The following is a 53782-nucleotide window of genomic DNA, read 5'->3' on the forward strand; positions in this document are numbered from 1 at the left end:
GAGATGCGCCGGGTGGAGCGCGTTCGTTCAAAGCCATCCATGAGCGAAATGTCGAGGTTTCTTCGCGGTGATGTTGGGTTGCATCAGTCGAGCGTCAAGCGGGTGGACTATTGTAATAGTCCTGCTTTGCGAGCCGAGGGCATCTGTTCCAGAGCGGTCGGCTGTCGTGACTCTTGGGTCAGCGGCGGCATTATACATAGGTCGCTATGCTTACGCCGAGCCTTCATACAAAAGGTGTGTCGTCCATTGGTCTAAAGGTCGCAGGTACCGCGTTGCGACCTAAGTTGCATGATGTGCTCAAGATTGGCGATTTTGCCTTTTGTTTCAAGCTTGTAGGCGACTAAATATGCTGTTTTCGATGCAAATGAGCGTGGCGTGAGGTTTCAGTCGTCATTTATCTGGAGTAGGCTCGAACGCAGCCAGATGTTCAATCCAAAGATGGAGTTCAGCATGGGATACAAGAAGATTCAGGTTCCGGCAGCCGGCGACAAAATCACCGTCAATGCAGACCATTCTCTCAATGTTCCTGATAACCCGATCATCCCCTACATCGAAGGCGACGGCATTGGTGTCGATATCAGCCCGGTGATGATCAAGGTTGTCGATGCAGCTGTTCAAAAGGCGTACGGCGGCAAGCGCAAAATCTCCTGGATGGAGGTTTATGCCGGCGAAAAAGCAACTCAAGTCTACGACCAGGACACCTGGCTGCCCCAGGAAACCCTGGATGCAGTCAAGGATTACGTGGTGTCCATCAAAGGCCCGCTCACCACGCCGGTCGGTGGCGGCATCCGTTCGTTGAACGTGGCCCTGCGTCAGCAACTTGACCTCTATGTATGCCTGCGTCCGGTGCGCTGGTTTGAGGGTGTACCGAGCCCGGTCAAGAAGCCGGGAGATGTGGACATGACCATCTTCCGCGAAAACTCCGAAGACATTTACGCGGGGATCGAGTGGAAAGCCGGTTCCCCGGAAGCGAACAAGGTGATCAAGTTCCTGAAAGAAGAAATGGGCGTCACCAAGATCCGTTTCGACCAGGATTGCGGGATTGGCGTCAAGCCGGTCTCCAGGGAAGGCACTCGGCGCCTGGCGCGCAAGGCCCTGCAATATGTGGTGGATAACGACCGCGATTCGCTGACCATCGTGCACAAAGGCAACATCATGAAATTCACTGAGGGGGCCTTCAAGGAGTGGGCCTACGAAGTGGCGGCTGAAGAATTCGGCGCAACCTTGCTGGATGGCGGTCCCTGGATGCAGTTCAAGAACCCCAAGACCGGCAAGAATGTAGTGGTCAAGGATGCCATTGCCGACGCCATGCTCCAGCAGATCCTGTTGCGCCCGGCTGAATATGACGTGATCGCCACGCTCAACCTGAACGGCGACTACCTCTCCGACGCATTGGCGGCCGAAGTGGGTGGTATCGGCATTGCCCCGGGGGCCAACCTGTCCGACACCGTGGCGATGTTCGAGGCGACCCACGGTACGGCGCCCAAGTATGCGGGCAAGGACCAGGTCAATCCAGGCTCGCTGATCCTCTCGGCAGAGATGATGCTGCGCCACATGGGCTGGACCGAAGCGGCTGACCTGATCATCAAGGGGACCAATGGCGCCATTTCGGCGAAGACCGTGACCTACGACTTCGAGCGGCTGATGGACGGCGCAAAACTCGTATCGTCATCGGGTTTTGGTGAGGCGCTGATTTCGCATATGTAAGAGGAGGTAAAAAAACGGCCACTCCAAATTGATTGGGATGGCCGTTTTTTATCGCTGCTCACACGCTCGTGGTCGTTCAGACCGTTAATTTCTTTTCTTTTTGAGCGGTGGGGGTGGCGGTTTTTGTGCTGGCGTCAGCCGCAACTGCACAGATGTTCACGGCGTGCAGCCCTTTCGGTCCCTGAATGATTTCAAAGCTCACCGCTTGGCCCGCTTTCAGTGTTTTATAACCATCCATTTTAATTGCCGAGTAATGCGCAAAAAGGTCTTCGTCCTTGTCGTCTTCAATGATGAAGCCGAAACCCTTGGCATTGTTGAACCACTTGACCTTACCGCTAGTCATGCCCATATCCCTCTGCACCAGACTCCATCACTGGAGTATCATCCAGTTTATCCGTCCTAACCCGAATAAATAAGGTTGACTGCGCGGACCTTTTTTACCCAATGTGGGTTCTATTGGTTGTATCACCGATTTTCCGATAGTCAAGGCGACCAATCGGTCAGAGTTGAAATTCTGGCAGGGCGCCCCCACCACTGTATTTGAACCACTGACGAACCTTTCTTTCCATGCATGCAAATAGCCAGATTCGACTAACATTCAATCAGGATCGCCCGGATCAGGAACATGACGAGGACGGCTCTGCAGGCATTGCTGTTCAGGAGGCCAAGCCTGCTCTACAGGCGCCGCCCATGTACAAGGTGGTTTTGTTTAATGATGACTACACACCGATGGATTTCGTCGTCGAAGTGCTCGAGGTGTTTTTTAACCTGAACCGCGAGTTGGCGACCAAGGTAATGCTGGCCGTTCACACAGAAGGACGGGCAGTATGTGGAGTGTTTACCCGCGACATCGCCGAGACAAAGGCCATGCAGGTCAACCAGTACGCCAGGGAAAGCCAGCATCCGCTACTCTGTGAAATCGAGAAGGACGGTTAACGCCGACCACTTGGGTATGAGGTGAAGCTATGTTAAACCGCGAGCTCGAAGTCACCCTCAATCTTGCCTTCAAGGAGGCTCGCTCGAAACGTCATGAGTTCATGACCGTCGAGCACCTGCTGCTGGCACTTTTGGATAATGAAGCTGCCGCCACCGTTCTGCGTGCGTGCGGCGCCAACCTCGACAAACTCAAGCATGACCTGCAGGAGTTTATCGACTCCACCACGCCACTGATCCCCGTGCATGACGAGGACCGTGAAACCCAGCCGACCCTGGGCTTTCAACGGGTATTGCAGCGTGCTGTTTTCCATGTACAGAGCTCCGGTAAGCGTGAAGTCACAGGCGCCAATGTGCTTGTGGCGATTTTCAGCGAACAGGAAAGCCAGGCAGTGTTCCTGCTCAAGCAGCAGAGCGTTGCCCGTATTGATGTCGTCAACTACATCGCCCACGGTATCTCCAAAGTGCCTGGGCACGGCGATCATTCCGAAGGTGAGCAGGATATGCAGGACGATGAGGGCGGTGAGTCTTCTTCTTCAAGCAACCCGCTGGATGCCTATGCCAGCAACCTCAATGAGCTGGCGCGCCAGGGGCGGATCGATCCGCTGGTGGGGCGTGAGCTGGAGGTTGAGCGTGTAGCGCAGATCCTTGCGCGTCGTCGCAAGAACAACCCGTTGCTGGTCGGCGAGGCCGGCGTGGGTAAAACCGCGATTGCCGAAGGCCTGGCCAAGCGCATCGTCGATAACCAGGTGCCTGACCTGCTGGCCAACAGCGTCGTCTACTCCCTGGACCTGGGGGCATTGCTCGCGGGGACCAAATACCGTGGCGACTTCGAGAAGCGTTTCAAGGCGCTGCTCGGCGAGCTGAAAAAACGCCCGCAGGCAATCCTGTTCATTGACGAAATCCACACCATCATTGGTGCCGGTGCGGCATCCGGTGGGGTGATGGATGCGTCCAACCTGCTCAAGCCTTTGCTTTCGTCGGGTGATATCCGTTGCATCGGCTCGACGACGTTCCAGGAATTTCGCGGCATCTTCGAAAAAGACCGCGCGCTCGCACGCCGCTTCCAGAAAGTTGACGTGTCCGAGCCGTCGGTTGAAGACACCATCGGCATTCTGCGCGGCCTCAAGGGGCGCTTCGAGGCGCACCACGGTATCGAGTACACCGATGAGGCGCTGCGTTCGGCGGCTGAGCTGGCATCGCGCTATATCAACGACCGGCACATGCCCGACAAGGCTATCGATGTGATCGACGAAGCGGGGGCCTTCCAGCGCCTGCAGCCGGTCGAGAAACGTGTGAAACGCATCGACGTGCCTCAGGTTGAGGATATCGTGGCGAAAATCGCACGGATCCCGCCAAAACACGTCACCAGCTCCGATAAAGAGCTGCTGCGTAACCTGGAGCGCGACCTCAAGCTGACCGTGTTCGGTCAGGATGCGGCCATCGACTCGTTGTCCACGGCGATCAAGCTTTCCCGTGCGGGGCTCAAGTCACCGGACAAGCCGGTTGGTTCGTTCCTGTTCGCCGGCCCTACCGGCGTCGGCAAGACCGAAGCGGCGCGGCAGTTGGCCAAGGCCATGGGCATTGAGCTGGTGCGTTTCGACATGTCCGAATACATGGAGCGTCACACTGTGTCGCGCCTTATCGGTGCGCCTCCGGGCTATGTCGGTTTCGACCAGGGCGGCCTGTTGACTGAAGCGATCACCAAGCAGCCGCATTGCGTATTGCTGCTCGACGAAATCGAGAAGGCCCACCCGGAAGTCTTCAACCTGCTGTTGCAGGTCATGGACCACGGGACCCTGACCGACAACAACGGGCGCAAGGCGGACTTCCGCAATGTGATTGTGATCATGACCACCAACGCCGGTGCCGAAACGGCTGCGCGGGCTTCGATCGGTTTCAGCCATCAGGATCATTCTTCCGATGCCATGGAAGTGATCAAGAAGAGCTTTACACCGGAGTTCCGCAACCGTCTGGACACCATTATCCAGTTTGGTCGCCTCAGCCATGAGGTCATCAAGAGTGTGGTGGACAAGTTCCTCACCGAGCTTCAGGCGCAGTTGGAAGACAAGCGCGTGCAGCTGGATGTTACGGACGCGGCGCGCAATTGGCTGGCCGAAGGTGGCTACGACGCGGCAATGGGTGCTCGCCCAATGGCTCGTCTGATCCAGGACAAGATCAAGCGGCCGTTGGCTGAAGAAATCCTGTTCGGCGAATTGTCCGACCATGGTGGCGTGGTGCATATCGATCTGAAGGACGGCGAATTGACCTTCGAGTTCGAGACCACGGCTGAAATGGCCTGACAGTTTACTGCAGCAGCGCAAAAGCACCTTGTGGGAGGGGGCTTGCTCCCGATAGCGGTGGTTCAGCAACAGATTGGTTGCCTGGTCCATTGTTATCGGGAGCAAGCCCCCTCCCACATGGGTTTTGTGATCTCGGCAAAACTCTATGCAAACAAAAACGCCCGGCATAACCGGGCGTTTTGTATTGACTAGCTTAGCGAGCGCGGTAAGTGATGCGCCCTTTGCTCAAGTCATAGGGCGTCAGCTCGACGCGCACTTTGTCACCGGTAAGAATACGAATGTAGTTCTTGCGCATCTTGCCGGAGATATGCGCGGTTACGACGTGCCCATTTTCCAACTCCACGCGAAACATGGTGTTGGGCAGGGTGTCGACGACAGTGCCTTCCATTTCGAAGCTGTCTTCTTTCGACATGCAGTAAAGCCCTCGGTGTCCAGTGAATGGCCCGGTGCAACTGCGCCAGGCAAAAGCGGCGTGCATTGTGCCCGAAAAAGGGTGTTCCCGCCAAGGGGTTCTAGTTAAGCGTGACCCATCTTTGATTAATCAGCAGCTCAATCGGCCGATATTGGGTCTTATAATTCATCTTTTTGCAGTTTTTTATCCAGTACCCGAGGTACACCGCCTCCAGTTCCAGGCGCAAGGCTTCGCCGATTTGCCACAGGATCGCGAAGCGCCCCAGGCTGCGGCGATCTTCGTCTGGCTCATAGAAGGTGTAGACCGCCGACAGGCCGTTGGGCAGCAGATCGGTTACGGCCACGGCCAGCAGGCGGCCATCCAGGCGGAATTCATAGAAGCGCGAGAAGGGCAGGTCGCGCACCAGGAACGTGGAAAATTGATCGCGGCTGGGCGGAAACATGTCGCCATCGGCGTGGCGTTGCTCGATGTAGCGCTGGTAAAGGTCGAAATATTCTTCGGTATAGCGTGGCGTGGTGGCTTTTACCGACAGGTCGGCATTGCGCTTGAGGATGCGCTTCTGATTGCGGTCGGGTAAAAACTGCGCAACCGGGATGCGCGCCGGTACGCAAGCATTGCAGTTCTGGCAATGAGGTCGGTACAGGTGGTCGCCGCTGCGTCGAAAGCCCATTTCCGATAAATCGGCGTACACATGCACATCCATGGGCTGGCTGGGGTCGAGGAACAGCGTGGTGGCCTGCTCATCGGGCAGATAGCTGCAAGAGTGGGCTTGAGTGGCATAAAACTTCAAGCGCGCCAGCTCGGTCATGATCAACCCTCGGGATAAGCTTTGAAATAAGTGTAAGCCAGGTGCGAGGAAGTCGCCTAGGAAACCCACGGGCCAGTGCTGGGTTGATCCAGATGGTTGCGCAGGAAGGCTGCAAATTCGCTGCGCGGTATGGCACGGGCGCCCAGGCTGTGCAGGTGGTTGTTGGGCATCTGGCAGTCGATCAGTACAAAGCCCCAGGCCTGCAATTGCCGGGTGAGTGTTGCAAAGCCGACTTTCGAAGCGTTATCGGCGCGGCTGAACATGGATTCGCCGAAGAACAGTTGGCCCATGGCCAGGCCGTACAGGCCACCGACCAGTTTGCCGTCGTCCCATACCTCTACCGAATGCGCGATCCCGCGCTGGTGCAGCGCCAGGTAGGCGCTTTGTATGCTATCTGTGATCCAGGTGCCGTCGGCGTAGGCTCGGGGCGCTGCGCAGGCCTGGATGACGGCTGCGAAGTCCTGGTCGAAGGTCACGCTGTAGCGCTGTTGGCGCAGCAGCTTTTCGAGGCTGCGGGAAACATGCAGCTCGTCAGGGAATATGACCGTGCGCGGATCCGGCGACCACCAGAGGATCGGCTGGCCTTCCGAGAACCAGGGGAAGCACCCGTGGCGATAAGCCTGGATCAGCCGTTCGGCCGACAGGTCGCCACCGGCGGCCAGCAGGCCATTGGGTTCGCGCATGGCCTTGGCCAGCGGCGGAAATGTGAGGGAGTCGCGTTGCAACCAGGTCAGCATGGCATCCAGGCTTACGGTAGGGGAGGGGAGTGGCAGGTCGGGCGCCTGCCGCGCAAGGGGGATTATTATCGACGCAGCGCTGCGGGGCCAGCCCGAATCCGGCGTTGGCGTGGTTTGGCGTACGCGGGTGTTTCTGCAACTCTGTGCGTGAGGTGTGGTCGTAATCGGGTCTGAGCCCTGCTGGCCAATTGCTAAGCTTGCCTGGATTGATAAAAACACCTCATAAGCCTTTGTCAGCAAAGGCAATGCGTGCTCAAATTGAACATGCTGCAACACTTGAATTGGCGGTGCGGCTCGGCGACGGGCAAGGGCGTGGCATCAAGCACACAAACCCGTACAATGCGGGCATTGTGGCGTTATCGCCGTTTCATCCAGCCACCGCTCGGTGTTAAAAGTAGATTCAACGACGTTCGTTCATTTTTCAGCTGCTCGGATTGGGCAGTAGTTACAGTTATTCAACAGATGGACGCGCTAAAGCGCAGGAATAGACCCGTTTTGAAGAAATCCGCCGCAACACCTAAAGCAGCAGTCGTGCCGGCCTGGCGCCAGCACCTGCATTATCGACTCAAGGAAGGGGCGCTGATCGCCATCGGCGCGCTCTGCCTGTTCCTGATGATGGCCTTGCTCACGTACGGCAAGGACGATCCGGGCTGGAGTCACAACAGCAAGATCGAAGATGTGCAGAACTTCGGCGGCCCGGCCGGTTCCTACAGCGCCGATATCCTGTTCATGGTGCTGGGTTACTTCGCTTACATCTTCCCGTTGCTGCTGGCGATCAAGACCTGGCAGATCTTCCGCCAACGCCATGAGCCTTGGCAGTGGAGCGGCTGGCTGTTCTCCTGGCGCCTGATCGGCCTGGTCTTCCTGGTGCTGTCCGGCGCGGCGCTGGCCCATATCCATTTTCATGCACCCACCGGCCTGCCGGCCGGCGCGGGCGGGGCGCTGGGTGAGAGTCTGGGCGACCTGGCGCGCAGGACCTTGAACATCCAGGGCAGCACCCTGATGTTCATCGCCTTGTTCCTGTTCGGCCTCACCGTGTTCACCGACCTGTCGTGGTTCAAGGTGATGGACGTGACCGGAAAGATCACCCTGGACCTGTTCGAACTGTTCCAGGGCGCCGCCAACCGCTGGTGGGCGGCTCGGGTCGAGCGCAAGCGCATGGTTGCGCAGTTGCGCGAGGTCGATACCCGCGTCAACGAAGTCGTGGCCCCGAGCACGCCGGACCGCCGCGAGCAGGCCAAGGTCAAGGAGCGCCTGATCGAACGCGAACAGGCGCTGAGCAAGCACATGTCGGACCGCGAGAAACAGGTGCCGCCGGTGATCGCTCCTGCGCCCGTCAAGGCGCCCGAGCCCAGCCACCGTGTGCAAAAAGAGAAACAGGCACCGTTGTTTATCGACAGCGCGATCGAAGGCACCTTGCCACCGATCTCGATTCTCGATCCGGCCGAAAAGAAACAACTCAACTATTCGCCCGAATCCCTGGCGGCCGTCGGTCACCTGCTGGAAATCAAGCTCAAGGAGTTCGGCGTGGAAGTGGCGGTGGACTCCATCCACCCAGGCCCGGTGATTACCCGCTACGAAATCCAGCCGGCCGCCGGCGTGAAGGTCAGCCGCATCGCCAACCTGGCCAAGGACCTGGCCCGCTCCCTGGCTGTGACCAGCGTGCGTGTGGTGGAAGTGATCCCGGGCAAGACCACCGTGGGTATCGAGATTCCTAACGAAGACCGTCAGATCGTGCGCTTTTCCGAGGTGCTGTCGACGCCGGAATACGACAACTTCAAGTCGCCGGTCACCCTGGCCCTTGGCCATGACATCGGCGGCAAGCCGGTGATCACTGACCTTGCGAAAATGCCGCACCTGCTGGTGGCCGGTACCACCGGTTCCGGTAAGTCGGTGGGTGTGAACGCGATGATCCTGTCGATCCTGTTCAAATCCGGCCCGGACGACGCCAAGCTGATCATGATCGACCCGAAGATGTTGGAACTGTCGATCTACGAAGGCATCCCGCATCTGCTGTGCCCGGTGGTCACCGACATGAAGGACGCCGCCAACGCCCTGCGCTGGAGCGTCGCCGAGATGGAGCGCCGCTATAAGCTCATGGCGAAGATGGGCGTGCGTAACCTGTCGGGCTTCAATGCCAAGATCAAGGAAGCCCAGGAGCGCGGCGAGACCATTGATGACCCGCTCTACAAGCGTGAAAGCATTCACGACGAAGCGCCGAAACTGACCAAGCTGCCGACCATCGTAGTGGTGGTCGACGAATTCGCCGACATGATGATGATCGTCGGCAAGAAGGTCGAAGAGCTGATCGCCCGTATCGCCCAGAAGGCCCGTGCGGCCGGTATTCACTTGATCCTGGCGACCCAGCGTCCCTCGGTGGATGTGATCACCGGTCTGATCAAGGCCAACATCCCGACACGCATGGCGTTCCAGGTATCGAGCAAGATCGACTCGCGTACCATCATCGACCAGGGCGGCGCCGAGCAACTGCTGGGTCATGGTGACATGCTCTACATGCCGCCCGGCACCAGCCTGCCGATCCGGGTTCACGGTGCGTTCGTCTCCGACGATGAAGTACACCGCGTGGTCGAGGCATGGAAACTGCGTGGCGCTCCCGAGTACAACGACGACATCCTCAACGGCGTCGAAGAAGCCGGCAGCGGCTTTGAGAACGGCGGCGGTGGGGGAGACGACGATGCTGAAACCGACGCTCTCTACGACGAAGCCGTAGCGTTCGTACTGGAAAGCCGCCGCGCCTCGATTTCTGCCGTGCAGCGCAAACTGAAAATTGGCTACAACCGCGCCGCCCGCATGATCGAAGCCATGGAAATGGCCGGTGTCGTGACCGCAATGAATACCAACGGCTCGCGTGAAGTCATCGCCCCCGGGCAGATGCGCGACTGATCCCGCGCCGTGTGGCCACACACGGCGCGCCCTGACACTCAATGAGGACTCCCATGCGTCTTATCCGCATGCTGTTGTTGCCGGCACTGGCCCTGACCGCTGTTTCGGCTCACGCTGACCCGGCCTCCGTCGCCAGCCTGAAGAACCTGTTGGACAAATCCCAGACCCTGACCGCGCGCTTCTCCCAGTTGACCCTGGATGCCGGTGGTACCCAGTTGCAGGAAACCGCAGGCGAAATGGCCGTGCAGCGTCCTGGCCTGTTCTACTGGCATACGGAAGGCAAGTCTGAACAGACCATCGTCTCCGACGGCCAGAAGGTTACCCTGTGGGACCCGGACCTGGAGCAGGCGACCATCAAGAAGCTCGACCCGCGCCTGAACCAGACGCCGGCGCTGCTGCTGTCGGGCGATGTATCGAAAATCAACGACAGCTTCGATATCACGTCCAAGCAAACCAGCAACGTGATCGAGTTCACCCTCAAGCCCAAATCCAAGGACACGCTGTTTGATACGCTGTTGTTGTCATTCGGCAATGGCGTGATCAACAACATGCGCCTGGTCGACAGTGTCGGCCAGCGCACCGATATCCTGTTCTCCGGCGTCAAGGCCAACCAGCCTGTCCCCGCTTCCAAGTTCAAGTTCGACATCCCCAAGGGTGCCGACGTGATCCAGGAATAAATCTCCCAGAGGTTTCAAACGCTGCCCATGGATCTGTTTCGAAGTGACCCGATTGCTCAGCCCCTGGCCGCGCGCTTGCGCTCGACCAACCTGGACGAGTACGTCGGGCAGGAACACCTGCTCGCTCGCGGCAAGCCATTGCGCGAGGCCCTGGAGCAGGGTGCGCTGCATTCGATGATTTTCTGGGGGCCGCCGGGGGTGGGCAAGACCACCCTGGCGCGGCTTCTGGCAAAAGTCTCGGATGCTCACTTCGAAACGGTCTCGGCGGTACTCGCCGGGGTCAAGGAGATCCGCCAGGCGGTGGAAGTCGCCAAGCAGCAGGCCGGGCAGTACGGCAAGCGCACCATCCTGTTCGTTGACGAAGTCCATCGCTTCAACAAGTCGCAGCAGGATGCGTTTCTGCCGTATGTCGAAGACGGCACGCTGATCTTTATCGGCGCTACCACTGAAAACCCATCGTTTGAACTCAACAATGCGTTGCTCTCGAGGGCGCGGGTCTACGTGCTCAAGAGCCTGGATGAAGCGGCGATGCAAAAGCTGCTGCACCGAGCCTTGAGCGAAGACAAGGGCCTGGGCAAGCGTCAACTGACGGTTGGCGACGAAGCCTTCAAGATTTTGCTGACCGCCGCCGACGGTGATGGCCGACGCTTTCTCAACCTGCTGGAAAACGCCTCCGACCTGGCCGAGGACGGCCACGAAATCGGCGTCGACCTGCTGCAAAGCCTGCTGGGCGACACCCGCCGTCGTTTCGACAAGGGCGGCGAGGCGTTCTACGACCAGATCTCTGCGCTGCACAAGTCGGTGCGTGGCTCCAACCCCGATGGCGCGTTGTATTGGTTTGCACGTATGATCGACGGTGGTTGTGACCCGCTCTACCTGGCGCGGCGCGTGGTGCGCATGGCCAGTGAGGACATCGGCAACGCCGACCCGCGTGCCTTGAGCCTGTGCCTCGCCGCATGGGAAGTGCAGGAACGCCTCGGCAGCCCGGAAGGCGAACTGGCCGTGGCCCAGGCCATTACTTACCTGGCGTGCGCCCCGAAAAGCAACGCGGTGTACATGGGGTTCAAGTCGGCCTTGCGCGCCGCCGCCGAGCATGGCTCCCTCGAAGTGCCGCTGCACCTGCGCAATGCGCCGACCAAGCTGATGAAGCAGTTGGGTTACGGCGACGAATACCGTTACGCCCACGACGAACCCGATGCCTATGCCGCCGGTGAAGACTACTTCCCCGACGCGCTGGACCCGCAGCCGTTCTACCAGCCGGTGCCCCGGGGCCTGGAGCTGAAGATCGGTGAAAAGCTCAATCACCTCGCTCAACTCGATCGACTCAGCCCCAGGCAGCGGAGAAAGTAGTGCTCAAGACGATTCTTGCCGTGTCCGTTGCCGGCATCGCTGGTACATTATTGCGTTTCGCCACGGGTACCTGGGTCAGCGCCAATTGGCCGAAGCATTTTTACATGGCGACGCTGGCGGTCAACCTGGTCGGTTGCCTGATTATCGGGCTGTTGTACGGCTGGTTCCTGTTGCGCCCGGAAGTGCCGATTGAAATTCGCGCCGGCTTGATTGTCGGCTTTGTAGGCGGTCTGACGACCTTTTCATCCTTTTCACTGGATACGGTGCGCCTGCTGGAAAGCGGGCAGGCCCTGGTAGCCTTCGGTTACCTGGGCATCAGCGTGTTCGGCGGGCTGCTCGCCACCTGGGCCGGCCTGTCCTTGACCAAACTTTGATAAACGAGAGACCGACATGCTCGATTCCAAACTGTTACGTAGCAACCTTCAGGACGTAGCGGACCGCCTGGCATCCCGTGGCTTTGCCTTGGATGTTGCGCGCATCGAAGCGCTGGAAGAACAGCGCAAGACCGTCCAGACCCGCACCGAAGCACTGCAGGCTGAGCGAAATGCGCGTTCCAAATCCATCGGTCAGGCCAAGCAGCGCGGCGAAGACATCGCGCCGTTGATGGCGGACGTCGAGCGGATGGGCACTGAGCTGTCCGAAGGCAAGGTCGAGCTGGACAAGATCCAGTCCGAGCTGGATTCGATCCTGCTGGGCATCCCTAACATCCCGCACGAATCGGTGCCGGTCGGTGAAGACGAAGACGGCAACGTCGAAGTGCGCCGTTGGGGCACGCCAAAAGCCTTTGATTTCGAGATCAAGGACCACGTTGCCCTGGGCGAACTGACCGGCGGCCTGAATTTCGAAACCGCCGCCAAGATGTCCGGTGCGCGTTTCTCCTTGCTGCGTGGCCCGGTGGCCCGCCTGCATCGCGCCCTGGCGCAGTTCATGATCAACCTGCACACCGCCGAGCACGGTTACGAGGAAGCCTACACGCCTTACCTGGTGCAGGCCCCGGCGTTGATGGGCACCAGCCAGTTGCCGAAGTTCGAAGAGGACCTGTTCAAGATCAGCCGAGAAGGCGAGGCCGACCTGTACCTGATCCCGACCGCCGAAGTGTCGCTGACCAACATCGTCTCCGGCGAGATCCTCGACGCCAAGCAACTGCCGTTGAAGTTCGTGGCTCACAGCCCATGCTTCCGTAGCGAAGCCGGTGCATCGGGCCGCGACACCCGCGGCATGATCCGCCAGCACCAGTTCGACAAGGTCGAGATGGTGCAGATCGTCGAGCCGTCGACCTCGATGGACGCCCTGGAAGGCCTGACCGCCAACGCCGAACGCGTCCTGCAACTGCTCGAACTGCCGTACCGCGTACTGGCGCTGTGCACCGGCGACATGGGCTTCAGCGCCGTGAAGACCTACGACCTCGAAGTGTGGGTGCCAAGCCAGGGCAAATATCGCGAGATTTCGTCGTGCTCCAACTGTGGCGACTTCCAGGCCCGTCGTATGCAGGCGCGTTTCCGTAACCCGGAAACCGGCAAGCCGGAGTTGGTACACACACTCAACGGTTCGGGGCTGGCGGTAGGCCGTACCCTGGTGGCCGTGCTGGAAAACTACCAGCAGGCTGACGGTTCGATCCGCGTGCCTGAGGTGCTCAAGCCGTACATGGCGGGCGTTGAGGTCATCGCCTAAATGGAATTTCTGCCGCTGTTTCATAACCTGCGCGGCAGTCGAGTGTTGGTCGTCGGTGGCGGGGAGATTGCCTTGCGCAAATCCCGGCTGCTGGCCGACGCCGGTGCGTTGCTGCGGGTGGTTGCTCCCCAGATCGAAGACCAGTTGCGTGAACTGGTGCTGGGTAGTGGCGGGGAACTGATTTTGCGCGGTTATCAGGAAGCCGACCTCGACGGTTGCACCCTGATCATCGCGGCAACCGACGACGAGCCCCTGAACGCGCAGGTGTCCAGCGATGCCAAGCGCCGTTGCGTGCCGGTCAATGTGGTGGATGCGCCGGCGTTGTGCAGCGTGATCTTCCCGGCGATTGTCGACCGCTCGCCGCTGGTGATTGCCGTCTCCAGCGGTGGCGATGCGCCGGTGCTGGCGCGGTTGATCCGGGCCAAGCTGGAGACCTGGATTCCGTCCACCTACGGCCAGTTGGCCGGGTTGGCGGCGCGTTTTCGTTCGCAGGTCAAGGGTTTGTACCCGGATGTGCAGCAACGCCGGGCGTTCTGGGAAGAGGTGTTCCAGGGTCCGATTGCCGACCGCCAACTGGCCGGTCAGGGCGCTGAAGCCGAGCGTCTGCTGATCGAGAAGGTCAACGGTGCACCGCCCTATGCACCGGGCGAGGTGTATTTGGTGGGTGCAGGCCCAGGTGACCCCGACCTGCTGACCTTTCGCGCCCTGCGCTTGATGCAGCAAGCCGATGTGGTGCTGTATGACCGCTTGGTGGCACCGGCGATTCTCGAACTGTGCCGTCGCGATGCCGAGCGTGTGTATGTCGGCAAGCGTCGCGCCGAGCATGCCGTGCCGCAGGACCAGATCAACCAGCAACTGGTGGACCTGGCCAAGCAAGGCAAGCGCGTGCTGCGTCTCAAAGGGGGCGACCCGTTCATCTTTGGTCGTGGCGGCGAAGAGATCGAGGAACTGGCGGCCCATGGCATTCCATTCCAGGTGGTGCCGGGAATCACGGCCGCCAGTGGTTGCGCGGCGTATGCCGGGATTCCCCTGACGCACCGCGATTATGCGCAGTCGGTGCGTTTTATCACTGGGCACCTCAAAGACGGGACTTCGGACCTGCCTTGGCTGGACCTGGTAGGGCCGTCGCAGACCCTGGTGTTCTACATGGGGTTGATTGGCTTGCCGATCATCTGCGAGCAGTTGATCAAGCACGGGCGCTCGGCCGACACCCCGGCGGCGCTGATCCAGCAGGGCACCACGTCCAACCAGCGCGTGTTTACCGGCACCCTGGCCGATTTACCACGCATGGTGGCGGAGCATGAAGTGCATGCGCCGACGTTGGTCATCGTCGGTGAAGTGGTCGTGTTACGCGAAAAACTCAAGTGGTTCGAAGGCGCTCAGGAATAGCTTTAAGCCTCAAGAGCATCGGGAGCAAGCCCCCTCCCACATTGGAATGCATTCCAGAGTGTGGGAGGGGGCTTGCTCCCGATGAGGCCCTCAAGCGCAGCCCATTATCCGGATCAGCTCCAAACACCTTGACCGGCTAATCGCTCGCGATCATGTTCGGCATCAAACGCTTGCAATGGGCCTTTGGGCACAATCCCCGTCGGATTGATCGTACGGTGACTGGCATAGTAATGCCCCTTGATATGCTCGAAATCCACCGTCTCGGCTACCCCCGGCCACTGATACATTTCCCTCAGCCAGTTCGACAGGTTCGGATAATCCGCAATCCGGCGCAGGTTGCATTTGAAATGGCTGTAATACACCGCGTCAAAGCGAATCAGCGTGGTGAACAGCCGCACGTCGGCCTCGGTCAGGTATTCGCCGGCCAGGTAGCGATGGTCGCCCAAGTGCTGTTCCAGGTGGCTGAGTTCGGCAAACACATCATCAAACGCACTTTCGTACGCCTGCTGCGAGGTGGCGAAACCGGCGCGGTATACGCCGTTGTTCACGGCGGGGTAGATGCGTTCGTTCAGCGCATCGATAGTGGGGCGCAGGGCCTCGGGGTAAAAATCCAGCGTGTTGCCGGTCAGTTCGTTGAACGCACTGTTGAACATGCGGATGATCTCCGCCGATTCATTGCTGACAATGCGCTTGAGCTGCTTGTCCCACAGCACCGGCACCGTGACGCGGCCGGTGTAGTCGGCGGTGTCGGCGGTATAGCGTTGGTGCATGAATTCGAAACCCTCCAGCTTGTCGCCGGTAGAACCGTGGGCCTTGTCGAAGGTCCAGCCGTTTTCCAGCATCAACCAGCTGACCACCGACACGTCAATCAGGCTTTCCAAACCCTTGAGTTTGCGCAGGATCAAGGTGCGGTGAGCCCAGGGGCAGGCGAGCGACACATACAGATGGTAGCGTCCGGCCTGGGCCTTGAAGCCACCTTCACCAGTGGGGCCAGGCCTGCCGTCGGTGGTGACCCAGTTGCGGCGTTGCGCCTGTTCCCGTTGGAACGCACCGTCCGCGCTACTTTCGTACCACTGGTCTTTCCAATGTCCTTTGATCAGCAAGCCCATGACTGGCTCCTCGACTAATAAGTAAGCGTTGGAGGCCAGTTTAAAGGGCTGAGTTCGATTTAAAAGCGCAAAGACCGGGCGTTAATGATCGACTAAATCGATTTATCCCGAGCATCCCAGTATTGCTGGGCCAACGCGAATGCCTGCTCGCGGGGATGCCCCAGGCCACGCAACGCCAGGGCCATGGTGGCGATCAACGCCAGTTGCGGATAACTGTCCTCGACGTCGCCGCGCCACAGCGCCTTCAGGTGCTCGGGTTCGAGCGTGGCCGGTTTGACGTGGCGCTGGGTGGAGAGGGCGGGCCACTCTTCATCCCAGCTTTCGCCGCCGATGGTGCCATAGAGATAGCTCGCAGCGTCGGGGTTGATCTCGATTTCGCCGCCGTCACCCTTCACCACGATCACATTGTCGCCCAGCAGGCCGCTGGCATCACGGTGCACACCCTGGTAACCGGGATGGAAAATGCTTTGCAGGCCAAGGCGTGCATTCAGCGGGTTGAGCAGGCGCGCCAGGGAGTGGATCGGCGAGCGCAGGCCCAGGGTGTTGCGCAGGTCAATCATGCGTTGCAGTTGCGGTGCCCAGTCACCCAGTGGGATAAACGCCAGGTTGCCGTGCGCATAGGCCGCTTCCACCTGGCGCCAGTTGCGGCACAGCGGAATCTGCAAGCCTTCCAGCAATTGCTCGGTGTACAGCCGGCCTGCCGTATGGGCGCCACCCCCGTGCATGAGGATGCGCACACCGTTTTGTGCCAGGCATTTGGTCGCCAGCAGGAACCAGGGCAGGTGGCGTTTCTTGCCGGCATAGGACGGCCAATCGATATCCACGTTCAGCGCCGGAGCCTGCAAACGCTCGCGGACGGCCTCGGTGAAGCCGGCGAGCTCTTGCGGGCTTTCTTCCTTATGGCGCAGCAGCATCAGGAACGCACCGAGCTGGGTGTCTTCGACTTGTTCGTCGAGCAACATGCCCATGGCCTCGCGGGCCTCTTCGCGGGTGAGGTTGCGCGCACCGCGCTTGCCTTTGCCCAGGATGCGTACGAACTGTGCAAACGGGTGCTCGGCAGGCGTTTCGAGGGGCAGCGGGGCAAAGTCGGTCATAGGCAATTCGTCGGTCTGGGCAGGCCCGCCAGCTTGGCGGCGAGTTTGGCGGGAGTGCCGTTGAACAGTTTGTTGAGGTACAGGCTGTTGCCCTTTTCCGGGCCCAGCTTCAAGGCGGTGTACTTGATCAGCGGACGCGTGGCGGGGGACAGCTGGAACTCGGCGTAGAAGCCGCGCAGCAGTTCGAGGATTTCCCAGTGCTCCGCCGTCAGCGCCAACGCTTCGGCGGCGGCCAGGGCGTTGGCGACCTCGGCGGACCATGCGTTCAGGTCGACCAGATAACCGTCCTTGTCCAGTTCGAGGGTGCGCGAACCCACGGTCAGCGTATTCATAGCCAGGTGTTGACCTTGTCGTAGTCGATCGACAGTTGTACGAAGCCTGGATAGTCGACGCTGTCGGCCCAGTCCGGCAGGGGCAGGTTACGCGCCTGCAGGTCTTCGGCCAGCACCCATACCTTCAGGCCCTTGGTTTGCAGGGCTGCATTGTGCAGCGCATAGGCGCCGTCGCCGCAGAGCAGGATCGCGTCATCGGCAGCGCAGATGCGCAGGCAACTGGCGAGCCGGCTGTCGGTGAAGGGGGAGTGAGATACCACATGGAGAGTCGACATCAGAGGGTGATCACCTGGTCGTAACGGTCAATCAGTTGGGAGATTTGTGCATTGCCCAGCGCTTCGGCGCTGGCCGGCGCCGTGAGCCCGCGTTCGGCGAGGCTATGTTGGCAGACGAAGACCTCATCGATGCCGAACAGCCCCAGCGCCTGCAGGTTGGCGCTCAGGTCTTTTTGTTGCACGGCCTTGGCGTCCTGATGCGGCGCCAGTTGGAACACGCCGTCATCCATGAACAATAAGCCGATGGGCAGATCGAACGCGCCGCCGGCCAGCACGATATCCAGCGCTTCACGCGCGCTGGGCCCGGACCACGGTGCCTGGCGGCTGATCACCAGTAAAGATTTGGACATGTCATGGCCCTCCAAAGCAGATGAGGCGGTCGGCCGCCTGGGCGGCGTCGTGCAATTGCCCCAGGCCCGAGAGTGCCCACGGTGCCTCGAGGTTCACGGCACTGCGTTGGTAGCGCGTGGCCTCTTCACTGTTGAGCACGCCACGGCGCAACGCGGCGGCAATGCACACCACGCTGTCGAGCTGATGCGCGCTGACGAATTCGCGCCACTGGCGCGCAATGTCTTGCTCATCCTGGGGCGCAACCACGTTGTTGGAGGCGCTATAGACGCCATCCTGATAAAAAAACAGCCGCACGATCTCATGCCCGGCCGCCAGCGCCGCCTGAGCGAACAGCAAGGCGCGGCGTGAGGAGGGCGCATGGGCGGCGGAAAACAGCGCTATCGCGAACTTCATGGGACACTCTGCCAGCAAACGTGGGCCAATGATAAAGCCGCCGCCGCGAAAAAGCCCGCCGTGATCAAAACGGTCACCGTCGCTGATCGTTCCGGCGATTGCCGGTAGACGCAAGGCTGCCTAGTCTAGGGGCATTCGAAGTGCAAACGGAGTTTCCATGTCTGGTCCCTTGGCGTCCCTCAAAGTGCTGGATTTTTCCACCTTGCTGCCTGGCCCGTTTGCGTCGCTGATGCTGGCGGACATGGGCGCTGAAGTGCTGCGCATCGAGTCGTCCACGCGCATGGACCTGTTACGCGTGCTGCCGCCGCATGATCAGGGGACCTCGGCGAGCCATGCGTACCTCAACCGCAATAAGCGCAGCCTCGCGCTGGACCTGAAACGCACCGAAGCGCTGGAGATCGTGCGTGAACTGGTCAAGGACTACGACATCCTCGTCGAACAGTTCCGCCCAGGGGTGATGGCGCGCCTGGGTTTGGGCTACGAGGCGCTGAAGGCGATCAACCCCCGGCTGATTTATGTATCGATCACCGGCTACGGCCAAACCGGCCCCTACAAGGACCGCGCCGGGCACGATATCAACTACCTCGCGTTGGCGGGCGTGGCCAGTCATACCGGGCGCCAGGACAGCGGGCCAGTGCCGCTGGGCGTGCAGCTGGCGGATGTGGCTGGGGGTTCGCTGCACGCGGTGGTCGGGCTGCTGGCGGCGGTCGTCGCTCGGCAGCAGAGCGGCGTCGGCCAGCATCTGGATGTGAGCATGACCGACTGTTCGTTCAGCCTGAACGCCATGGCCGGTGCGGGCTACCTGGCCTGTGGGGTGGAACCGGGGCGCGAGAATCATGTGCTCAATGGCGGCAGCTTTTACGACTACTACCGCACGCGAGATGGGCGCTGGATGTCGGTAGGCAGCCTGGAACCGGGGTTTATGCAGCAATTATGCGTGGCCTTGGGGCGGCCGGAGCTGGCGGCCCAGGGCCTGTCACCCAGGCCGGAGCAGCAAAAGGCCCTTAAGCTGGCGCTGCAGATCGAGTTCGAGAAGCGCAGTTTCGATGAGCTGTGTGAGTTGTTTGCCGGGGTGGATGCTTGCGTGGAGCCTGTGCTCAGCTTGAGTGAGGCGGTGCAGCATCCGCAGTTGAAAGCCCGTGAGCTGGTGTGCCAGGTGCCAAGGGCCGATGGCTCGACCCAAGCGCAAATCGCCTGCCCGTTGAAATTTTCAGAGGGCTTGCCGGCGCCTCGGCATATCGGGGTGGCGGTCGGTGCCCATAGTGATGAGGTGCTGACGGAGCTGGGGATCAGTGCGCAGCGGATAGCCGAGTTGCGTAGTGCCAACGTGGTTGGGTAGTGCCTGAACAGACGCCATCGGGAGCAAGCCCCCTCCCACAGTTTGAAAGGCGGCGCGGTCAAAATGTGGGAGGGGGCTTGCTCCCGATGAGGCCCTCACTCCACCCGAGTTTCCCCGGTGAACACCAGGGTCTGCCGACACCGCCGACACAGATACCGCCTGCCCTGGGCCACCATGCCGTGGCGCTGTGGCGAAAACGGAAAGTCGCTGTCGGCACACGGGCATCGGTAGATATAGCGGGTGACTTGCCGGCGTTTCACGGCATAGGTGTGGCAACGATCCGGCGGCAGTTCGTAAACCCCGCGCATGATCAATTGCCATTCTTCGCCATGGGGTTGGATGCGCTCGCCAAACAACTGGTGGGCGATCAGGTGCGCGACTTCGTGGGCCACGGTCTGTTTCAGGAAGTGTTGGCTGTTTTCTCGGTACAACTGGGGGTTGAAACGCAGCAGGTTCTCGTGCAAATGCGCGACACCGGCTTTCTGGCCCCGCAGCTTGAGGCTGACCTGGGGGCGTTTGAAACTTCGTTTGAAAAAGGATTCGGCTAGCAGGAAACACTCTTCGACGCGGGTATTGAGTTGCTCGGGCATGCGGTACTGATCTCCAGAGATACCCAGTATGCCGCAAAGCTGGGCGTTTCCGAATCTGTCAGGCGCCGAATGGTCACGCATAAAGCACAAAGCCACCTTGCGGTGGCCTTGCCCAGGTCGATAAACGGGTCAGTTGGTATAAATCGGGCCGACGCCCAGGCCCCAGACGATCACGGTAAACGCCATGATCGCCACCAGGACTACCAGCCCCACGGCCAGCACCGAACTGGAGAACAGGAAACCCTCATCCGGGTCGATGTTCATGAAGGTCGGCAATCCCACATACAGCAGGTAGACCGTGTAGCAAATGGCTGCCGTGCCTACCATCATGCCCAACCACATATGCGGATAGAGCGCCGCCAACCCGCCGATAAACAGCGGTGTCGCGGTGTAGGTCGCAAAGGCCACGCAGCGTGACATGCTGGGGTTGGCATCATAGGTGCGGGCCATCCAGTGAATGAACGCGCCCATCACGGCCACGCCGCCGAGCATGGCTGCGTACGACATGATCGTCATCCAGAGCGCACTTTCCTGGGTCAGCATCACCGGCGCGCGGCTGCCGATGACCCAGCCGACCCGGGTAGTGCCGATAAAGGCGGAAACGGCGGGGATCGCCGCGAGAATCAGGGTGTGAGTGAGGTACATGTGGCCGATGCTTTCTTCCTTATCGCCACGGATTTCCCGCCATTCCTGGTCGGGATGGGTAAACAGCCCCACGACGTGATGGATCATGCCAGTCACTCCTGTCGTTATTACCATCGCCCCCCATCGGAGCGCCTACGGGCCAGATGGCCTCAAAGGTCTGGATAGATATGCGACCTCAAGTCGCAGTATAGGAAGTGATGACCCGGAAAACTGTAAGGCTTTAGAGCAAATCGCACTGTAAACATTGGTCCTAATCGCGGCGGGGTCTGTTGATGGGAGCGCGGCCTGCTCCCACATTGAATGTCGGCACTCGACATCGGTAAAATGCTGCGCTTTTCGTCACACACTTCTAGCGGATCCAAGCGCCATGGGCACTCTTACAGTCAACCAGAACAAACTGCAAAAACGCCTGCGTCGCCTGGCCGGTGAAGCGGTCACCGATTTCAACATGATCGAGGACGGCGACAAGGTCATGGTTTGTCTCTCCGGCGGCAAAGACAGCTACACCATGCTCGACGTGCTGTTGCACCTGCAGAAGGTCGCGCCGATCAAGTTCGAGATCGTCGCCGTCAACATGGACCAGAAACAACCGGGTTTCCCGGAGCACGTACTGCCGGCCTATCTCAAAGAGCTGGGCGTCGAGTACCACATCGTGGAAAAAGACACCTACTCGGTGGTCAAGGAGTTGATCCCGGAAGGCAAGACCACCTGTTCGCTGTGCTCGCGCCTGCGCCGTGGCACGCTCTACACCTTTGCCGATGAGATTGGCGCGACCAAGATGGCCCTGGGTCATCACCGTGATGACATCGTCGAAACCTTCTTCCTCAACATGTTTTTCAACGGCTCGCTCAAGGCCATGCCGCCCAAGCTGCGCGCCGATGATGGGCGCAACGTGGTGATCCGTCCGCTGGCGTACTGCAGCGAGAAGGACATCCAGGCCTACTCCGACCTCAAGCAATTCCCGATCATCCCGTGCAACCTGTGTGGTTCCCAGGAGAACCTGCAGCGTCAGGTGGTCAAGGAAATGCTGGTGGACTGGGAACGCAAGACCCCTGGCCGAACCGAAAGCATCTTCCGCAGCCTGCAGAACGTGATCCCGTCGCAATTGGCCGACCGCAACCTGTTCGACTTCACCAGCCTGACGATCGACGAGACGGCGGCTTCGCGCTTCGTCAATGTAGTGAACCTCTGAGCCATTTCAAGGCTCTGACACACGGCGCTCACGGGCGCCGTTTTCAATTCGATTGCCAGGAGAGGGCATGCGCGATTACAAGTGGCTGCACGAATATTGTCTGAACCGCTTCGGTTCAGCGGCCAAGCTGGACGCCCACCTGCCGGTGCCCAAGACCGCGGCGCAATTGCGCAAGATCAGTGATGACCGTTACCTGTCGACCCTGGCACTGCGCGTGTTTCGCGCGGGCTTGAAACACAGTGTGGTGGACGCCAAGTGGCCGGCCTTCGAGCAGGTGTTTTTTGGCTTCGACCCGGAAAAGGTCGTGCTGATGGGCGCCGAACACCTGGAGCGTTTGATGCAGGACACGCGCATCATCCGTCACCTGGGTAAACTCAAAAGTGTGCCGCGCAATGCGCAGATGATCCTCGACATCGAGCAGGAGAAGGGCAGCTTCGGCGCATTCATCGCCGACTGGCCGGTGACCGACATCGTTGGGTTGTGGAAGTACCTGAGCAAGCACGGCCACCAGCTGGGCGGCCTGTCGGCACCGCGCTTTTTGCGCATGGTGGGCAAGGATACCTTTGTGCCGAGCGATGACGTGGTGGCGGCTTTAAATGCGCAGAAGATCGTCGACAAGGCACCGACCAGCCTGCGCGACCTGGCGGCGGTGCAGGCTGCGTTCAACCAGTGGCATGCCGAAAGCGGGCGGCCGATGTGCCAGTTGTCGATGATGTTGGCCTACACCGTCAATCATTGAGTGTGTAGCGCCGATCGAGCTGATGCCGCCAGCGCACATAGAGCAGGGCGGTGCAAAACACCGCCAGGCTCGCCAGCATCTCCAGCACCCCGAACACTTGCCGGTTCGGGTCATACGCGGCCAGCGCGCCCTTGATGAAATACAGGTTTACCACAAAGCACATCCACGAATGCCCACGGGCACTGCCCAGCAGCATCCCCGGCGCCAGTACCAGCAACGGCACCAACTCGATCAGCAGGATCACCCAGGGACGGGCGCCGTGCAGGTCGGCAACGAACAGGTAGTACACGCACAGCAATCCCACCAGGCCCAGGAATGCCAGCAGGCTCAGCGCCCGTGCCACCTTGACCCGAGGTTCCAGCCACGCTTGCGACGGCAGGACCTTAGGCTTTCTGGCCACGGCCGTTCTCCAGCAGCAAGGCGGTGTTTGCCAGGCGCAGGCCCAGGGCGCGGCACAGCGTGATTTCATGTTGATCAAGCATGCGCTTGCCATCCGGCCCGGCATGGTGGCTGGCGCCATACGGCGTGCCGCCGCCCTGGGTGTCGAGCAGCGCCTGTTCGCTGTAGGGCAGGCCGGTGATCAGCATGCCGTGGTGCAGCAAGGGCAGCAGCATCGACATCAGCGTGGTCTCCTGGCCGCCGTGCAGGCTGGCGGTGGAGGTGAACACCCCGGCGGGTTTGCCGACGAGGGCGCCGGTCAGCCACAGGTTGCTGGTGCCGTCGAGGAAATACTTGAGCGGCGCGGCCATGTTGCCGAAGCGGGTCGGGCTGCCCAGGGCCAGGCCCGAGCAGTTTTTCAGGTCATCGAGGCTGGCATACAGCGCGCCTTCATCCGGGATGCTCGGCGCCACGGCTTCGCACTCGGTAGAGATCGCCGGCACGGTGCGCAGACGCGCCTCCAGGCCGGCTTGCTCGATGCCCCGGGCAATTTGCCGGGCCATCTCGCTGACCGAGCCATTGCGGCTGTAATACAGCACCAGCACATACGGAGTCGTCACGGCAGGATCTCCAATACGTTCTCCGGCGGGCGACCGATGATGGCTTTGTCGGCGGTCTCCAGGATCGGGCGTTCCATCAGCTTCGGGTGTGCGGCGATGGCGGCGATCAATTGCGTTTCGCTGAGGCCGGCGTCGGCCAGGTTGAGTGTTTTGTATTCCTCTTCACCGGTGCGCAGCAATTGGCGTGCGCTGATGCCGAGCTTGCTCAGCAGAGCCTTCAGTTGCGCGGCGTCCAGCGGGGTTTCCAGGTAGCGCACGACGGTCGGGGCCAGGCCGCGAGCCTCCAGCAGTTCGAGCGCACCGCGGGATTTCGAGCAGCGCGGGTTGTGATAAAGCGTCAGATCGGTCATGTGCGGGTCGCATCTTGCGTAAGGTGGCGGGTATTCTACCTGCGCTGCGGCTCGCTCTTAAACCGTAAGAGGCGATCGGTCGCAGACAATGTTCATTTTACGAAGGATTACCCCATGACTAGGCGACTGATCGGTGCATTGGCGATCATCACAACCCTGCTGCTCAGCGGCTGCGGCAATGACTATGGCGTTGACCAATACGGCCAGAAGGTGGCGGCCGAACGTCTGGACAAGCAGTGGGTGGTGGTCAACTACTGGGCTGAATGGTGTGGCCCGTGCCGCACGGAAATCCCGCAGCTCAATGCCTTGGCCGAGCAGTTGAAAGCGCAGAATGTGGGGGTGTTCGGGGTCAATTTCGACAATGTGCAGGGTGAGGAACTCAAGGCGGCCAGCGAAAAGCTGGGGATCAAGTTCACCGTCCTGGCGCAGAACCCGGAAGGGATCTTCGATATCCCGCGCAGCGAGGCATTGCCGGTGACCTACATCATCGATGACAAGGGCAAGGTGCGTGAGCAGTTGATGGGCGAGCAGACGGCAGATGGGGTACTGGCCAAACTCAGGGCTTTGCGCGGGTAAAGCGACAACTCAAGGCAAATGTGGGGGGCGGTGCGATGATTCGACTTGCTGCCGATGGCGGTGTGTCAGTCAGCTGATGTATTGACTGGCACATCGCTATCGGGAGCAAGCCCCCTCCCACAATTGGATCTCATCAGTCCACAGATCGGCGGATCAGCCTTCTTCCAGCCACAGGCGGATCGGCTTGCCCTCGGCCGGCCAGAAGCGGGTCTGTTCGATCGGCGAGATATCCCAGCGCTCAACGCCTTGCAGGGCCTGGAAGAAGCGGTGTTCCTGCTCCATCAAGGCCTCGGCGCAGAGCTTGCGGGTGCTGCCGAGCTTGCCGAAACTCAGCTTCTGGCCATCGACGGTGTACGGCGCAAACCAGTGGTTGCAGCCACCATTGCCATAGGCGCGACCATCGGCACCCAGGGTCACGGTCAGGTGCGCGTAGTCCATCAAGGGCCGCTCACCAATCCACTCCACCACGTAGCTGTGATCCTGTTCCAGCTTCGCCGTGTCGCTGGCGCAGCCGCCGAGGCCGATGCCGATGGCGGCAAGCAGCAGCGGGGCTTTCATTGTGCGGCCTGCTGGCATTTCGGGCAGCGGTGCTTGTCGCCTTCGCTGGCCCAGCCCAATTCCTTGATGCGCGCGTTGGCGGCCTGGGGGAGTGGCTCTTTGGTCAGCTTGGTTTCCACTGCAAATTCAAACTCCAGCACGCTCTCGCAGCTGTCGCAGTTGACCTTCCAGGTGTGAATCTCCAGCTCGCCGAATTTCGGCCCCTGGGCCATGGCGACCCATTGGCCCGCCGGGCGGATGGAATAGCGCGCGTCACCTTCGACGGTCAGGCGCATCGACAGGGTTTTACTGCCGCGCAGGGTGACGATCAGTACGTCGCCATGCTTGATCGAACCACCGTTGCCGGTGACCTGATAACGGCCCGGCACCAGGGCACGGCATTCGATCAGGGTGTGTTGCGGGCTCAGCAAGCTGAAGCGGAAATCGTGTTCGGCCATGGGTCCTCCAATTAGGCGCGGCATCCTATCACGGGTGCCGGCCTATCATGAGCCTGGTATGTGACCGCTGATCAGCCCTCCACCAGGTTCTGTGGCAGACCCTCGGCCCAGGCAGCGATGTTAGCCAGCGTCGTGCCGGCAATCGCCGCCAACGCTTCGCGCGTCAGGAACGCCTGGTGGGCGGTGATGATCACATTGGGAAAGGTCAGCAGGCGTGCAAGCACATCGTCTTGCAAGGGCAGGTCGGAGCGGTCTTCGAAGAACAGCTGGGCTTCTTCCTCGTACACATCCAGCCCCAAATAACCGAGTTGCCCCTGCTTGAGTGCATCGATCAGTGCCGGTGTGTCGACCAGCCCCCCGCGCCCGGTATTGATCAGCATCGCACCCGGCTGCATCTGGGCCAGGGACCGTGCGTTGATCAGGTGTTGGCTGTCGTGGGTGAGCGGGCAGTGCAGACTGATGATCTGCGCCTCGGCCAGCAACTCCGGCAGGCTCGTGTAGCGGGCGCCCAGGGCCTGAACCTGAGGGTTGGGGAAGGGGTCGTAGGCCACCAGCCGGCAGCCGAAACCGGCCATGATCCTGGCGAATGCCGCGCCGATCTGCCCGGTGCCGACGACGCCGACAGTCTTGCCGACGAGGTCGAAACCGGTCAGCCCGTGCAGGCTGAAATCACCGTCGCGGGTGCGGTTGTAAGCACGATGCAAACGGCGGTTGAGGGCCAGGATCAACGCCACCGCATGCTCGGCCACCGCGTGGGGCGAATAGGCCGGCACGCGGACGATGGCCAGTCCCAGGCGCTTGGCGGCGGCCAGGTCGACATGGTTGTAGCCGGCCGAACGCAGGGCGATCAGGCGCGTACCGCCGTTGGCCAAGTGTTCCAGCACCGGGGCGCTGAGGTCATCGTTGATGAAGGCACACACCACCTCGTGATGCTCGGCCAGAGCCACAGTGTCGAGATTGAGGCGGGCGGGCTGGAAGTGCAGTTCTAAGCCGGCGGGCAGCGGCTCACCGAGAAAACTGTCGCGGTCGTAGTGTTGGCTACTGAAAAGAATGACGCGCATCAAATGGAGCTCCCTGTCATTTGCGAGTTGGAAATGCCTCCCACACGGGTTCCTGTCAATCAGGCGCTGACCCGCGCTTCACTGGCCAGGCGGGCAATCGCCATGTCCAGCTCGTCGAGTGCGGTCATGGCCTTGGCGTCGTCCTGCTTGAGCAGGGTTTCGGCGCGCTGGCAGGCGGCACGCAGTTGCGGCACACCGCAATAGCGCGTGGCGCCGTGCAGGCGGTGAACGCGCTCGATCAAGGCGTTGTTGTCATTGGCTTCGCGGGCGGCGGTGATGGCCTGGCGGTCGGCTTCCAGCGACGCCAGCAGCATGGCCAGCATATCGGCGGCCAGATCGGCTTTGTTGGCGGCCAGACGCAAGCCTTCCTCGTGGTCCAGCACCTGCAGTCGCACGCCGGGGGCCAAGCCGTCAGGGGCGCGCTCCGGCCCCTGGTTGCGCAGGGCCAGGCCGGTCCACTTCAACACCACCTGGGCCAGTTGCCGTTCGCTGATGGGTTTGGTCAGGTAATCGTCCATGCCGCTTTGCAGCAGGGCGCGCTTTTCATTGGCCATGGCATGGGCGGTGAGGGCGACCACCGGCAATGGCGTACCGTGGCGCTCGCTTTCCCACTGGCGAATCGCCTCGGTGCTCTGGCGCCCGTCCATACCGGGCATTTGTACGTCCATCAGCACCAGGTCGAAGGTTTCCTGTTTCACCGCATCGATGGCGGCGTAACCGCTTTCCACCGCCAGCACCTTGGCGCCCATGTCTTCCAGCAGGGTTTGCACCAGCAACAGGTTCGCCGGGTTGTCATCCACGCACAGCACACGCGGTGCTCGGCTGGACAGCGGCTCACCCGGTTCACTGCGCGACGGGCGCGGGCTGATCAGGTCGGCGAGCGCCCGGCGCAGCTTGCGCGTACAGGCAGGCTTGGCCTGCAATTGGCTGTTGGGGTTGGGCACTGACTGGTTGAACAGCATCTGCTCGGTGGTCGGGCACAGCACCAGCACTTTGCAGCCCAGGTGTTCGAGGTCCCACAGGTGCTGGTTGAGGCGTTCAGGAGGGATGTCATTGGCGGTGACGCCGAGTACCGCCAGGTCAATGGCCTGCTCGGTCTGATGCGCGCTGGTAATGCCGTTGGTCAGGTTCTCCAGGGAGTTGAACGGCGTGACTTCAAGCCCGCAGTCTTCCAACTGATGTTGCAGGGCCTGGCGCGCCAGCTCGTGATTTTCCAGTACGGCCACCCGGCGACCGAGCAGTGGTGCGGCGGGCAGGTCTTCAACGTCGTCGCGAGTTTTGGGCAGGTTCAGGCTGATCCAGAACTCCGAACCTTCACCCGGCGTGCTGTCAACGCCGATTTCACCACCCATCTGTTCGATCAGGCGCTTGGAAATCACCAGCCCCAAGCCGGTGCCTCCTGGCTGGCGCGACAGCGAGTTGTCGGCCTGGCTGAACGCCTGGAACAGTGCGCGTACATCCTGGTTGGACAGGCCGATGCCGGTGTCTTGCACGCTGATGCGCAGTTGTACGCTGTCTTCCTGTTCGTCCTCGATCATCGCCCGGGCGACAATGGTGCCTTCGCGGGTGAACTTGATCGCGTTGCTGACCAGGTTGGTCAGAATCTGCTTGAGGCGCAGCGGGTCGCCGACCAACGCCAATGGCGTGTCGCGGTACACCAGGCTGACCAGTTCCAACTGCTTGGCATGGGCGGCAGGCGCGAGGATGGTCAGGGTGTCTTGCAGCAAGTCCCGCAGGTTGAAGGGCACGCTGTCGAGCACCAGCTTGCCGGCCTCGATCTTCGAGAAATCGAGGATCTCGTTGATGATGCCCAACAGGTTGTCGGCGGATTTTTCGATGGTGCCCAGGTAATCCAGCTGGCGTGGCGACATCTCGCTTTTCTGCAACAGGTGGGTGAAACCCAGGATGCCATTGAGCGGGGTGCGGATCTCATGGCTCATGTTGGCCAGGAACTCCGATTTGATGCGGCTGGCTTCCAGGGCTTCCTTGCGCGCCAGGTCCAGTTCGATGTTCTGGATCTCGATGGTCTCCAGGTTCTGGCGCACGTCTTCGGTGGCCTGGTCGATACTGTGTTGCAGTTCTTCCTGGGCATTTTGCAGGGTTTCGGCCATGCGGTTGATGCCCGAGGCCAACTGGTCCAGTTCCTGGCTGCCCAACGGTGGCAAGCGGGTTTCGAGGTTGCCGTCCTTGAGTTGGGCCACGGCCAGTTTGATCTGGCTGATGGGTGAATTGATCGTGCGGCTGATGCGCAGTGCCAAGGCGGCGGTGCAGATCAGGCCGATGGCGATCAACAGCAAGCTGGCGAACAGGCTGCGATAGCCGCGCAGCAGCATGCCGTTGTGGGACAGTTCCACCTCGACCCAGCCCAGCAGGCGGTCGGATTCATCGGGGATCAGTTCGCCGGCGAGGTTGCGATGGCGGCCGAACACCGGCAGCAGGTAGCGCGTGGCGTCGTTGCCGGTGCGCTGCAACAGGTGCGAGCTGTTGCCGATAGGTGGCTGATTGAGCATGGTCGGGCCGGCGTGGGCCAGGGAGGAGCGGTCCGGCGCAAGGAACGACACGGTGCGCACGTCCGGTTGTTCCAGGGATTGGGTGGCGATGCGTTCCAGCAGATCGGTGTTTTTGCTGCTCAGGGGTGGTGCCACCAGCGGCGCCAATTGCTCGGCGATCATCTCGCCGCGTTGCAGCAACTGGGTCTGCAGTTCCGACAGTTGCATCCAGGTGAAATAGCCTCCCAACAACAAGGCCATCAGGCTGGTCGGTAATAAGGTCAGCAACAGTACGCGGCCTTTGATCCCCATTTTTCTAAGCACGCCACTCTCCTGCTACCACATTGATATCAATCATTCACGCAGGCATCCGGCCCGCGCCACCTGCGCAGTGTAGCCATTTGCGCCGGGTGGATTCTCGTAAATTAATGACAGAGGGCAATCTTCGGGCCATTCGTCGCCGGCTGGCGATTGCCTGGCACGGTTTAATCTTGAATAATCAGTCATTGAGAATGACTTGCAGACGCTAATGAATCCCGCAGCCGTTGGCCCACCCAGTATCCTGACCATCGAAGATGACCCTGTATTGGGCGCCTATGTGCATGAGCACCTGGGACGTTGCGGTTTCCAGGTGACGTGGTGCCGGAATGGCCGGCAAGGTTTGCAGATGGCCCGTGACCAGGCGTTCGATGTGGTGTTGATGGACATCCTGCTGCCTGGCCTGGACGGTTTGTCGATTCTCACGCATTTGCGCCAGAGCCATGCGGTGCCCGTGATCCTGATGTCGGCCCTGGGCGCCGAGGCAGATCGCATCAGCGGCTTTCGCCTGGGAGCCGACGACTACCTGCCCAAGCCGTTCAGCATGATCGAGTTGCGCGTGCGCATCGAGGCGATCCTGCGCCGGGTCGCCCTGGACCGGCGCCCGCAGCCGGCCCTGATACCAGCGCGTGAAGACGTGCAGACCCTGCGCTTTGACGATGAACAGTGCGATGTCTTTCACCGGGAGCAATGGGGCGGGCTGACGCGCAGTGAGTATCGCCTGCTGGAAACCCTGCACCGTAATGCCGAAGAGGTACTCAGCAAGGCTTTCCTTTACCAGCATGTGTTACAGCGCGGCTATGCCCCGCATGATCGCAGCCTGGATATGCATATCAGCCAGATTCGCCGCAAGCTCAAGGCAATGGGCTACAGCGAGCGTGAAGTGCGCACCGTTTGGGGCAAGGGCTACGTATTGAGCGGTGCTGATGAAGGGCTTTGAGCGCTTGCCCGGCAAGCACTCGCTGTTCTGGAAGCTCGCCTGCCTGTTGATCGCCTTCTGTTTGCTGATGATCTGGCTCAGTTGGTCCTGGGGCCAGTATCTGGAGGAGCAGAGCGCCAATGTGGCTGAAGAGTCCCGCGAGGTCTTGCGGGGCTACGCGGCGGGTGCCGAATTGGCCTGGAAGACGCAAGGCCGTGCCGGTGTCGACGCGTGGCTGCAACTGATGGCCACGCGCGAGACCACCTGGATCGGTGTGATCGGCAAGGATTTGCAGTCCCTGAGCAGCACACCCTTGAGCGACAAGGAGAGCCAGCGCCTGACGTTTCTGCGTGGCCTGGAGTGGCCGGTCAGCCGACATGTCAAAGGGCTGCCCTGGCTCAAGATTCCGTTTCCGGTGGACCCCGGCGCAGGCTCGTTGGTGATCGAGCTGCCGCAACGCTTCATGCCCGGGCGTTATCAGCTGCTCTGGCGGGTGTTGACCAATGGTGTGATTCCCGGTTTGTTTACCTTGCTGTTGTGCGTGGGCCTCTATCGGCTGCTGATCATGCCCCTTAATCAATTGCGTGAGCAGGCCAACGCCTGGCGTGCTGACCAGTTGAATACGCGCATGTCCCGCGACGCCACCAGTCGCCAGGATGAGCTGGGCGAGTTGAGCCGGGCCTTTGATCATATGTCCGAGCGCTTGCAGGGCACCGTGGTGATACAACAACAGTTACTGCGCGATATGTCCCACGAGCTACGCACACCCTTGGGCCGCCTGCGCGTAGCCTGCGACAGTGAACAAGACCTGGCGCAACTGCGTGAGCGGTTAAGCCGTGAAATCGACGGCATGCAGCGCCTGGTGGAAGACAGCCTGCAACTGGCTTGGCTGGACAGTGAGCGCACGCCGTTGCCGAACGAAGATATCCAGATCCAGGCGTTGTGGGACATGCTGCGCGAAAACGCCTGCTATGAAAGCGCTTGGCCGGCATCGCGCTTGCCATGCCGCCTGGCGGATGACTGCTGGGTGCGCGGCAACCTGAATGCACTGGCCCAAGCGTTGGAAAATATCCTGCGCAACGCGATACGACATTCGCCTGCCCACGGGGTGGTGCAACTGGATGGCTATCGCGAAGGAGACTACTGGCATCTCTGGCTGGAAGACCAGGGCGGCGGCATTGACGAGCAAGACGTGGAGCGGATCTTTGCGCCCTTTACCCGTCTGGAGGGCTCACGCCCTGGCGACGGCGGTTTCGGCCTTGGCTTGAGCATCGCCCGCAACGCCGTGCAGCGTCAGGGCGGGCGTTTATGGGCGGAAAATACCGGGCAGGGCCTGCGTGTACATCTGCGCCTGCTGGCCCGCTAGCCTTCAGGTGCGTCGCTGTTTGCGCTTTTTCCACTGGTGGCCAACCCACCAGCGCCAGTACAGCATCGTCAGGCAATAGGCCAGAGCTCCCAACAACAGCCCGCACACGACTGAACCCAACAGAAACGGCTGCCACAGCGTGCTGAGCTGGCCGCTGATCCATTCCCAGGTCAGGTTATCGGGCAGGCTGCGTGGCGGCACGTTCATCAGCCAGGCGCCTGTCAGGTAAGTACCGACAAACACAAACGGCATGGTGATCGGGTTGGTCAGCCACACCAGGCTGACAGCGATCGGCATATTCGCGCGCACGCTGATGGACAGGGCGGCCGCCAGCAGCATCTGAAAGGGAATCGGAATAAACGCGGCAAACAGGCCAACTGCCATGGCACGTGCGACGGAGTGTCGGTTCAGGTGCCAGAGGTTGGGGTCATGCAGCAACGTGCCGAGAAATCGTAAGGACTTGTGTTCCCTGATACTACTGGGATCGGGCATGTACCGTTTGAATAAGCGCCGTGGCATAAGGGGTCCCGGTCAATTCGAGGGGCAAGTATGCGCGCATTCTATAAACAGAAAATTCAGACTTTGTGACAAAACATCATAGGCCGTGCCGGACGCCCAGCTAAGACTGAGTGGATCACTGGAAAAGGATGATCCATGAGAACAGGGATGTTCGCGCTCGCACTCGGTTTGCTGACGTTGCGCTGGTTGCCGGCACTGCCGCCGGTCGGCGGGGTGTTGGCGATGCTGGTGCTGGCCTTGATGTTATTGCCGTGGCGCAGCTATCCACTGGCGTTCTTTCTGCTGGGCCTGAGCTGGGCTTGCATCAGCGCGCAGTGGGCGCTGAATGATCGATTGCTACCCGCGCTGGACGGGCAGACCCGCTGGGTCGAGGGCCGTGTCACCGGGCTGCCGCAGCAGACGAGCAGCGGCGTGCGCTTCGAACTCAGCGACAGTCGGTCGCGCCATGCGCGTTTGCCCAAGCGTATCCGGGTGTCCTGGCACGGTGGACCGGCGGTACGCAGTGGCGAACGCTGGCGCCTGGCTGTGACGCTCAAGCGACCGTCCGGCCTGCTCAACTTTCACGGTTTTGACTATGAGGCGTGGTTGCTGGCCCAGCGCATTGGCGCTACTGCGTCTGTCAAGGACGGCCAGCGCCTGGCGCCGGCTCGCGATGCGTGGCGCGATAGCCTGCGCCAGCGGCTGATGAGCGTGGACATGCAAAATCGCCAAGGCGCCGTGACGGCGTTGGTGCTGGGGGACGGTTCCGGCTTGGATGCGCAGGATTGGCGGGTGCTGCAGGACACCGGGACCGTGCACCTGCTGGTGATTTCCGGCCAGCATATCGGTTTGCTGGCAGGGTTGATTTACGGCCTGGTGGCCGGGGTGGCGCGCTATGGTGGCTGGCCCCATGCGCTGCCGTGGCTGCCATGGGCATGCGGTTTGGCGTTTGCCGCCGCGCTGGGTTATGGCCTGCTCGCCGGGTTGGGTGTGCCGGTGCAGCGGGCCTGCATGATGGTCGCCCTGGTGTTGCTGTGGCGCCTGCGGTTCCGGCATTTGGGCGGCTGGTGGCCGTTGCTGCTGGCATTCAATGCGGTGCTGGTGTTCGAGCCCTTGGCCAGCCTGCAGCCGGGGTTCTGGTTGTCGTTTGCCGCGGTTGCGGTGCTGGTGTTGGCCTTCGGTGCACGTCTGGGTCCCTGGAGCGTCTGGCAGGCATGGACCCGGCCCCAATGGCTGATCGCCCTCGGGTTGTTTCCGGTGTTGCTGGTGCTCGGCCTGCCCATCAGCCTCAGCGCGCCGGTCGCCAACCTGTTTGCCGTGCCGTGGGTCAGCCTGGTGGTGCTGCCCCTGGCGCTGCTGGGCACTGCGCTGCTAGGGGTGCCATTTGTCGGGGAGAACCTGCTGTGGCTGGCCGGTGGGGCACTGGATGGGCTGTTCCAGGGTTTGACGCTGTTGGCTGCGCGCGTGCCCGCCTGGATACCGGCCGAAGTGCCGTTGGGATATTGGCTGGTGAGCCTTGTGGGTACCGTGGTATTGCTGCTGCCCAAGGGCGTGCCGTTCCGGTTGCTGGGTTGGCCGATGCTTCTGTTGACAGTGTTTCCTCCCAGGGGCCCGGTGCCCCATGGACAGGTTGACGTGGTGCAACTGGATGTCGGCCAGGGCCAGGCATTGATTCTGCGCACCCGTCATCACAGCTTGCTCTACGATGCCGGCCCTCGATCCGGGATGATTGATTCAGGGGCGCGAGTGGTCTTGCCATCGTTGAAGAAACTCGGGGTCGAGCGGTTGGACATGATGTTGCTCAGCCATGCCGACGCCGACCATGCCGGCGGTGCGGTCGCGGTGGCCGAGGGGCTGCCCGTCGGCCGGGTAGTGGGTGGCGAGACCGAAGGGCTGCCGGCTGTTCTCGCGGCTCAGCCCTGTATCAGTGGCGAGACATGGGTGTGGGACGGTGTGTCGTTCGCGTTATGGCAATGGCCGGGTGCGCTCGACGGTAACCCCAGGTCATGTGTGTTACAGGTACAGGCCAATGGTGAGCGCCTGCTGCTCACCGGCGATATCGACCGTGCGGCAGAACGGGCTTTTCTCGACACGCCGCTGGCGACGCCAACCGACTGGCTGCAAGCCCCCCATCATGGCAGCCGCAGTTCTTCCTCCTGGCCCTTCGTGCAACGGTTGGCACCCAAGTCGGTGTTGATCTCCAGAGGGTGGGGCAATGCATTCGGCCACCCTCACGCGTCGGTGATGGAACGTTATCGGGCCATGGGCAGTCGGGTCTACGACAGCGCCGAGCAGGGCGCGGTGCGTGTGCAATTGGGCGCCTTCAAGCCACCGGTCGTTGCGCGCAGTCAACGCCGTTTCTGGCGCGAACCGTTACCTTAGCCCAGTGTTATCAACGACCGGCACCTGCGACGGACGGGGCGTGGGGCGACGAACCCCGCCGCTGAACCTATATGGTAAAGTGGCGCACTTTTTCGAGGGGACATTCACTGTGTGGGAATTGGTCAAATCCGGTGGCTGGATGATGTTGCCGATCATTCTGAGCTCCATCGCCGCACTCGGCATCGTTGCTGAACGCCTGTGGACCTTGCGCGCCAGCCGCGTCACCCCCGAGCACTTGCTGGGGCAGGTCTGGGGCTGGATCAAGAACAAGCAACTCGACAAGGATAAACTCAAGGAGCTGCGCGCCAACTCGCCCCTGGGGGAAATCCTCGCCGCCGGCCTTGCCAACTCCAAGCATGGTCGCGAGATCATGAAAGAGTGCATCGAAGAAGCCGCTGCCCGGGTCATTCATGAGTTGGAACGCTACATCAACGCCCTCGGTACCATTGCCGCGATGGCGCCGTTGCTCGGCTTGCTGGGGACGGTGCTGGGTATGATCGACATCTTCAGCTCGTTCATGGGCTCGGGCATGACCACCAACGCCGCGGTGTTGGCCGGTGGTATTTCCAAGGCGTTGATCACCACGGCAGCGGGCCTGATGGTCGGTATTCCATCGGTGTTTTTCCACCGCTTCCTGCAACGGCGCATCGATGAACTGGTGGTCGGTATGGAGCAGGAAGCCATCAAGCTGGTGGAAGTGGTGCAGGGCGACCGCGATGTGGATCTGGTTGAGGGCAAAGCGTGAAATTTCGCCGCAAGCAACGGGAAAATGTCGATATCAACCTCGCGTCGCTGATCGACGTGGTGTTTATCCTGCTGCTGTTTTTTGTCGTCACCACCACTTTCACCCGGCAGACCGAGCTGCGGGTCGATCTGCCGGAAGCGGTCAGCGGCTCGCCGGCCGAAGATCAGCAGGTCAAGCAACTGGATATCGCCATCAGCGCCGATGGGGTGTTTTCGGTGAATAACCAGGTGCTGGAAAAGAACGACCTCAACAGCCTGATGGAAGCCTTGCAGAAGGAGTCCGGTGGCGACACCACGATGCCGCTGTCGATCAGTGCCGATGGCAAGACCCAGCATCAAGCGGTGATCACAGCGATGGATGCTGCCGGCAAATTGGGCTTCAGCCATTTGCGCATGTCCACCGTCGAGGCGGCGAGCGCACCCTGATGCCTCTGTCCGATCGATTGCTCAAGGCGTGGTACGAGGGCCATCCGGCTCTCGCGCTGTTGCGGCCGCTGGAGTCCTTGTATCGCCGGGTGGTGCAGCGCAAGCGTGCACGGTTCCTGGCGGGTGAGGGCGACATCTACCAATCGCCGGTGCCGGTGGTGGTGGTTGGGAATATCACCGTGGGCGGCACGGGCAAGACGCCGTTGATCCTGTGGCTGATCGAGCACTGTCGGCGCAGTGGTTTGCGCGTGGGGGTCGTCAGTCGTGGATACGGTGCCAAGCCGCCGCAATTGCCTTGGCGGGTCGACGCCGGCCACAGCGCCGAGGTGGCGGGTGACGAACCGTTGCTGATCGTGCAGCGGTGCGGCGTCCCGCTGATGATCGACCCTGATCGCAGTCGCGCCGTGAAGGCGTTACTGGCCAGCGAAACCCTGGACCTGATCCTTTCAGACGATGGAATGCAACATTACCGCCTGGCCCGCGACCTGGAGCTGGTCTTGATCGATGCTGCGCGGGGGCTTGGCAACCGCCGTTGCCTGCCTGCCGGGCCGTTACGCGAGCCCGTGGAGCGTCTGCAGGGTGTGGATGCGTTGCTTTACAACGGCGCCGTAGCGGATCGTGACGACGGCTTTGCCTTCCGCCTGATGCCCACCGCGTTGATCAACCTGAGTACCGGTGAGCGCCAGCCGATCGATTATTTTCCGCCGGGCCAGGCGGTGCACGCGGTCGCCGGCATCGGCAATCCGCAACGTTTCTTCAATACCCTTGAAACGCTACACTGGCAGCCGATACCCCATGCATTTGCCGACCATGCGCCCTACAGCGCCGAGGTCTTGAATTTTACGCCGTCATTGCCGCTGGTCATGACCGAAAAGGACGCGGTGAAGTGCCGCGCCTTTGCCCAGCCTGACTGGTGGTACCTTGCGGTGGATGCGGCGCCGTCGCCGGCGTTTGTCGCCTGGTTCGACACGCAACTGATGCGCCTGCTGCCCGACCGTCTCTTGCCTTAAAACGCTTTTTTCCAGGAAACCTTCATGGACACCAAATTGCTCGACATCCTCGCTTGCCCGATCTGCAAAGGCCCGCTCAAGCTCAGCGCCGACAAAACCGAGCTGATCAGCAAAGGTGCTGGCCTGGCTTACCCGATCCGCGATGGCATCCCGGTCATGCTGGAAAGCGAAGCCCGCACCCTGACGACCGATGAGCGCCTGGATAAATGACCACTGCCTTTACCGTTGTCATTCCTTCGCGTTATGCATCGACCCGCCTGCCGGGCAAGCCGCTGCAAATGATCGGCAACAAACCGATGATCCAGCTGGTTTGGGAACAGGCCAGTAAAAGCAGCGCCGAACGCGTGGTGGTGGCGACCGACGACCCGCGTATCATCGCGGTCTGCCAAGGCTTTGGCGCCGAAGCGGTGTTGACCCGCGAAGACCATAACTCCGGCACCGACCGCCTGGCCGAAGTGGCCACGCAGCTTGGCCTTGCGCCCGACGCCATCGTGGTCAACGTGCAAGGTGATGAGCCGTTGATTCCGCCCAGTGTGATCGACCAGGTGGCGGCCAACCTGGCAGCCCATGGCGAAGCCCGCATGGCCACCCTTGCCGAACCCATTGAAGACATCGACACCCTGTTCAATCCGAACGTGGTGAAGGTGGTCAGCGATATCAATGGCCTGGCACTGACCTTCAGCCGTTCGACCTTGCCCTGGGCACGCGACGCCTTCGCCCGGCAGCCGGATGTATTGCCGCAGGGCGTGCCGTACCGTCGCCACATTGGCATTTACGCCTACCGTGCCGGTTTCCTGCATGACTTCGTCAGTTGGGGCCCGTGCTGGCTGGAAAACACCGAATCCCTGGAGCAACTGCGTGCTCTTTGGCATGGCGTGCGCATCCATGTGGGCGACGCCCTGGAAGCACCGCCTGCCGGTGTCGATACCCCTGAAGATCTTGAGCGCGTCCGTCGCCTGCTGGGGGCGTGATGGAAGTTCTGTTTGTCTGCCTGGGCAATATCTGCCGCTCGCCGACTGCCGAAGGCGTACTGCGCCACAAATTGCGCGAAGCGGGGCTGGCAGGGCAGGTTGAGGTGGCATCGGCCGGTACTGGCCACTGGCATGTGGGCAATCCCCCTGACCAGCGTAGCCAGCGCGCGGCGTTGGCACGGGGCTATGACTTGTCGGCCCAGCGTGCGCAGCAGGTTTCACGCGCCGACTTCGAGCGTTATGACTTGATCCTGGCCATGGACCACAGCAACCTGCGCAACCTCAACCTGTTGCAACCGGGCCAGGGCAGGGCGCAAGTGGATTTGTTCCTGCGCCGGTATGGCGCCGAGGTCGATGAAGTGCCGGATCCTTACTATGAAGGCGAACAAGGGTTTGAACGGGTCCTGGACCTGATCGAGCGAGCCTGCGATTTATTGGTCATTGAATTAAAGGGGCGGTTATGACCTTGCAAGTGCTTGCGCAGGTATCGCTCAAGCCATTCAACAGCTTCGGCATTGATGTGCGTGCGCAACTGTTTGCCGAAGCCCGTAGCGATGCGGATGTGCGTGAAGCACTGGCCTATGCTGGCGCGCACGCGGTGCCGTTGCTGGTGATCGGTGGCGGCAGCAACTTGCTGTTGACCCGCGACATTCCCGCCTTGGTCTTGCGTATGGCGACCCAGGGTATCCGGGTGTTGCACGATGACGGTGTGCACGTGGTGGTGGAAGCCGAGGCCGGGGAGGCCTGGCACCCCTTTGTGCTGTGGACCCTGGAGCAGGGTTTTTGCGGCCTGGAAAATCTCAGCCTGATCCCCGGCACCGTCGGTGCGGCCCCGATGCAGAACATCGGCGCCTACGGCGTGGAGATCAAGGACGTGTTTGCCGGCCTGACGGCCCTGGATCGTCATACCGGCGAACTACGGGAGTTCAGTCTGGACGAATGCAATTTCGCCTACCGCGACAGCCTGTTCAAGCACGAGACCGGGCGCTGGCTGATCTTGCGAGTGCGTTTTGCCCTCAGCCGAACCCAGCACCTGAAACTCGACTACGGCCCAGTGCAACAGCGCCTGGCCGCGCAGGGGATCATCGAGGCCACGGCCAGTGACGTCAGTCGTGCGATCTGCAGCATTCGCCGCGAGAAACTGCCCGACCCGGCGGTGCTTGGCAACGCTGGCAGCTTCTTCAAGAACCCGCTGGTGTCCCAGGCATTGGCCGCAGAGCTACAGGCGCGCTACCCGGACCTCGTGGCATACCCCCAGGCCGATGGGCAGATGAAGCTCGCCGCCGGCTGGCTGATCGACAAAGCCGGCTGGAAGGGCTTCCGGGAGGGCGATGCGGGCGTGCACAAGATGCAGGCGCTGGTGCTGGTCAACTATGGCTCGGCCACCGGACAGGACATTGCGAACCTGGCACTGCGTATCCAGCAGGATATTGCTGAACGCTTCAAGGTCGAACTGGAGATGGAACCCAACCAGTATTGAGCGTGAAACAAAAATGCCCCGTATCTTGCGATACGGGGCATTTTTTTGGGTGCTAACAATCAGTCATCGCGACCCATGATGCCGAAGATCTGCAACAGGCTGATGAACAGGTTGTAGATCGACACATACAGGCTGATGGTCGCCATGATGTAGTTACGCTCACCGCCGTGGATGATGGCGCTGGTCTGGAACAGGATGCACACGGAGGAGAACAGCACAAAACCTGCGCTGATCGCCAGTTGCAAGCCGCTGATCTGGAAGAACATGCCCGCTACCACGGCCGCCAGCAGCACGAAGAAACCTGCGGTAATAAAACCACCCAGGAAACTCATGTCCTTGCGGCTGATCAACACATAGGCCGACAGACCACCAAATACCAGAGCCGTCATGGCAAACGCCGAGCTGACCACTTCAGCGCCGCCGGCCATGCCCAGGTAACGGTTCAGGATCGGGCCGAGAATAAAGCCCATGAAACCGGTCAAGGCAAACGCAGAGACCAGGCCCCAGGCCGAGTCACGCAGCTTGTTGGTCAGGAAGAACAGGCCATAGAAGCCGATCAGCACGACAAAGATATTGGGGTAACCCACCCGCATCTGCTGCGCCACATACGCCATCACGCCGCTGAATGCGAGGGTCAGGGCGAGCAAGCCATAGGTGTTGCGCAACACGCGGCTGACTTCAAGCTGCTCAGCCTGCGCGTTGCCATTCACTGCGTAATTCTGTTCGCGCATGGCGACACTCCTTCAGTTTTGAAACGTTCAGTCGCAAAGATCATAACAGACGCTCTGTAACAAGCTATGGCGAGAGTTTGACAGTGTGTTTCATTCGGGTATTATGGCGCCCGCTGACGCAGGAAGGGCTACTATTGTTCCTGTGACGCAAAAGGGAAATTGGCAGAGTGGTTGAATGCACCGGTCTTGAAAACCGGCGAACGTTAATAGCGTTCCCAGGGTTCGAATCCCTGGTTTCCCGCCAAGATTCAGACGAAAGCCTCGCGAAAGCGGGGCTTTTGTGTTTCTGGGGTTTGGTAAGGCTGGCGGCGTAAGTTCGGATCGTTTCCGCATCATTTCAAGCAATTTCCGCAACTCGATGTCAGCGGGTCGGCTTAACGATCTCCCCAACACGCCTGTAAACGGTCTCGGTGATACGTTTGTCGGTGTGCCCCACGTAGCCTTCCGACTCGATGTGAATGACCGTGACGCAGTGCGGACATTTGCATTCGTCTTGCGCGTGATAATCCCACTCGTCGTATTCACTCTCGGCCACCTTGGCCAGCGCCGCGCCTTTCGCAATAGCGTCTTCTGCTTCCTGGCAAGGTTTGCAGGTGAAGCCGTCAGGATGGCCCCACGGTGTTTCCGTGAGCTTCGAGCGGTGAGTGCTGCAAAGACGGCAAACATTGTGCTTGTCGCACGCCGAGTAGCTGTACTTCTCACCAGTTCCGTCGCACTTGGCACAGCCAGATACCGAGTACCAAGCCCCATCAATGCGCTCGGCGTACAGCCCGACTTCTGGTGGGGCAAGCCGAACTTCTGATAGCCCGTTGCGATGTGGCCGGTCGTGGCTACAAGCGTTCCAGATGTTGGTTTTCCCTGAGCGCAGCCGCTCCGTCCATTCGCCGGAGATCTCCGGAATCAGGATCTTCGTGTTCTTGTCCATGGATTATCTTCAATCAGGTGCCATGCACCACATACAGAGGAAGAGAGTAGTGGCAAAAGTATGGCTTTCAGGTATAAATGGTTGAGTCAGATATTTGAAAACTACTAGAGTTAAAGGAGCTGAAGTGAGGGAGTACATCGCAATAGGATTAATGATGTTTATTTTGTTTATCACTGTGTTTAGCGTGTATCGACTTGCGCTCGAGCGCAGCCCGTCAGTGGATGCTAATGATATTCCCCCAATCAGTAACGCATTAATGGTTTGGATAGCGCTTGTGGTCGCGGCCGTTGTTTTGCTTTCTTTTGTAGTGTTGTATGGGAGAAAGCTTAATATCGAAAATAACATAGGTCAGATTGGTGATTTTGTTGGTGGGTTAATAAATCCAGTGCTGAGCTTTTTGGCGCTACTGGTACTTCTCAGAACGACTTTAATACAAACAATCGAGGCTAGAAAAACAACGAAATTCATGGCTTCACAACAAAGAATTTTAGAGGTGGAAAAGTTTGAGAATACTTTTTTTCAATTGCTAGATCGCGTTGAGCAATATTGCGACCTCCATTTGCGCGTGAAGTCTGAAATTAAGGCAGGGGGAGTCGAGAAGATATCAGTCACTGCGAATAATCTTAAATCGAAGCGAAAGGAATTTGACCTGCTGAATTGGCGTGAACAGATGAAGGCAGTTAAGTCTCATATCAGTTCTGAAACAAAAGGGGATATCGCCAATGGTTTTTTCTTAAGGACAAGAAGAGTTGTTCAGATGGTTCATGATGCAGGTATTTCAGAGGATTTGAAAGTCGTCTATATGGAGGTGGTAAGAGATACGCTGACCCCGCATGAAAGAATTTTATTCTCAAGTCAGTGTTTTGTTCGAGGTGGTAAGTTTAGGAAGCTAGTAAAAAAATATAATTTTAGCTATCTTAAGCATCATGCATTTGCGTCAAAAATCATAGCTGATTACTTTGAGGGCTCATAAGCGGTGAGGCTCTAGGTGAGTTTAACTACCATCTTTTTGCATTCTAATTCTATTGTAAAATATGAATCTATCCTTGGCACATAAATGAACCCGGTTATGCTTCGCATAAAAATTTGACAAGCCTGAAGCCGTGCTCTTGGGCGATTAGCATCACAGGCACAGGCTTGATGTGCATTCGCAGGTTCTTTGCCGTCACGATTGTTGTAACGCCTTTGACATCGTCCGATCCTATAGGGACCGCCAGGATGGTCATCTCGCCGTAGTTCGGTACATCGTGGTAATGATGGGCATGGACCGGGGAGGGGAACAACTCAATCTCAGCGAACCAGGCGGCCTTTATGCCGAGCGGGTGCCAGGCTTGTGTTGCGGCTTTGATGCCGCTGCGCACAGAGCCGTAGGTGATATCGGGCATAGGTCATCCTCGCCGGCTGGCGTGATTCGTTGATATGGGGTATTACGGGTGACTGGCATGGAGCCGGATCAAGGAGCAATAAATGAGTGAGAGGCAAGCGGCGCTGGTTGGTTTGCCAGCTGGCCATTCGCTTAAGCAGACGGGTACTAGTTCAGGGCAGCGCAGAGGTCATGATGCAGATGTTTATACATATGATGAACTGAACGAGGTCGGCGAGAGGATTGGTGGTTACGAAGTAAAAGTAAGCATGTCAATTTATCCTCCATTCAAGACCAGCACCTCATTCGACAGAACAAGCTGATGAATTGGCCCATCCAAATCTAGCGACTAAAGCACTAGATTTGGGCATGTCAGGCCGCTTTGCGCTGTCTCAGCACTTGCTGGCGCGCCGCTTCAAACTCGCTGCCGAGGATCTCGGCAGCGCCCTCGATGTTCTCGTTTCCATCCTCAAGTCGGAGGCCGAAATTAGATACACGACCCCATCCAGTTCGAAGAGCACGCCGCCGCATATCCATAGCGCCCTACGGTTCACGTCCTGGCAGAGGGTTGAGGTATGGCTGTGCCGGACGCTGAATTGTGAGAGTTGCGTGCGCTGTGACAAGGCGCCGGACTACATTGATCGCCGCAAACAGTAACCCGCGCCAGGTTTTCGAATGCGCCAAATCGTGGTGTGAGGTTTTGCAGATGGGCAACGTCACCTGCCTGCATCATGCGCTCCCGATGAGCCAGGGCATCAACAAGGCCCTGACCGATCGTGAAAGCGCCATCGCCAATGCTGCCGGTCTGTCGCAGTGAGTGCCTGTAGTTCTGCTGCGCGGCGTGCACATTTTCAGATCTCAAGGAGGCGAGATGAGTGGGGTGTACTAATGTAGATCTACGCCTAATTATATTGGGTGGTGATAGAGCGCTCTAAAGACAAGGTAGTGAGCGGGCTGCGTTCACTGCGAACGCAATGATCACAATTCCACCGACAATGATCACAGATAGATTGACCCATGGTTTTGACTTTTCTTTGAGGCTTTCCATAGTCCAGACAACGTTGGCCGTGGCAAAAAAAACTGAAGCCACTATTACTATAATGCCCAATGCCAGTTTGAAAAAACATAGACTGCCCGTTGCGCTATAAAGACTTGGAAGTCCGAGCAGCATCGCAACACAGATACCCATATTTCGCAAGCTGTCAAAAATAGTCTTCGTGTCAGCTAATTTGTTTTCTTGAGAAAACCACTTATAAATAGAGCTGTTGCTTATGCAATTGCATTTTTTTGGATGATCTTCATCATCTTTTACGGGTGGAGTAATACTGTTCTCGTTCGACATCGTTACACGCTCCATATGGTAGTAAAGGCATGATGTCATATTGACATCATCTTTTCTACTGATTTTTTAGCGATTAAATTTGTGCTGTTCGGCTAAGTTGCGTAGAAATTTAGCCCCAAAGCTCACTTGAACATCAGTTAGACTTTGGTATTCGTCTCATGCCGGCTAAGGAAGATAGGACCTGCTTAAGGCATAGATCCTTGCTGATACCAGTAGTATTAACGACGAAGACCATGCCCATCTAGTGGGTGTAGACATCTGGGGCATTTGGGCTTTATCGAGCTTTTCTCAGAAAAGTACATAGCTAAACGGGGTGCGCGGGATACGAGCCGTAACCGTCCTTGTTTCGTGATATGGCTGCCCAACTCCATTGAGCTTGTCCTCAACCATAGCCCTCACATCAACTTCTGGGTCGTATGTGAAGATGCCCAAAGCCCAAATTGATCTTAGATCTAGCTCCGACTTTCGTATCTTGGCGACTTTGGCGAGGTCAGCGACCATATTCGTAAGGCAGTTCCCTAGCTGAAAGTGTTGCTTTATCTCAAGCGCAGCGTAGCGATCCCTTGGCCAGTGTTTTTTTCTGATGATGAAGTCCGGTTTGAAAAAGTACCTCATTTTTTCTCTGCGATAGTCAAACTCAACTGCGTACTCGCGCTCCCACACAGGTTCGGAAATATGCTCTGACAGGAAGCGAGCGAATTCGACTTGAAACCAAATTTCCCATCCGGTTATCTCTTGCTCCTGGATGACTCTCAGGGCTGACCGAATATCAGGCTTTTTAAAGAAGTCGTTGAGAAGGCTATGCATGTATTCAAAGTCAGATTGGGGCTTTTTCATCTTCATTCCTAGTGTTTCGTCCGGCATCGCTTCCTGCGGTGCGTACTGATACCGGCATTCCGCCATCATTTCAAGCCCTGCCCGAGCGAGGCACCAAGGAATTCCTATGGCGCTGACAGCAAAACAGCAGCGCTTGTCGATGAGTACCTGCTAGATCTAAGTGCCACCCAATCTGCTATCCGTGCGGGCTACAGCACGAAGAAGGCGCGGCAGAAAGCATACAGACTAGAACTTGTCAAAACTTGGCATCAAGGCAGCGCTCGAAAAACGTATGCAGTCAAGGTCGGCGCGCACCGAGATCAATCCAAGATATGGTGCTTCACGAACTGGCGAAGATAGGCTTCAGCGACATCCGCAAGGTCGTCAGGTGGGGTGAGAGGCAAGTCGGTATGGTAGACGGTGAAGGTGACGGACCTGAGGAAATGGTGCCGTATCACGGCCTAGCGTTGATCGACTCTACCGAGGTGGACGACTCAACGGCAGCCATTGCTGAGGTCTCTCAAGGTCGTGACGGACTGAAGTTAAGCTGCACGACAAGAAGGGGGCGCTGGTAAACATCGGTCGTCACGTCGGCATGTTCACTACGCCTGGTGCTGAACTCGATGCAGAGCTGAAGCTACTAGAGTCGAGAAGCGCCGTGCTGAACTCAAACTGATAGAGAAGGGTGGTGGTAACTCCAACGCCCAGCTACTGGCTGATCTGATCGCGAGGTTGCCGTCATGATGAGCAATACCATTAACCTGATGCTGGATTGCCAGCTCTCTCGCTGGTATGCGTAGTGGAACAATTCTTATGGGGCGCGCTACTGGATAGCGTCGTCTGATCGTAGGGCATCCCCACGCTGGGCTTTCTGTGTCTGGTATTTCGAAATCTCAGCGAACCCAAAGCCAAATGGCTACCAGACCAAGCGCTGTGCCTAGCGCCACCCAAGCAAAAGCGATTGGCGCCTCATATGCTTTTCTCGACGGTGTCGCTATGGCGAGCAATGCTCCGATGAGGATGCCCGGAAAGCTGAAGAGGTAAAAAAGCCAAGCCATGGCTTCCGTAGCCCAGATGTCGAAAAGGTACAAGTACAGCGCCATGGTGATAGCTATACCGCCCAGCGTCCCCCGTGACGCTTTGCATAGCAGCGTGATGCAAAGAACTGCCGCCTGTGGTAACCAGTAACCCGCGAAATTATCCAGGAAATACTCGTTTTTAGGGCTTATGTAGGCTGCAACGGCGAGGCCCAGCGCAATACCCATTAGGGCCACGGATGTGTCAGTGGATCGTGGTGCGTTTTTTTTCGCCAAACTCATTCCTTGATCCTTGTCGCGGGCTGAAAGCTGCCGGGTGTCCATGGGCTTTGCGAAAAATATAAACCGTTCAGTGTAATCAAGACTAGGAAGACTAAACCCGTTCCCCTGTGACTGGCATTCCATCCACGCTGGATGGCTGGTCAGGTACGCGCTACAGTCGATGTTTTCCTGGGGAGGATAACAATGAAAGTCTGGCTGCCTTTGATCGCGGCAATCATGCTCGTCGGTTGTGCGGATAGCGGACCGATAAAGGTCGGTCCTGATACCTATACGATTTCAACCCGAGTTGCGTTGGGCGGTCCGGCGTCTGCAAAAGGTCAGGCGCTTAAAGAGGCGAATGTGTTCTGCGAGTCGCAAGGTCGTGAGATTCTTCTGGATCATATGCAAGCGAGTGAATGCGCATTGCACGGTGGTTGCGGCGAGGCGGAGATTTTTTTCTTCTGCATGGCAAAGGGCGACCCGCAGCTTAAGCGCCAAAGATACAGCCCTGACCCAACGCAGAAGATTGAAATAGATCAACGCTGATTTTTGATTGGATCGCAGTCACTGTGCGTGGCAATGCTGCTATTTCGCCAAACCTAGGATGGAGCGACATGCAGATTTTGATAGCGGTCGTATCACCAGCATGAAAGCAGATGGTCGACCCCATCTAATCGGAGTGGCCGGTCGAGGCAATTCAGGGAGAAACGCTTGGTAGCCATATCCGCAGTGCATACGCTACGCCCACCACCCGATCTTGATTACTACGACGTCAGGTCGACCCCACTTCCTCGCGAAGTCACGGCCCTCGAGGTTTGGAACATCGTTACGGCGGGGCATGGGGCTCTAATGCAGCTGGCCTTTCGAATTCGAGACAGGATCTCCTCGCTGTTTGGTGTGAGGCGCATAGGCGGATTTTCAGGGCGAAGTCGAGAGGCGGTGCTTGAGGGGGATTACCTGGATTTCTTCCTGGTGGAGCATAGTGCGCCTGACGTGCTGGTTTTGACTGAGCGTGACCGGCACCTGGATGTCATGATCTGCCTCTCCATAGTTGATCGCGTTCTCACGATTACTTCTTCAGTCGTGACGCATAACCTGTTTGGACGCATTTATATGCTCCCGGTAGGTCCGGTCCATAAGCTGATCATCAATAGCGATATGAAGCGGCTCAGGCGCAAGCTTGAAGAGGGCTGATGTACTGTAGTCGTCCGGTCAACATATCTTCCTGGCTCTCGTTATATAAAAAAGCGGTTCGTGTACTCAAGGGGTCTAAACAGAGTGCTCAATAGGATGTTTGCTGCTGTATCATTTTGCGTTTGAGACGGCTGCCTTATCGGCAGGGGTCGCAGTAGGGTAAAGAGGGAACTTGGCAGATGAATAAGGCAGTAACAGTTGCATTGATGATGTGGTCGATGTACGCGGGTGCGGAAAATAAAACTTATGATCTCAGCCCGGTTTTCAACAGCGCACTCAAGGCAGAGTTTACAGGCGTAGCTACCAGCCGTGGCGAAACGATTGCTGGCGCTTTGATTGATAAAAACGGTAAAAAATTTATCCTTTCCGATACCTGCGAGCCCGAGGGTGGAAATGCTGAGCTAAAAGATGCGTTTGTAGTCACCGCCAAGAAAAACTATTTCTTATTCATATGTGCCTGGCCTGTCCAGCATCGAGGCCTTGGCATCAACGGTGTCGAGTATGAAGTATTTTTATACGAGGGCGAGCATTTAAGTGCGCTTGAGAAAAACGTCGTATTTTCTCGAGCTCTTTCTGGCTATGAGGGAAGCCTGGAGGAGGGTGGGTATAGTTACGCATGGTATGTGTCACGTAAAATTACCAAAGGTAAACTCATTGAACTTGAGTCGGGCAGGTCGACGGACTCGCTGGGTTTGGCTCACCAAATAGTCTTGGCTCGTCTGAAGGACGAGGATTATGAAGGTGTCAAGGCATACCTGGATGCTGACAGAGTTGCGCAGTTGAATCGAGAGTTTCCTGTTGGAAAGTCAAATATCGTTATGTATAACGATTTTGGCTACGCACTTGGGCAGGCTGGTGAAAATGACTTGGCTTATAAAGTGCTCAAGTCTGTTGAACAGATTTCTCCTGATCGAATGGTTCTACAGCTGAATATTGCGGACGTTTTGTGGGCGTCTGATAAACAAACAGCAAGAAGCTACTATCATAAATATGTTGAGTCTATGCGCCAGGCCGGGAAGGAAAAGTTAATTCCGCGAATCGTACTGGATCGAATAAGTTCAACCTGAAAGCACTATAGGGGTGCATTTATTTAATAAAGTGTAAAGAGCACCCAGCCTCATACCCCGCTGCCTCGAAACCGGGGAGGGGCCATGTCGCATTTCGCGTTTCCTGAAGCGTGTCTGAAACTGACGCTGGGCCGGGAAAAGAGCTACGTAGCACGGCCTCGGCCTCCCACCTCAATCGTCAACCCGTCTAGATCAATGGTTGCGACGCAATTCAGGGTTGCCACACCCGCTTTTGCCGACTACCCTGAAAATGTTTGAAATATTACAAACAATTTAGGGCGCGACCCATTCCAGGGTTGTGCGACTTCAGGACGAGGAACGAAACATGTTTTCACATGAAGGTACCGCAATAGAGCTGTTGCTTTTCATATTTTCCTTGGCTGGCGTGCTTCTGGTCGCCTGGTTCATTCACCATCAATACGAACGAAAGACCGGAAAAGGCGTTAAAAAACAACAAAACCGCAGTGAAGGGCGCTCAACCTGAGCTTGCTGCCCTGCGTCTTCTCTCGAGCCAGTCATTGATGACTGGCTTTTACCTTAAAAGCGCTCCCCGTTTAGCCCCAGACCTGCCCGATTGCCCGCGTTGATTGCTGCGTATCCATTTGTCGCTTGAGTTGAACTGGATGTAACAATGTGTGTCAGATATGACATGCAGTTCAACCCCAGCCCGATGGACTCCTCCATGCGTTTTAAAAAGAAATCCTTAGTTGCCGTTGTGTCGTGCGCAATGTTGTTTGCGGCTGCGCCGCTGCTGCCTGCGGGACTGTCAGTCATGGCCTCTGCCTATGCCAAAGACGGCGGCGGGCATGGCGGTGGCGGCGGTAACGGCGGCGGCGGGGGTGGGCATGCGGGCGCGGGGCACGCGGCGGGCTCCGAGGGTAAAGGACTCGCTGAAGGTCACGAAGCCGACCATCAAGGCAGGGCGGTTCGAGATCACGGCGTGAGTGGCAATCATGTTGGGCGCGCTCTCAAAAATGATCGGGGCCATGGGCTTGCCACATCCGGTGTAGCGCACTCCAAAACAACCCAGGGACTATCCAAGGCCACGGCGATCTCGGCGACTACGCCCGGGGATCACAACCTGAAGGGACTGAGTCAGGCCGGCACCTCAACTTCCCACTAATTGGCGTTCGCAACTCACCGGACCGCAGGTTGGGTGGGGTTTGTGAATCCAGCTTTCAGGACATTCAGAATGAAGCGCGCAGCAGTAATACTCTTGGCCACCACCGGCCTTCTCCTGCTGGGGGGCTGTGTGCCTGTGTGGGACGACGGAGGCGGGTATGGCCGTGATCATTACAGGCACTACGATCATGACCGCAGGTACTACGACCAGGGCGATGACAACGATCAGGGGCGAGGCCGTCGCTACGATGATCGTCGGTATGACCGCAATCACGGCCGTGATCGCGATGATCGGGATGACTGACGCCTGAACAGTCGATGGCAGCCTGTAGCGTTACAGGCTGCCATTTCCTACGCACTATCGAAGAAAATACCCTCCCCGAGACAGTCACAGTCCTTACATTGAAACCTTCTTGTGGTTGAATGCGTGCGTCAGACAACGGAGGAACCGTTGTAGCTGATTTCCGAATGATCGGTACGATTGCTTCACCCACAAGGAGTTACACCATGCAAGGAAGTCTGCAGTTCAAGCACCTGCCGTTTTTGTTGATCCCGCTGATTGCCGCCTGTACCACCACCGATAGAACACGCGAGCCTGCGGTTGCCATCCAGGCGATGCCGGGGCAGGTGCCGGCGTTCGATAACTGTGGCGTAGGCTGCCCCACCGGCGGCAGTCCGCTGACGCTGAATCGCCAGGCATACACCCTGAACAACAACGGCTCGACCAAGTTCGCCAACTGGGTGTCGTACCGAATCACCAAGAACACACCGGCGAGCGGCCGGGCGCGCAATTGGGCGACGGACCCGGATATTCCGCCCGGAGAAACCCTCGACCCCGTGGATTACAACGGCGCCAATGTCGCCCTCAAGGTCGACCGCGGCCATCAGGCCAACCTCGCGTCAATGGCCGGTGTGGCGGACTGGCCAACCCTCAATTACTTGTCGAACATTACCCCGCAGAAGGCTGATCTGAACCAGGGCCCTTGGGCGCGCCTGGAAGACCAGGAGAGAAACCTCGCCAAAGAGCCCGGCGTGGACCAGGTGTATGTGGTCACCGGGCCACTGTACGAGCACTTTGTCGGCACGCTTCCCGGTACGAACAAGGTCCACACCATCCCCAGCGGCTACTGGAAAATCATCTTTGTCGGCAGTTCGCCGCAGGACGGCATTTACGCCTCGTTCGTGATGAACCAGGAAACCCCGAAAGGCGCGGCTTTCTGCGATTATCAAGTGACCGTGAACCAGATCGAGGAGCGATCCGGGCTGACGTTCTGGAGCAATCTGCCGCAACCGGTTCAAGCCGCGTTGAAAGCGAAGCAGGGGCAACTGCCTGCGCGCATCGGTTGCAACAAAACCTGAGGTTCGGCGGCATGAGCGTTACCGGCGCGTCGGCCTCGATATACGCACATGTCTGCTGCTGATTAATTGTTTGCCGGTGCAGTGACCTGCACCGTCGCAGCCTCCATCGATCTGACAGTGCGGCATTTCCTTTTCCTGCGTAGGAATCGGACGATCCGCTGCCCGTTCCCTTGAAACGCCGCCCCCGTCGGCCATAGCCTCGGACTTTTCTTAAAAACGAGTGCGTGCTTTGGGTAAGCGAAAAAAGGTTTGGCCGACGGATCGCGAAATTCGCCTGCGATTTATCCTCTTTGCCGTGATCGACGCCGCGAGCGTCCAAGGAGTTGGCGCGAGTGTGTTGTTGCCCGCACACAAACTGCTGCGCGATTCGCCGACCGAAACGCAGTTACGCGACGCCCTCGCCGAAATACTGTCCGAGGATGAAATGCAGGGCTTCAGGTTCCCACTGGGGTCGGAGGCGGATGAGTTGATGAGGGCGTTGCAAGCTTCGCCGGATCAGGGCCAGTCGGGCAGCCATTGATTGGCGGCAGGGCGGCGCGTCAATAAGACGTGACCTCAGGCAGTCCCCCGTCTTCCCATCACAGTTCGCGTGATGGCCACGGCCTGTCATGCCCCTGTATTTCAAGGACCTGCCCATGCTGTTGCGACAACCTCCACTGCTTTTTGCCGCTCTGGCCTTCAGTTCAATGGTGCACGCCGAAGAGCTGCAATTGGCGCCGGTCGAAGTCACCAGCAACGAAGCCAGCACCGATGAAGTGGCCCGGGCCCAGCTCCAGGCCGTGCCCGGCGGCACCAATTTCATCGACATGAACAGCGTGCAACAGGGCCGCGTCAGTAGCAACGAAGACGTGTTCAAGTATCAGGCCGGAGTGTATGCCAAGGCGGCCAACAACGAGGGCGTAAAGCTCTCCATCCGTGGTTCGGGTTTGAACCGCAGCCCCGGCGCCCATGCCTCCGGGCTTTATGAAATGCTCGACGGCTTGCCACTGACCGGCCCTGGCGGCACGCCCTACGAACTCAAGGACCCGTTGTGGCAGAGCCGGGTCGAGGTGTTGCGGGGCGCCAACGGGTTTGATCAGGGCGCGCTGGCGCTCGGTGGTTCGGTCAACTACGTCACCCGCACCGGCTACGACGCGCCCAAGCTGCAGGTACGCTATGAAGCGGGCAGTCGCGGCTACACCCAGCGTGAGATCAGTTCGGGCCAGGTCCTGGGGGACGCGGATTACTACCTCAGCCTCACCGATTCGGCGTCCGACGGCTACCAGCAGCAGAGTGCGGGTACCGGCAAGGGTGTCGCCGCCAACTTCGGCTATCGCTTCAACCCCAACCTGGAAACGCGTTTCTATTTGCGCTATCGCGAAACCACCAACGACACCCCGGGCAAACTCACCCGCGCCCAGATCAGCCACGACTCGCGGGCGGCCAACAGCCTCAATGTCGCCCGTGATTCCAAGCGCTTGCAACCCGGCTCCACCTGGATCGCCAACAAGACCACTTTGCTGCTGGACGACTATTCCCGCATCGAAGTCGGCCTCGCTTACCACGACTACCCGATGGACCTGCGCGAAGGCACCAACCGCCTGAAAGTGGCTTACACCGATATCAGCAGCACCCTCAACTATATCCGCCAGGACACGCTGTTCGGTCACGACAGCAACACCACGGTCGGCCTGCGCACCACCCAGGCGATGCCCAACAACGGCGCCTCGGAATATGTGCGCACGCCTGCCGGGAACACCGCCGGCTACGCACCCGGCACCAAGACCCGCGACTACAGCTACCTGGGCTCCGACACCGTGCTGCATATCGGCAATGACCTGGAACTGGTCCCCGACCTATGGCTGACCACCGGCCTGGCGGCGATCTACACCCGTCGCGAAACCCAGGTCACCTATCCCGATGGCCAGGCGCCGCTCAGCCAGCACGATTGGGACTACGCCCCACGTATCGGCCTGCGTTATGACTTCACCCCGCAATTGCAGGTGTACGGCAACCTGAGCCGTTCGGTCGAGCCGCCGCATGCTTGGTCGATGATCTGGGGTTCCAACCAGTATTTTACGGGTGGCCCGGCCAAGGGTTTGGCGCGTGAAGGCGTAAGCCTGAAAAACCAGACCGCCACCACCCTGGAAGTCGGCGGCCGTGGCGAGCAATGGTTCGGCCAGTGGGACCTCGCGCTGTACCGTTCCGAAGTGCGCCACGAACTGCTCACCGTGGAAACCCAGGCGCAGACCGCTACCACCAATGCCATCACCGCCGAAAACAACGCCAGCCCCACGATTCATCAGGGCGTGGAACTGAGCCTGCTCAGCCCGTTGTGGAACGGTGGTCGCACCGGCCAGCTCGCCCTGCGCCAAGCCTACACCTTCAGTGACTTCCACTACCGCGACGACGACCGCTTCGGTGGCAACACCTTGCCGGGCATTCCCAAGCACTACTACCAGGCGCAACTGCGCTACAGCCATCCGACGGGGTTGTACACCAGCCTCAACACCGAACATGCGTCGCGGGTGGCGGTGGACTACGCCAATTCCTACTACGCCGCGGCGTATACCACACTGGGCGCTACCTTCGGCTACGACGCGCCCAAGCAGGACTGGCAGGCGTGGGTCGACCTGCGCAACCTCACCAACCGCCGCTACGCCAATACCGTCACCCCGGGTTACGACGACAAAGGCATGGACCTGGCCCGGTCCACCCCGGCGGATGGCCGAGGCATCTACACCGGCGTGTCATGGAGCTGGCGTTGAACGGCTGCGGCACGCATGAGCGGGGCGGGCTCAGCCGTCGTTCTGGCGCAGACGCTTGTACAGGGTATTGCGGCTGACGCCCAGTTCCCGAGCAAGGTGGGAAATGTTCCCGCCTACTGCCCTCAAGCGTTGTGTCAGGTCCAGGTCATCAACTGGGTATGCCTGGGGCGGTGGCGAAGCACCTTTGAGGTCGACAAAAAAGTCATCCGGCAGGTGTTCAGGGCGCACCGGCTGGTCTTCCGCCATCGCCAACGCGACCTGCAACACACTGCTGGCCTGGCGCAA

At 59.3% G+C, this 53782-nt stretch carries 63 protein-coding genes and 1 tRNA gene (1 of these 64 running past the window's edge); 36 read left to right on the forward strand and 28 right to left on the reverse strand.

Features of this window, described 5'->3' with window-relative positions:
• The first annotated feature begins 450 nt into the window (after window positions 1-450).
• Entirely contained in the window at window positions 451-1707 is a 1257-nt protein-coding gene (icd, locus tag ACQRBV_RS18840) for an NADP-dependent isocitrate dehydrogenase (protein WP_411984384.1), read from the forward strand.
• A gap of 76 nt (window positions 1708-1783) precedes the next feature.
• Here icd and cspD read toward each other — a convergent pair whose 3' ends face one another.
• Window positions 1784-2050: a cold shock domain-containing protein CspD gene (gene cspD, locus ACQRBV_RS18845; RefSeq protein WP_162843526.1), complete on the reverse strand. Its 267-nt coding sequence runs from the start codon at window positions 2048-2050 to the stop codon at window positions 1784-1786.
• Window positions 2051-2274: 224 nt separating this feature from the next.
• Between cspD and clpS the strand changes: the two genes are divergently transcribed.
• Both clpS and clpA read left to right on the forward strand, forming a co-directional pair.
• Window positions 2275-2643, forward strand: a complete 369-nt coding sequence (clpS, locus tag ACQRBV_RS18850; RefSeq protein ID WP_060755656.1) for an ATP-dependent Clp protease adapter ClpS — start codon at window positions 2275-2277, stop codon at window positions 2641-2643.
• Window positions 2644-2672: 29 nt separating this feature from the next.
• Window positions 2673-4943 (forward strand): ATP-dependent Clp protease ATP-binding subunit ClpA, encoded by a 2271-nt coding sequence (gene clpA / locus ACQRBV_RS18855; RefSeq protein ID WP_060755655.1) that lies wholly within the window; start codon window positions 2673-2675, stop codon window positions 4941-4943.
• A gap of 193 nt (window positions 4944-5136) precedes the next feature.
• Here clpA and infA read toward each other — a convergent pair whose 3' ends face one another.
• The 3 genes from infA to aat all read right to left on the reverse strand — a co-directional run bounded on the left by infA (window position 5137) and on the right by aat (window position 6900).
• Window positions 5137-5355 (reverse strand): translation initiation factor IF-1, encoded by a 219-nt coding sequence (gene infA / locus ACQRBV_RS18860; RefSeq protein ID WP_002553999.1) that lies wholly within the window; start codon window positions 5353-5355, stop codon window positions 5137-5139.
• A gap of 100 nt (window positions 5356-5455) precedes the next feature.
• The gene (locus ACQRBV_RS18865; RefSeq protein ID WP_060755654.1) at window positions 5456-6163 is read right to left on the reverse strand and encodes an arginyltransferase; all 708 of its coding nucleotides are present in this window, start codon (window positions 6161-6163) and stop codon (window positions 5456-5458) included.
• A 56-nt stretch (window positions 6164-6219) separates the two neighbouring features.
• Window positions 6220-6900 (reverse strand): leucyl/phenylalanyl-tRNA--protein transferase, encoded by a 681-nt coding sequence (gene aat / locus ACQRBV_RS18870; protein ID WP_411984383.1) that lies wholly within the window; start codon window positions 6898-6900, stop codon window positions 6220-6222.
• Window positions 6901-7395: 495 nt separating this feature from the next.
• Between aat and ACQRBV_RS18875 the strand changes: the two genes are divergently transcribed.
• Genes ACQRBV_RS18875 through cysG form a run of 6 tightly spaced genes read left to right on the forward strand, consistent with a single transcriptional unit; the run spans window position 7396 to window position 14891 of the window.
• Window positions 7396-9804, forward strand: a complete 2409-nt coding sequence (locus ACQRBV_RS18875) for a DNA translocase FtsK (protein ID WP_060755652.1) — start codon at window positions 7396-7398, stop codon at window positions 9802-9804.
• 53 nt (window positions 9805-9857) lie between these two features.
• Window positions 9858-10481: an outer membrane lipoprotein chaperone LolA gene (gene lolA, locus ACQRBV_RS18880; RefSeq protein ID WP_161549653.1), complete on the forward strand. Its 624-nt coding sequence runs from the start codon at window positions 9858-9860 to the stop codon at window positions 10479-10481.
• A gap of 27 nt (window positions 10482-10508) precedes the next feature.
• Window positions 10509-11831: a replication-associated recombination protein A gene (locus ACQRBV_RS18885; protein WP_104994138.1), complete on the forward strand. Its 1323-nt coding sequence runs from the start codon at window positions 10509-10511 to the stop codon at window positions 11829-11831.
• Window positions 11831-12205, forward strand: coding sequence for a fluoride efflux transporter CrcB (crcB, locus tag ACQRBV_RS18890; protein WP_060755649.1), 375 nt, complete (start codon window positions 11831-11833; stop codon window positions 12203-12205). Before ACQRBV_RS18885 ends, crcB begins: the two co-directional genes overlap by 1 nt.
• Window positions 12206-12221: 16 nt before the next feature.
• On the forward strand, window positions 12222-13502 hold the full coding sequence (gene serS, locus ACQRBV_RS18895) for a serine--tRNA ligase (RefSeq protein WP_060755648.1): 1281 nt from the start codon (window positions 12222-12224) through the stop codon (window positions 13500-13502).
• Window positions 13503-14891, forward strand: a complete 1389-nt coding sequence (cysG, locus tag ACQRBV_RS18900) for a siroheme synthase CysG (protein ID WP_411984382.1) — start codon at window positions 13503-13505, stop codon at window positions 14889-14891.
• A gap of 113 nt (window positions 14892-15004) precedes the next feature.
• Here cysG and ACQRBV_RS18905 read toward each other — a convergent pair whose 3' ends face one another.
• The 6 genes from ACQRBV_RS18905 to tusD all read right to left on the reverse strand — a co-directional run bounded on the left by ACQRBV_RS18905 (window position 15005) and on the right by tusD (window position 18445).
• On the reverse strand, window positions 15005-16000 hold the full coding sequence (locus ACQRBV_RS18905; protein ID WP_411984381.1) for a glutathione S-transferase family protein: 996 nt from the start codon (window positions 15998-16000) through the stop codon (window positions 15005-15007).
• A 92-nt stretch (window positions 16001-16092) separates the two neighbouring features.
• A complete protein-coding gene (locus ACQRBV_RS18910; RefSeq protein WP_411984380.1) occupies window positions 16093-17094 on the reverse strand; it encodes a glycosyl transferase family protein in 1002 nt (333 codons plus the stop codon).
• A complete protein-coding gene (locus ACQRBV_RS18915; protein WP_126851484.1) occupies window positions 17091-17426 on the reverse strand; it encodes a TusE/DsrC/DsvC family sulfur relay protein in 336 nt (111 codons plus the stop codon). The genes ACQRBV_RS18910 and ACQRBV_RS18915 overlap by 4 nt, the downstream gene beginning before the upstream one ends.
• Window positions 17423-17701, reverse strand: a complete 279-nt coding sequence (gene tusB / locus ACQRBV_RS18920) for a sulfurtransferase complex subunit TusB (protein WP_205345093.1) — start codon at window positions 17699-17701, stop codon at window positions 17423-17425. The genes ACQRBV_RS18915 and tusB overlap by 4 nt, the downstream gene beginning before the upstream one ends.
• A complete protein-coding gene (tusC, locus tag ACQRBV_RS18925) occupies window positions 17701-18051 on the reverse strand; it encodes a sulfurtransferase complex subunit TusC (protein ID WP_104994132.1) in 351 nt (116 codons plus the stop codon). Before tusC ends, tusB begins: the two co-directional genes overlap by 1 nt.
• A gap of 1 nt (window position 18052) precedes the next feature.
• Complete coding sequence (tusD, locus tag ACQRBV_RS18930; RefSeq protein ID WP_411984379.1) at window positions 18053-18445, reverse strand: sulfurtransferase complex subunit TusD; 393 nt, start codon at window positions 18443-18445, stop codon at window positions 18053-18055.
• Between the two features lie 157 nt (window positions 18446-18602).
• Here tusD and ACQRBV_RS18935 point away from each other — a divergent pair, with 157 nt between their 5' ends.
• Window positions 18603-19784 carry a CaiB/BaiF CoA transferase family protein gene (locus tag ACQRBV_RS18935; RefSeq protein WP_411984378.1) on the forward strand — a complete coding sequence of 394 codons (1182 nt, stop codon included), beginning with the start codon at window positions 18603-18605 and terminating at the stop codon, window positions 19782-19784.
• 95 nt (window positions 19785-19879) lie between these two features.
• Here ACQRBV_RS18935 and ACQRBV_RS18940 read toward each other — a convergent pair whose 3' ends face one another.
• Complete coding sequence (locus ACQRBV_RS18940) at window positions 19880-20374, reverse strand: SprT family zinc-dependent metalloprotease (RefSeq protein ID WP_010567929.1); 495 nt, start codon at window positions 20372-20374, stop codon at window positions 19880-19882.
• Between the two features lie 129 nt (window positions 20375-20503).
• On the reverse strand, window positions 20504-21106 hold the full coding sequence (locus ACQRBV_RS18945) for a Yip1 family protein (RefSeq protein WP_411984377.1): 603 nt from the start codon (window positions 21104-21106) through the stop codon (window positions 20504-20506).
• A 280-nt stretch (window positions 21107-21386) separates the two neighbouring features.
• On the opposite strand from ACQRBV_RS18945, the gene ttcA reads away from it, so the two are divergent.
• Both ttcA and ACQRBV_RS18955 read left to right on the forward strand, forming a co-directional pair.
• On the forward strand, window positions 21387-22211 hold the full coding sequence (gene ttcA / locus ACQRBV_RS18950) for a tRNA 2-thiocytidine(32) synthetase TtcA (RefSeq protein WP_104994129.1): 825 nt from the start codon (window positions 21387-21389) through the stop codon (window positions 22209-22211).
• Window positions 22212-22278: 67 nt separating this feature from the next.
• Complete coding sequence (locus tag ACQRBV_RS18955) at window positions 22279-22950, forward strand: DNA-3-methyladenine glycosylase I (protein WP_060755637.1); 672 nt, start codon at window positions 22279-22281, stop codon at window positions 22948-22950.
• Here ACQRBV_RS18955 and ACQRBV_RS18960 read toward each other — a convergent pair.
• From ACQRBV_RS18960 to arsC, 3 genes are read right to left on the reverse strand one after another with little or no spacing between them, the layout of a single operon-like run.
• On the reverse strand, window positions 22940-23350 hold the full coding sequence (locus ACQRBV_RS18960; RefSeq protein WP_090370285.1) for a DUF2069 domain-containing protein: 411 nt from the start codon (window positions 23348-23350) through the stop codon (window positions 22940-22942). The two genes, ACQRBV_RS18955 and ACQRBV_RS18960, sit on opposite strands and share 11 nt — an antisense overlap.
• Window positions 23334-23948 carry an NAD(P)H:quinone oxidoreductase gene (wrbA, locus tag ACQRBV_RS18965; protein ID WP_060755635.1) on the reverse strand — a complete coding sequence of 205 codons (615 nt, stop codon included), beginning with the start codon at window positions 23946-23948 and terminating at the stop codon, window positions 23334-23336. Before wrbA ends, ACQRBV_RS18960 begins: the two co-directional genes overlap by 17 nt.
• Entirely contained in the window at window positions 23945-24298 is a 354-nt protein-coding gene (gene arsC / locus ACQRBV_RS18970; RefSeq protein ID WP_411984376.1) for an arsenate reductase (glutaredoxin), read from the reverse strand. The genes wrbA and arsC overlap by 4 nt, the downstream gene beginning before the upstream one ends.
• Before the next feature lie 114 nt (window positions 24299-24412).
• Here arsC and ACQRBV_RS18975 point away from each other — a divergent pair, with 114 nt between their 5' ends.
• Window positions 24413-24874 carry a TlpA disulfide reductase family protein gene (locus ACQRBV_RS18975; protein WP_411984375.1) on the forward strand — a complete coding sequence of 154 codons (462 nt, stop codon included), beginning with the start codon at window positions 24413-24415 and terminating at the stop codon, window positions 24872-24874.
• 153 nt (window positions 24875-25027) lie between these two features.
• Here ACQRBV_RS18975 and ACQRBV_RS18980 read toward each other — a convergent pair whose 3' ends face one another.
• The 4 genes from ACQRBV_RS18980 to ACQRBV_RS18995 all read right to left on the reverse strand — a co-directional run bounded on the left by ACQRBV_RS18980 (window position 25028) and on the right by ACQRBV_RS18995 (window position 29743).
• Window positions 25028-25432 carry an META domain-containing protein gene (locus ACQRBV_RS18980; protein ID WP_060755632.1) on the reverse strand — a complete coding sequence of 135 codons (405 nt, stop codon included), beginning with the start codon at window positions 25430-25432 and terminating at the stop codon, window positions 25028-25030.
• Window positions 25429-25869 carry a hypothetical protein gene (locus tag ACQRBV_RS18985; RefSeq protein WP_104994126.1) on the reverse strand — a complete coding sequence of 147 codons (441 nt, stop codon included), beginning with the start codon at window positions 25867-25869 and terminating at the stop codon, window positions 25429-25431. The genes ACQRBV_RS18980 and ACQRBV_RS18985 overlap by 4 nt, the downstream gene beginning before the upstream one ends.
• 71 nt (window positions 25870-25940) lie before the next feature.
• On the reverse strand, window positions 25941-26930 hold the full coding sequence (locus ACQRBV_RS18990) for a 2-hydroxyacid dehydrogenase (protein ID WP_411984374.1): 990 nt from the start codon (window positions 26928-26930) through the stop codon (window positions 25941-25943).
• A gap of 59 nt (window positions 26931-26989) precedes the next feature.
• Window positions 26990-29743 (reverse strand): response regulator, encoded by a 2754-nt coding sequence (locus tag ACQRBV_RS18995; RefSeq protein WP_060755629.1) that lies wholly within the window; start codon window positions 29741-29743, stop codon window positions 26990-26992.
• Between the two features lie 205 nt (window positions 29744-29948).
• On the opposite strand from ACQRBV_RS18995, the gene ACQRBV_RS19000 reads away from it, so the two are divergent.
• Together ACQRBV_RS19000 and ACQRBV_RS19005 are read left to right on the forward strand one after the other, a co-directional pair.
• The gene (locus tag ACQRBV_RS19000; protein ID WP_060755628.1) at window positions 29949-30677 is read left to right on the forward strand and encodes a response regulator transcription factor; all 729 of its coding nucleotides are present in this window, start codon (window positions 29949-29951) and stop codon (window positions 30675-30677) included.
• Window positions 30664-32022 carry a histidine kinase sensor domain-containing protein gene (locus ACQRBV_RS19005; protein ID WP_411984373.1) on the forward strand — a complete coding sequence of 453 codons (1359 nt, stop codon included), beginning with the start codon at window positions 30664-30666 and terminating at the stop codon, window positions 32020-32022. Before ACQRBV_RS19000 ends, ACQRBV_RS19005 begins: the two co-directional genes overlap by 14 nt.
• Window positions 32023-32025: 3 nt before the next feature.
• Here ACQRBV_RS19005 and ACQRBV_RS19010 read toward each other — a convergent pair whose 3' ends face one another.
• Window positions 32026-32541 (reverse strand): DUF2062 domain-containing protein, encoded by a 516-nt coding sequence (locus ACQRBV_RS19010; protein ID WP_090370293.1) that lies wholly within the window; start codon window positions 32539-32541, stop codon window positions 32026-32028.
• A 135-nt stretch (window positions 32542-32676) separates the two neighbouring features.
• Here ACQRBV_RS19010 and ACQRBV_RS19015 point away from each other — a divergent pair, with 135 nt between their 5' ends.
• From ACQRBV_RS19015 to murB, 8 genes are all read left to right on the forward strand, one after another.
• Window positions 32677-34902 carry a DNA internalization-related competence protein ComEC/Rec2 gene (locus ACQRBV_RS19015; RefSeq protein WP_411984372.1) on the forward strand — a complete coding sequence of 742 codons (2226 nt, stop codon included), beginning with the start codon at window positions 32677-32679 and terminating at the stop codon, window positions 34900-34902.
• Window positions 34903-35011: 109 nt separating this feature from the next.
• Window positions 35012-35647, forward strand: coding sequence for a MotA/TolQ/ExbB proton channel family protein (locus ACQRBV_RS19020; RefSeq protein ID WP_060755624.1), 636 nt, complete (start codon window positions 35012-35014; stop codon window positions 35645-35647).
• On the forward strand, window positions 35644-36072 hold the full coding sequence (locus tag ACQRBV_RS19025; protein WP_060755623.1) for an ExbD/TolR family protein: 429 nt from the start codon (window positions 35644-35646) through the stop codon (window positions 36070-36072). Before ACQRBV_RS19020 ends, ACQRBV_RS19025 begins: the two co-directional genes overlap by 4 nt.
• On the forward strand, window positions 36072-37082 hold the full coding sequence (gene lpxK / locus ACQRBV_RS19030; protein ID WP_060755622.1) for a tetraacyldisaccharide 4'-kinase: 1011 nt from the start codon (window positions 36072-36074) through the stop codon (window positions 37080-37082). The genes ACQRBV_RS19025 and lpxK overlap by 1 nt, the downstream gene beginning before the upstream one ends.
• 24 nt (window positions 37083-37106) lie before the next feature.
• Window positions 37107-37292, forward strand: a complete 186-nt coding sequence (locus ACQRBV_RS19035; RefSeq protein WP_003174668.1) for a Trm112 family protein — start codon at window positions 37107-37109, stop codon at window positions 37290-37292.
• Window positions 37289-38053 carry a 3-deoxy-manno-octulosonate cytidylyltransferase gene (gene kdsB, locus ACQRBV_RS19040; protein WP_411984371.1) on the forward strand — a complete coding sequence of 255 codons (765 nt, stop codon included), beginning with the start codon at window positions 37289-37291 and terminating at the stop codon, window positions 38051-38053. Before ACQRBV_RS19035 ends, kdsB begins: the two co-directional genes overlap by 4 nt.
• A complete protein-coding gene (locus tag ACQRBV_RS19045; protein ID WP_060755620.1) occupies window positions 38053-38517 on the forward strand; it encodes a low molecular weight protein-tyrosine-phosphatase in 465 nt (154 codons plus the stop codon). The genes kdsB and ACQRBV_RS19045 overlap by 1 nt, the downstream gene beginning before the upstream one ends.
• A complete protein-coding gene (murB, locus tag ACQRBV_RS19050) occupies window positions 38514-39533 on the forward strand; it encodes a UDP-N-acetylmuramate dehydrogenase (RefSeq protein ID WP_411984370.1) in 1020 nt (339 codons plus the stop codon). The genes ACQRBV_RS19045 and murB overlap by 4 nt, the downstream gene beginning before the upstream one ends.
• Window positions 39534-39592: 59 nt before the next feature.
• On the opposite strand, the gene ACQRBV_RS19055 is transcribed toward murB, so the two are convergent.
• Window positions 39593-40264 carry a Bax inhibitor-1/YccA family protein gene (locus tag ACQRBV_RS19055; RefSeq protein ID WP_060755618.1) on the reverse strand — a complete coding sequence of 224 codons (672 nt, stop codon included), beginning with the start codon at window positions 40262-40264 and terminating at the stop codon, window positions 39593-39595.
• Window positions 40265-40417: 153 nt separating this feature from the next.
• Here ACQRBV_RS19055 and ACQRBV_RS19060 point away from each other — a divergent pair.
• A tRNA-Ser gene (locus ACQRBV_RS19060) sits at window positions 40418-40508 on the forward strand.
• 117 nt (window positions 40509-40625) lie between these two features.
• On the opposite strand, the gene ACQRBV_RS19065 is transcribed toward ACQRBV_RS19060, so the two are convergent.
• Window positions 40626-41189, reverse strand: a complete 564-nt coding sequence (locus ACQRBV_RS19065) for a hypothetical protein (RefSeq protein WP_411984369.1) — start codon at window positions 41187-41189, stop codon at window positions 40626-40628.
• Between the two features lie 124 nt (window positions 41190-41313).
• Between ACQRBV_RS19065 and ACQRBV_RS19070 the strand changes: the two genes are divergently transcribed.
• Window positions 41314-42162: a hypothetical protein gene (locus tag ACQRBV_RS19070; RefSeq protein ID WP_411984368.1), complete on the forward strand. Its 849-nt coding sequence runs from the start codon at window positions 41314-41316 to the stop codon at window positions 42160-42162.
• Between the two features lie 94 nt (window positions 42163-42256).
• Here ACQRBV_RS19070 and ACQRBV_RS19075 read toward each other — a convergent pair whose 3' ends face one another.
• Entirely contained in the window at window positions 42257-42574 is a 318-nt protein-coding gene (locus tag ACQRBV_RS19075; protein ID WP_411984367.1) for a hypothetical protein, read from the reverse strand.
• Window positions 42575-42656: 82 nt separating this feature from the next.
• Here ACQRBV_RS19075 and ACQRBV_RS19080 point away from each other — a divergent pair, with 82 nt between their 5' ends.
• Window positions 42657-42875 (forward strand): hypothetical protein, encoded by a 219-nt coding sequence (locus ACQRBV_RS19080; protein WP_411984366.1) that lies wholly within the window; start codon window positions 42657-42659, stop codon window positions 42873-42875.
• A 608-nt stretch (window positions 42876-43483) separates the two neighbouring features.
• On the opposite strand, the gene ACQRBV_RS19085 is transcribed toward ACQRBV_RS19080, so the two are convergent.
• Window positions 43484-43894, reverse strand: coding sequence for a hypothetical protein (locus tag ACQRBV_RS19085; protein WP_161549633.1), 411 nt, complete (start codon window positions 43892-43894; stop codon window positions 43484-43486).
• Between the two features lie 288 nt (window positions 43895-44182).
• Window positions 44183-44731: a hypothetical protein gene (locus tag ACQRBV_RS19090; protein WP_411984365.1), complete on the reverse strand. Its 549-nt coding sequence runs from the start codon at window positions 44729-44731 to the stop codon at window positions 44183-44185.
• Window positions 44732-44779: 48 nt separating this feature from the next.
• Here ACQRBV_RS19090 and ACQRBV_RS19095 point away from each other — a divergent pair, with 48 nt between their 5' ends.
• A complete protein-coding gene (locus tag ACQRBV_RS19095; protein ID WP_427877928.1) occupies window positions 44780-45070 on the forward strand; it encodes a terminase small subunit in 291 nt (96 codons plus the stop codon).
• Window positions 45071-45603: 533 nt separating this feature from the next.
• Here ACQRBV_RS19095 and ACQRBV_RS19100 read toward each other — a convergent pair.
• Window positions 45604-46029 (reverse strand): hypothetical protein, encoded by a 426-nt coding sequence (locus ACQRBV_RS19100; RefSeq protein WP_411984364.1) that lies wholly within the window; start codon window positions 46027-46029, stop codon window positions 45604-45606.
• Between the two features lie 183 nt (window positions 46030-46212).
• On the opposite strand from ACQRBV_RS19100, the gene ACQRBV_RS19105 reads away from it, so the two are divergent.
• The 4 genes from ACQRBV_RS19105 to ACQRBV_RS19120 all read left to right on the forward strand — a co-directional run bounded on the left by ACQRBV_RS19105 (window position 46213) and on the right by ACQRBV_RS19120 (window position 48753).
• Window positions 46213-46554: a hypothetical protein gene (locus ACQRBV_RS19105; protein WP_060755600.1), complete on the forward strand. Its 342-nt coding sequence runs from the start codon at window positions 46213-46215 to the stop codon at window positions 46552-46554.
• 165 nt (window positions 46555-46719) lie between these two features.
• Entirely contained in the window at window positions 46720-47202 is a 483-nt protein-coding gene (locus ACQRBV_RS19110; RefSeq protein WP_411984363.1) for a DUF2867 domain-containing protein, read from the forward strand.
• Window positions 47203-47381: 179 nt separating this feature from the next.
• Window positions 47382-48269, forward strand: a complete 888-nt coding sequence (locus tag ACQRBV_RS19115; protein WP_411984362.1) for a tetratricopeptide repeat protein — start codon at window positions 47382-47384, stop codon at window positions 48267-48269.
• Window positions 48270-48594: 325 nt separating this feature from the next.
• Window positions 48595-48753: a hypothetical protein gene (locus tag ACQRBV_RS19120; protein WP_199777919.1), complete on the forward strand. Its 159-nt coding sequence runs from the start codon at window positions 48595-48597 to the stop codon at window positions 48751-48753.
• Between the two features lie 53 nt (window positions 48754-48806).
• Here the strand turns inward: ACQRBV_RS19120 and ACQRBV_RS19125 are convergent, their stop codons facing one another.
• A complete protein-coding gene (locus ACQRBV_RS19125) occupies window positions 48807-49043 on the reverse strand; it encodes a hypothetical protein (protein ID WP_145977757.1) in 237 nt (78 codons plus the stop codon).
• On the opposite strand from ACQRBV_RS19125, the gene ACQRBV_RS19130 reads away from it, so the two are divergent.
• The 5 genes from ACQRBV_RS19130 (at window position 48952) to ACQRBV_RS19150 (ending at window position 53497) form a co-directional block, all read left to right on the forward strand.
• On the forward strand, window positions 48952-49392 hold the full coding sequence (locus ACQRBV_RS19130; protein WP_240202570.1) for a hypothetical protein: 441 nt from the start codon (window positions 48952-48954) through the stop codon (window positions 49390-49392). The two genes, ACQRBV_RS19125 and ACQRBV_RS19130, sit on opposite strands and share 92 nt — an antisense overlap.
• Window positions 49393-49549: 157 nt before the next feature.
• The gene (locus tag ACQRBV_RS19135; RefSeq protein WP_161549628.1) at window positions 49550-49702 is read left to right on the forward strand and encodes a hypothetical protein; all 153 of its coding nucleotides are present in this window, start codon (window positions 49550-49552) and stop codon (window positions 49700-49702) included.
• Between the two features lie 196 nt (window positions 49703-49898).
• Complete coding sequence (locus tag ACQRBV_RS19140; RefSeq protein WP_090370333.1) at window positions 49899-50750, forward strand: DNA/RNA non-specific endonuclease; 852 nt, start codon at window positions 49899-49901, stop codon at window positions 50748-50750.
• Window positions 50751-50979: 229 nt separating this feature from the next.
• Window positions 50980-51270 (forward strand): hypothetical protein, encoded by a 291-nt coding sequence (locus ACQRBV_RS19145; protein ID WP_104994102.1) that lies wholly within the window; start codon window positions 50980-50982, stop codon window positions 51268-51270.
• Between the two features lie 115 nt (window positions 51271-51385).
• Window positions 51386-53497, forward strand: a complete 2112-nt coding sequence (locus ACQRBV_RS19150) for a TonB-dependent receptor family protein (RefSeq protein ID WP_411984361.1) — start codon at window positions 51386-51388, stop codon at window positions 53495-53497.
• 30 nt (window positions 53498-53527) lie between these two features.
• On the opposite strand, the gene ACQRBV_RS19155 is transcribed toward ACQRBV_RS19150, so the two are convergent.
• A protein-coding gene (locus tag ACQRBV_RS19155) for a sigma-54-dependent Fis family transcriptional regulator (protein WP_244699480.1) crosses the window boundary here: on the reverse strand, window positions 53528-53782 show its 3' end. The gene runs 1575 nt beyond the window's last position; the window shows 255 of its 1830 coding nt (coding positions 1576-1830); its start codon lies off the right edge, out of view; its stop codon occupies window positions 53528-53530.

It is taken from the genome of Pseudomonas sp. R11F, from assembly GCF_050312575.1.
Taxonomy (GTDB): domain Bacteria; phylum Pseudomonadota; class Gammaproteobacteria; order Pseudomonadales; family Pseudomonadaceae; genus Aquipseudomonas; species Aquipseudomonas palleroniana.

Excerpts from the sequence above, each read along its gene's own strand:
- ACQRBV_RS19090 (WP_411984365.1), bottom strand. The coding sequence starts at position 44,731 with ATGAAAAAGCCCCAATCTGACTTTGAATACATGCATAGCCTTCTCAAC.
- icd (WP_411984384.1), top strand. The coding sequence starts at position 451 with ATGGGATACAAGAAGATTCAGGTTCCGGCAGCCGGCGACAAAATCACC.
- ACQRBV_RS19035 (WP_003174668.1), top strand. The coding sequence starts at position 37,107 with ATGGACACCAAATTGCTCGACATCCTCGCTTGCCCGATCTGCAAAGGC.
- ACQRBV_RS19065 (WP_411984369.1), bottom strand. The coding sequence starts at position 41,189 with ATGGACAAGAACACGAAGATCCTGATTCCGGAGATCTCCGGCGAATGG.
- serS (WP_060755648.1), top strand. The coding sequence starts at position 12,222 with ATGCTCGATTCCAAACTGTTACGTAGCAACCTTCAGGACGTAGCGGAC.
- lpxK (WP_060755622.1), top strand. The coding sequence starts at position 36,072 with ATGCCTCTGTCCGATCGATTGCTCAAGGCGTGGTACGAGGGCCATCCG.
- ACQRBV_RS19100 (WP_411984364.1), bottom strand. The coding sequence starts at position 46,029 with ATGAGTTTGGCGAAAAAAAACGCACCACGATCCACTGACACATCCGTG.
- tusD (WP_411984379.1), bottom strand. The coding sequence starts at position 18,445 with ATGAAGTTCGCGATAGCGCTGTTTTCCGCCGCCCATGCGCCCTCCTCA.
- ACQRBV_RS19125 (WP_145977757.1), bottom strand. The coding sequence starts at position 49,043 with ATGACTGACAGTCCCGCAGGCAGCAGCGGCGCAGCCGCAAACAACATT.
- arsC (WP_411984376.1), bottom strand. The coding sequence starts at position 24,298 with ATGACCGATCTGACGCTTTATCACAACCCGCGCTGCTCGAAATCCCGC.
- tusB (WP_205345093.1), bottom strand. The coding sequence starts at position 17,701 with ATGTCGACTCTCCATGTGGTATCTCACTCCCCCTTCACCGACAGCCGG.
- ACQRBV_RS19010 (WP_090370293.1), bottom strand. The coding sequence starts at position 32,541 with ATGCCACGGCGCTTATTCAAACGGTACATGCCCGATCCCAGTAGTATC.
- ACQRBV_RS19130 (WP_240202570.1), top strand. The coding sequence starts at position 48,952 with ATGCGTTTTAAAAAGAAATCCTTAGTTGCCGTTGTGTCGTGCGCAATG.
- ACQRBV_RS18905 (WP_411984381.1), bottom strand. The coding sequence starts at position 16,000 with ATGGGCTTGCTGATCAAAGGACATTGGAAAGACCAGTGGTACGAAAGT.
- ACQRBV_RS19140 (WP_090370333.1), top strand. The coding sequence starts at position 49,899 with ATGCAAGGAAGTCTGCAGTTCAAGCACCTGCCGTTTTTGTTGATCCCG.
- ttcA (WP_104994129.1), top strand. The coding sequence starts at position 21,387 with ATGGGCACTCTTACAGTCAACCAGAACAAACTGCAAAAACGCCTGCGT.
- lolA (WP_161549653.1), top strand. The coding sequence starts at position 9,858 with ATGCGTCTTATCCGCATGCTGTTGTTGCCGGCACTGGCCCTGACCGCT.
- ACQRBV_RS18915 (WP_126851484.1), bottom strand. The coding sequence starts at position 17,426 with ATGAATACGCTGACCGTGGGTTCGCGCACCCTCGAACTGGACAAGGAC.
- ACQRBV_RS19075 (WP_411984367.1), bottom strand. The coding sequence starts at position 42,574 with ATGCCCGATATCACCTACGGCTCTGTGCGCAGCGGCATCAAAGCCGCA.
- ACQRBV_RS18975 (WP_411984375.1), top strand. The coding sequence starts at position 24,413 with ATGACTAGGCGACTGATCGGTGCATTGGCGATCATCACAACCCTGCTG.
- clpA (WP_060755655.1), top strand. The coding sequence starts at position 2,673 with ATGTTAAACCGCGAGCTCGAAGTCACCCTCAATCTTGCCTTCAAGGAG.
- ACQRBV_RS19005 (WP_411984373.1), top strand. The coding sequence starts at position 30,664 with ATGAAGGGCTTTGAGCGCTTGCCCGGCAAGCACTCGCTGTTCTGGAAG.
- cspD (WP_162843526.1), bottom strand. The coding sequence starts at position 2,050 with ATGACTAGCGGTAAGGTCAAGTGGTTCAACAATGCCAAGGGTTTCGGC.
- infA (WP_002553999.1), bottom strand. The coding sequence starts at position 5,355 with ATGTCGAAAGAAGACAGCTTCGAAATGGAAGGCACTGTCGTCGACACC.
- ACQRBV_RS19120 (WP_199777919.1), top strand. The coding sequence starts at position 48,595 with ATGTTTTCACATGAAGGTACCGCAATAGAGCTGTTGCTTTTCATATTT.
- ACQRBV_RS19000 (WP_060755628.1), top strand. The coding sequence starts at position 29,949 with ATGAATCCCGCAGCCGTTGGCCCACCCAGTATCCTGACCATCGAAGAT.
- ACQRBV_RS19015 (WP_411984372.1), top strand. The coding sequence starts at position 32,677 with ATGAGAACAGGGATGTTCGCGCTCGCACTCGGTTTGCTGACGTTGCGC.
- tusC (WP_104994132.1), bottom strand. The coding sequence starts at position 18,051 with ATGTCCAAATCTTTACTGGTGATCAGCCGCCAGGCACCGTGGTCCGGG.
- ACQRBV_RS18940 (WP_010567929.1), bottom strand. The coding sequence starts at position 20,374 with ATGCCCGAGCAACTCAATACCCGCGTCGAAGAGTGTTTCCTGCTAGCC.
- clpS (WP_060755656.1), top strand. The coding sequence starts at position 2,275 with ATGCATGCAAATAGCCAGATTCGACTAACATTCAATCAGGATCGCCCG.
- murB (WP_411984370.1), top strand. The coding sequence starts at position 38,514 with ATGACCTTGCAAGTGCTTGCGCAGGTATCGCTCAAGCCATTCAACAGC.
- ACQRBV_RS18885 (WP_104994138.1), top strand. The coding sequence starts at position 10,509 with ATGGATCTGTTTCGAAGTGACCCGATTGCTCAGCCCCTGGCCGCGCGC.
- ACQRBV_RS18910 (WP_411984380.1), bottom strand. The coding sequence starts at position 17,094 with ATGACCGACTTTGCCCCGCTGCCCCTCGAAACGCCTGCCGAGCACCCG.
- cysG (WP_411984382.1), top strand. The coding sequence starts at position 13,503 with ATGGAATTTCTGCCGCTGTTTCATAACCTGCGCGGCAGTCGAGTGTTG.
- ACQRBV_RS18945 (WP_411984377.1), bottom strand. The coding sequence starts at position 21,106 with ATGATCCATCACGTCGTGGGGCTGTTTACCCATCCCGACCAGGAATGG.
- ACQRBV_RS19135 (WP_161549628.1), top strand. The coding sequence starts at position 49,550 with ATGGCCGTGATCATTACAGGCACTACGATCATGACCGCAGGTACTACG.
- ACQRBV_RS18935 (WP_411984378.1), top strand. The coding sequence starts at position 18,603 with ATGTCTGGTCCCTTGGCGTCCCTCAAAGTGCTGGATTTTTCCACCTTG.
- ACQRBV_RS19045 (WP_060755620.1), top strand. The coding sequence starts at position 38,053 with ATGGAAGTTCTGTTTGTCTGCCTGGGCAATATCTGCCGCTCGCCGACT.
- ACQRBV_RS19150 (WP_411984361.1), top strand. The coding sequence starts at position 51,386 with ATGCTGTTGCGACAACCTCCACTGCTTTTTGCCGCTCTGGCCTTCAGT.
- ACQRBV_RS19115 (WP_411984362.1), top strand. The coding sequence starts at position 47,382 with ATGAATAAGGCAGTAACAGTTGCATTGATGATGTGGTCGATGTACGCG.
- ACQRBV_RS19080 (WP_411984366.1), top strand. The coding sequence starts at position 42,657 with ATGAGTGAGAGGCAAGCGGCGCTGGTTGGTTTGCCAGCTGGCCATTCG.
- ACQRBV_RS18865 (WP_060755654.1), bottom strand. The coding sequence starts at position 6,163 with ATGACCGAGCTGGCGCGCTTGAAGTTTTATGCCACTCAAGCCCACTCT.
- kdsB (WP_411984371.1), top strand. The coding sequence starts at position 37,289 with ATGACCACTGCCTTTACCGTTGTCATTCCTTCGCGTTATGCATCGACC.
- ACQRBV_RS18985 (WP_104994126.1), bottom strand. The coding sequence starts at position 25,869 with ATGGCCGAACACGATTTCCGCTTCAGCTTGCTGAGCCCGCAACACACC.
- ACQRBV_RS19105 (WP_060755600.1), top strand. The coding sequence starts at position 46,213 with ATGAAAGTCTGGCTGCCTTTGATCGCGGCAATCATGCTCGTCGGTTGT.
- ACQRBV_RS18980 (WP_060755632.1), bottom strand. The coding sequence starts at position 25,432 with ATGAAAGCCCCGCTGCTGCTTGCCGCCATCGGCATCGGCCTCGGCGGC.
- ACQRBV_RS18990 (WP_411984374.1), bottom strand. The coding sequence starts at position 26,930 with ATGCGCGTCATTCTTTTCAGTAGCCAACACTACGACCGCGACAGTTTT.
- ACQRBV_RS18955 (WP_060755637.1), top strand. The coding sequence starts at position 22,279 with ATGCGCGATTACAAGTGGCTGCACGAATATTGTCTGAACCGCTTCGGT.
- ACQRBV_RS19055 (WP_060755618.1), bottom strand. The coding sequence starts at position 40,264 with ATGCGCGAACAGAATTACGCAGTGAATGGCAACGCGCAGGCTGAGCAG.
- aat (WP_411984383.1), bottom strand. The coding sequence starts at position 6,900 with ATGCTGACCTGGTTGCAACGCGACTCCCTCACATTTCCGCCGCTGGCC.
- ACQRBV_RS19085 (WP_161549633.1), bottom strand. The coding sequence starts at position 43,894 with ATGTCGAACGAGAACAGTATTACTCCACCCGTAAAAGATGATGAAGAT.